Source organism: Streptomyces sp. CB02959 (assembly GCF_002803155.1).
In the GTDB taxonomy this organism is placed as follows: domain Bacteria; phylum Actinomycetota; class Actinomycetes; order Streptomycetales; family Streptomycetaceae; genus Streptomyces.
The window spans coordinates 112739-170409 of the sequence record NZ_NNBP01000007.1 but is presented as its reverse complement, the minus strand read 5'-3'; the positions used below and the strand labels follow the sequence as shown (position 1 = coordinate 170409).

The following is a 57671-nucleotide window of genomic DNA, read 5'->3' as shown; positions in this document are numbered from 1 at the left end:
CGATCCTGGTGCGGATCGCGGTGCGGAAGACGGTCGGTGCCGTCCGCGGATCCCCCCTGAAAACGCTCTCCCGGATGGAGCCGTCGGGGAACTCGACCTCGGAGGCGTCGCCGGGATGGTCGATGGTCACCACCACATACCCGTGGCTCGCCAGTTCCTCGGCGACCCCGGTGCCCAGTGTGCGCGGATCGCCGCCACCCGGGCTGTACAGCACCACCGGCCGCCGTACGGGCTGCGCGGGTGCGCCCGTGTGCGCGTGGCCCAGGGCGGCCGCCCAGTCCACTCCGGCCCGCGGCAACTCCGGGTGGAACAGCGGGGCGAACTCCTGGAAATGCTGCGCAGCCCCCACCGTCATCTGGGGCGCGACCGGGTAGCCGCGGACGTCGCAGGCCGGATAGAACACCGTGACCATCAGCTCGCGAACGATGCCCGGCTCCCACGGGTCGCGCCGGGAGCGGTCGGTCAAGTGCAGTGCGGTGACGCCGATCCGGTGTGGGCCGGTCGGTGGGGGCAGCCTCAGGGCGAGGCGCCCCGTATCGGCTCGCGCCACGCCACCGAGGGCCGGGAGAAGCAGTGCGGCGATGGCCGCCATGGCCGACTTGGTGACGGTCCGCCGGTCTACAGTGAAGGCAGAAGAAGACATGCCCTGAATGCTGGCGCCCGGAGGGAAGGGCGGCCATGCTTCAGTGTCTCGCCGAAACGATGGCGTTGCGCCGGCCGGGAGGGTAGTGATCCGGATCCATTTCACGGCCGCCGACTTCGCCCGTGTCCGGTTCGCGCCTCGGCCGGCGCCGTTGCAGGAACTCAACGCGGCCCTGAGCATGTTGTGCGCTCACCACGACGCATTGGTCTTCGGCCGCTGGAGGCGGCGGCTGCTCCGCTCCTTGCCGTCCGTCGCCGAGCCGTTCGGGGACCTGGTCCCCGCCGGAGAGGCCCCGGCCTTCATCGACGTGTTCAGCGACACCCTGAAGGAGGGGCTGGACACCGTCCGGGCCTCGTGCCCGGACCTGGTCCGCTCCGAGATCGAGCGCGTCTACGCCAGGCATGCGGCCCGGCCTCCGCTGTGGATCCACCACCTGCACCGGGGCGACGCGCATGCCTGGCAACTCCTCCGCCGCGCACAGCACGCCGCCTTCGAGACGGTGCTGCGCCCGGTATGGCCCGTGGTGCAGGACCTGCACCAGCGGGAGTTCACCCGCCACGCGGTGGCCGTGGCCGAGCAGGGCATCGGCGCCGTACTCGTCGGACTCGTACCCGGTGCCCGACTGCGCGACGGCGAGGTCTGGGAGTTGGAGGGGCCCGTCGCGCGGAACATCAAGCTGGGCGGTCGTGGCGTGGTGCTGCTGCCCACCTTCCACTGGACCGGTCATCCCCTCATCGCCGACCTGTCCGACCGCCCGCTGTACCTGAGCTACCCGGCGGGGCCCGGCCTACCGCTCTCGCCGGCCGGGGCGGGGGGCCGTGACGACGCACTGGCCGGGGTGCTCGGGCGAACTCGCGCCGACATCCTGCTTCTCCTCGCCGATGAGCACACCACCAGCGGGCTCGCCCGGCGGCTGGGCGTCAGCAACGCCACCACCTCGGCCCACACCGCCGCGCTGCGCGGCGCGGGCCTGATCACCACGGTCCGCGCCGGGCGGGCCGTGGTGCACCGGCGCACGGAGCTGGGGAGCCTGCTGGCGCCTTAGCGCTCAGTACCGTTCCGCCGGGTCATTCCGCGAGATGCATCTTGAAACACACATGGCCGGGCGCATCGCACCAGCCCCGAAACGCGGCCGCTGGCCGGGCTTCCCCGAGAAGCCTGGCCAGCCGCCTTTCGTTCCAGCTGTGGATCGAGCGAAGTCCCGCGGCCTGGCACCGAAGGGGCCGAAACGACCCCGGCCCGGACGCCGGACCCGGTGTCACTCCCCGTGCTCTCCGCGCTCTCCGCCCTCCTTGCCTCCCTTGCCCTCGTGGCCCTCCCCGCCGTTCCGCTCTTCGCCGCCCTTCTTGCCGCCCATGAGGTCGGCAGTGTTGTCGCAGCCCATGGACGAGCCCATGCGGGTGCTCTGCGCACCAGGCGAGCCCTCGCCGCCGATGGCGTTGCCCAGCACGCCGTTGAGGATCCCGACCTCGCCGAGGACGTCGACGTTCGTGTCGTGCGACCGACACTGGCTGCCCTGCTTGACCATGAAGTCGGTGCCACCCATGCCGCCTCTCCCTCCGTCGGCGTAAGCGGTGCCGGCGCCGAGGAAGCCGAAGCTACCGAGGACAACAGCCACGACAGCGGCGCTGTGAAGCTTGCGCATTTCTCCTCCAGTGGTTGAACGGATGCAATCCGTGATATAGCGACTTCGTACAGTCACAGGACCCTAATGGAAAATATGCCGTAGGCACCGGACGGCGCGCCGCATTTGCGGATATCACGGACAAAACGGACTCACCATCCGAAGCACGCTCGGTGGCTTGCCCGAGAGCCGCGGCATCGTCGACCGGGAAGGGTCCCGGCAGCAGGCGCCCGCGTTCACCTTGCCGACCAGGCACGCTCCAACCTGTTGGCTTCAGACCGCACCACGACGTGCCCCTTGCGCGGCCGCACCAAGGAGAAGAGTTCGGCACCCGAGGCTCCGACCTGGGCACTGAACTCGTTTCCACGCGGGATTCGACCGCGCCTTTGTGCTCCCAACTCCGCTTTGCGCAGGCCCCGTCAGGGTCGCGGGACCTCGAAATATGGGACCTTGCCCGAGACGCCTCGCGCGTGCTGGGCCAGCCAGCCGGACACCAACGGCGACGGCTGCCTCAGCCAGGGCGATCTGAGCCACGCGATCAACGCGTACTTCCACTCCCCCGGCCTGGGGGCACGGGCAGCGCGTTCTTCGCCGTCGTACAACCCCCACCCAGGGCGTTCAGCGGTCGATCTCACGAGGGGCCCCGGCGAGGACCGGGGCCCAGCAGCCCCGGCCTGCCCCAGGCCGGCAGTCCACGGAGCGGCGCGCGGCGATGAGGGCAGCGACACCGTCCCACAAGTTCAAGGCCAAACAAGCATTCTCTGTAGCATCTGCCAGCCTCACCTGTGTGATTTGCCTGTAGCTGCGGCTTCCGACGGGCTGTTACTGTCCGCGTCTGCAAGCCGCGTTGAGTGCCGGCTCGTACGGGTTCCGTCTCCTGCCATCGAAGGCTCCCCAGCCGCCTCGGGCCCGTGGCGACCGCTCCCCCCGAAGTGGTCGGTTCTTCTCCCGCACGGCTTTTCTCCGCGCTGCCCGCGTGTGCAGCACTGCAATCAGAGAGGAAGAGTCCGATGAAGGCCACATTCCTGCCGCGCCGATCGGCCGGCAGGGCGCTGGTGATCGGCGCTCTGTTGGCGCTGGCACCGGCGATGTCCGGGGTCGCCTACGCCAACACCGTGAGCGTGACCGTCCAGACTCCCGGCGCGACCGCCGGGCCCGGCATCACCTTCTCCGAGATCTCGACCCACGCGGACTGCAACAGCGGTCTCGTCTCCGGCGGCGGTCTCCAGCAGGCCATCGGGACCGGTACGTCGTCCAACGGCAACCATGTGATGGGCACCGAGCCCAGCTCGGACGGCTCCACCGAATACACCGGCACCACCGGCGTGGTCGGCACCGACAACACGCACTGGCTCGGCACCGGCGGCAACGGCGGCGCGGGCGGCCCCGGCGGCGGCAACGTGACGACCACCGACTACACCGGCCCCGGCTCGGGCGGCGACCACCTCAACGGCAGCTCCCTCAGCGACTCCGGCGGCAACCCGGCCGGCAACGGCACCACCACCGCCTCGTACTGGTCCGCGGACGCCCACGCGGGCGGCGCCGGCCCCACCAACACCTACGCAGACGTCTGGGCGCTCTGCGCCAACGACGGCACCTGATTGCCCAGTCGATCCCGATCCGCAGACAGGCCCTACCCGTCTGCGAACCACCCGTTCCCTCACCTTGCCTGCCCACCGGGCCGGAGAAACAGTGTCAACACCCATGAGCAACAGCAGCCCGACCTCCCGTCGGAGCATCTTCAGATCCAGGATGATGTCGGTGATCGGTACCACCGGCCTCGTCGCCACCGCGATCGTGCCCCTCACCGCGGCCGCCGCCACGGCGAGTGCGGCCGAGCCCTGCGGCGCCGGCGGCGTCTTCACCACAGCTCCACGGCCCACGTGCACCTACGACTCCGCAGGCACGGACATCTTCACCGTCCCGGACGGTGTGACCGCGGTCGACATCGACCTGTACGGCGGCGAGGGCGGCAGCGCCGCCGGCTACATCGACCCCCACCCGGTGATATCCGGCGCCCCCGGCGGACTGGGCGGTGAGACCCGCGCGACCCTGCCTGTGACGTCCGGTCAGACCCTCCAGCTCACCGTGGGCGCGGCAGGAATACCCGGTTCGTCCCGGCCCGGCGGCACCGGCCACGGGTCCGGCGGCGGTGGCGCGCACGGCGGCGGCGGTTCGGGCGGAGGCGGCTCGGACGTCCGGACCGCCGCGTTCGACGGCTCCGACCGCGTCCTGGTGGCCGGCGGCGGCGGTGGCGCCGGCAACGGCGGGCCCGAACTGCACGGCGGCGCCGGCGGCGGACTGGTCGGCCAGGACGGCAGTCAGAGCAACGGCCCGCTGGGGTCGGGGCTCGCGGGCGGCGGCGGCAGCCGGACCGCGGCCGGTCACGGCAACCCCAACACCCTGTACGGAGGCCCCGGCACCCCCGGCATCGACCTCGACCCCATCACCAGCCAGCCCAACCCCGGCAGCGGCGGCACCGGCGGCAACGGCGGCGCGGGCGGCCCCGGCGGCGGCGGTGGCGGGGGCGGCTGGCACGGCGGGGGCGGCGGCTCCGGCGGCGGCAACCCGGGCTACTTCCCGGGCGCGGGCGGTGGCGGCGGCAGCAGCTACGCGGACCCGTCGGCGACCGACGTCGCGCTCCGCCAAGGCGTCAACCACGGCAACGGCAAGGCCATCGTCACGTTCCAGTACGGGACTACCGTCACGCTCGACGCGGACACCACATCCCCGCTGTTCGGCCACGCCGTCGACGTCACCGCCACCGTGGCCTCGGCCAACCCGGGTGCGGGCACCCCGACCGGGTCGGTCACCTTCTCGGACGGCACGACCACGCTGGCGACCGTGCCGCTCAACGACGCCAAGGCCACGTTCACCACCACCAAATTCCAGCCGGGTGCCCACCCCCTCACCGCCACCTACAACGGCGACCCCACCTTCACGGCCGCCACCACGCCCACGCCCACCGACGTCCGCGTCGGCTTCACCCAGCCGTGCGTCACGAACCACGACGGCCCACTGACCGTGGCCGCGGACCAGTCACTGTGCATCGCCCCAGGCGGTACGCAGAACGGCCCGGTGGAGGTGCAGCCCGGCGGGGCACTGGCAGTGTCGGGTGCCGAGGTCAACGGCCCGGTGACCTCGGACAGCGCCCTCGCCATCACCATCTGCCACTCGACCCTCGACGCCGAGGTAACCCTCAAGAACACCAGCGGCTTCGTGCTGCTGGGCGAGGGTGAGGGGACGAACTGCACAGGCAACACCTTCAAGGCCCCGCTGACCCTGGACGGCAACACCGGCGGCATGAAGGTCTCGTCCAACACGATGTCTGCGCCAGTGCGGATCAACGACAACAGTGGCAGCGGCCTGCTACCCGAGGCCCTCGCCCCGCAGTTCGAGGGCAACCAGGTCGGAGCATCACTGCGCTGCACGGGCAACACCCCCACCCTGCAGCAGTCGGGCAACACCGTGAACGGACCGCAGACCGGTCAGTGCAAGTGACCTGAGCCCAGGGCCCTGTCCGGCCGGATCTGGCCGGACCTGGCCGGACCTGGCCGGATAAGGTCTCGCGTGGGATTCCACGTACGACGTACACAGGCACTGCCGAGTACCCCGTCGGCCCGAGCGTCCAGGCGAGAATGACGGCATGTATTGCCTGCAAGCGGTCATCGCCGCCAAGCCCGTGCTCAGCGAATTGATCGGCTCCGTCGAGGACGCGCATGTGGCCCCACTCGGCCAGCAGCTGTCGCTGCTGCCCATGACCGACGTGCTGTTCGACGCATTGACCGTCGCCGGAGCACCCGAGCTCGACGGGTTCCGGAAGACGCCCGCGAGGTTCGACCGCGCACTGGCCGCCTGCTCCGCGCACGGTCCGGTGGCCTACGTCGAGGCCGAGTACTTCGGCAGGGTTGGGACGCAGTCCGCGCAGGTATGGGATGGCGGGGAGGTGGTCCTCGGCCCGGTGTGCCTGGCAGAGGGACAACCGGACCCCTCCGACGGCACCCCGATCTCTCAAGCGCTTCGGCGACTCGGAGTGGCCAAAGGCAACCATGTCGACGAGTTCGATGCTGTCGCCCTCGGCCGTCACCGCGACACGGACGACTGGCTGCGTTCGAGGAGTTCGCGCCCCTGATCGGCACGCGGCAGGCGTGGGAGGCGGTCACCGGAACCTGACCCCGGAAGCTGATCGTCGGTGAGCATTCCTGACTGGATTACCTCTTTCTCCTCGTTGAATGATGAAGCAAAGTGGCTCGAGTTGATCCGGATCACCGGGCTTACAGGTTTCCTTCCTGGCATTCCTGACATGTGACGAGAAGTGAGGTAGCACGGATGAAGACGAACCGCCGGCGTGTGAGCAGAGCCGCCGTCGCCTGCGCCGCGGCGGCGCTGTGCCTGGCCGCAGCCGGCCAGGCACAGGCTGCCACGCTCGGCAGCGTCACCTTCTACACGGGCGCCGACCGGACCGGGACCGCCGTCCAGCTCGACCTCGAAAAGGTCGGGGTGTGCCAGGAACTCACCACCCCGGTCCGCTCCTTCTACGCCGCGTCGAACCAGTCCGTAGACGTCTTCTTCAATAAGGACTGCACGACCGGCGCCCCGGGCCAGACCGGCGACCTGTACTTCCGCACGGGAACCCTCGGACAGGGCAACTTCCCTTACGCCGCCGTCAGTTACCGGATCCGCTCGGGTGGCTGACGGGCTCCGGGGCCGGGGTCCTGATCCCGGCGATGAGCACGCCGCTGCCGGCCTCGCCAGAGGTGGGCACCTACCTCGGTGGCCCTCGACCGCGTGACGAAGGCGAACGCGAGATACCCGGGGCGCCCACGCGGCGCCCCGGCCTTTTCAAAGTCGATCTCGACGGAGCCCGGCCGCCCGAGTTGCCCAGGCCGTGCGGGATCGCCTCGCGCAGGTGGACCCGGCGCCTCGGAGAGGTTCTGGCCGGGGTCGGGCAGGACTCGGTTGCCGCTCAACGGCCCTGGTCCCTCAAGGGCCCTGGTTCAGGGCGATGCGGCACAGGTCGCAGGTCATGGCCGCATCGCGGCCGTAGCGCCGCATCAGTTGGCTGCACTGGCTGCACGGGCCCACCTCCCACGGCGGGCAACCGAGCGCGGCAGCGGCAGCAGCCCGCTCGACCGGCGTGATCACCATGGGGCGGTCGGCCCTCTTCGTCGGCAACCGGCCGAGGGTGAAGCCACCTGTCGGTTGGCCGAGGTCTCGGACGGGCCGCGCGTCGCAGGCGTGCCGGCCCTCTTCGCCCGCCCGGCAGGTCCTGTCGATCTCCTGCTCGGCGAACGTGGTCACGTCGTCCTCCTCCGGTGGCGGCGCCTCGGGGAGGGATGCCGTCTGGGCGGTCAGTTCCCGCCAGATCCGGCAGTCGGCGGCGGGCACCCACATGTGGCGCCCGGCTCGTCCGCGCCCCCTGTTGGGCACGTAGACCGGCACGCTCTCCCCGGTGGCGCTCGACAGAACGAGGTCCTCGATGTGCACCGGGTTCTTCTCCGGGTGGCACAGGGCCGGCAGGAACCACTCGGCATGGATCTGCTCGCAGTGCCCGGCGCCCTCGGTACGCGGGCAGTGCCGCGGACTGCTGGGAACGCACTTCCAGACCTGGAGGTAGCGGTACCCGCCGCGGATCACCATCTCCTTGCCTCCGGCGATCTCCCGCCACGGCATGTCGTCCACCCGCGCCCAGGGCGCACGGTCGATGAGGGCGGCCGTCTTGTCCTTGGTCACCCACAGGGGTGTGATCCGGTTCTCCATGGCGGTGACCGATCGGCGGTGGACACTGCTCGGGCCGAGGTGGTGGTACTGGATCTCCCAGCCGATGCGGATTCCGCCGGGCCCGGTGACGAGGGCGTCCGAGACGCTCCGCCGATGCGCGGTGGCCACCTCGGTCCTCGCGTCCAGGCCGTACCCCGAAGCGGTCTCGACTATCCGCTCCTTGGTGGCCTTGTGCTGCTCGCTCTCGGCCGGGGTCGCCCGGTGGGTGACCGGCAGGTGGGAGGCGACCAGGGGCCGGCGACCACCGACTCGTCCACGGCGCACGAACATCCATGGTGATTTGCCGCCGGTCTCCGAGAGGCACTCGCGGCCTTCGTGGTGGGCCAGGCATTCGAGCAGCCCGGGATCACGGTCGGCGACGCTGGTCGTGATCTCGCCCAGCAGATCAGGGCGGTCCGGGTGCCCGAGATTCGGCAGCGACAAGTTGATCTCAATGCGGTATTTGGTGTGCCACACCCCATTCACCATCTCTCCACCATAGGAGTCGAAACCGACGACCAAAAGGGCGGGATTTCGAGGGGGTTGGAGGCGTCAGGACACAGTGGTGCGGCAGTAGGACTGCCTTTGATGACGGTTCCGCGCTCGGATTCGGCCCGCACCCCAGGGTGTGCGCCGTCCGCGGGGAAGTGCGCCGCGCGCCCCGGGCGGGACGGGCCGCCCGGAGTGATCAGGTGAACAGCTGGGAACCGAGGGGGCGTTGCCGGTCGAAGCCGGGGAGGATCAGGAAGGTGGCGCTGGCGGTGGTGGTGGTGAATTGCAGCAGTGCGTCGGCGGTGTCCATGTGGGTGAGGGTGGCGGTGAAGGTCCGCAGGTCGTTCTGGAAGCTGATGAAGAGCAGACCGGGGGCGGGCTCGTCGGTGCTGTAGGAGCGGCGGAGCATGAGGCCGGCGCCGACCACGGCGGCGTGCGCCCGGCGCACATGGGCGTCCGCGGGGACGAGATAGCGTCCGTCCGGTGTCTTGGCGCCGAGTTCCGGGCCCGAGGCGACGTCGCCGCCGGAGAGGGGGACGCCGCTGGCCCGGCGCCGCCCGAAGACCGCTTCCTGCTCGGCTACGGACAGGGCGGCGAACCGCGGCAGGTCGAGTTCCATGCGCCGCACTACGGCAAGGGTGCCGCCGGCGACCGCTGGGGGCCCGGCCAGCCACAGGTCGCGTTGTTGTTCGGCGGTCGTGTGCGGGCCCACGATGCCGTCGATGAAGCCGAGCGGGTTTCGTGGCGCGGTGAGGCCGTCGCCGATGGGCACATTCGTTCCACGGCGTGCGGACTGCCGCCAGCGTTCCTGGATGCGGTCGCCGGCCTGGTGAAGGAGCGCGGCGGCGACGACCGGTAGGAGCAGCGCGTCGTCGGCGCAGATCTGTATCAGCAGGTCTCCGCCGCGTGCCCCTGGGGCGATCCGCTCGCGGGAGAAAGTCGGGAGGTCGGCCGCGCCGGGCAGCGAGGCACCGGCCGTACGCACCAGCCGGGGGCCCACGCCGACGGTCACGGTGAGGTCGCCCGGCGGCAGGCCCATCAGCCGCGGGTCGGTCCCTGTGGTGAGGGTGAGGATGGCTCGGCCGAGTTCGGCCAGTAGCGGGCCGGGAGCCGCGGTGGCATCGAGGTCGGCCGCCACGGCCAACAGGTTGCGCTGGGCCGGCTGGGGCAGCGTGATGCCGGCCTGATGCCGGCCCGTCGCCGCAACCGGCGTCGGCGTGGCCGCTGCGGTAGCGGCCTTCCGGTCGGTCCGGGCGGAGTCCGATGTGCACCCGGCGGCCAGCCCGGCGGCCATCATGGCGCCGGTGGCATCGAGGAACGCGCGGCGCGACGGATGGTGATCGGCTCGGTGCATGGTGTGCAGAGTGCCACACCCGCATTGCGCCTGCCGGTCAACCTCCGGATTCTGGCGTGGAATTGGGCGCCACCTGCCAGACTGGGATCATGCCTCGATTAGCTCTTCGCGTGTTGGCTGCGGTAGTGGGCACGCTGACACTTGTGGCGGGCTGCGGCGGTGGCGACGACGGATCGGGCAAGGGCCGGCGACCGGCCGGTGCGCATGTGACGATCCGGGTTCCCGCCGACGCCCCGACGATCTCGGATGCGGTGTCCTTGGCTCGGCCCGGTGACCTGGTGCTGGTCGCGTCGGGCGTGTACCACGAGTCGGTGAAGGTCGCCACGCCTCGTGTCACGCTTCGCGGCGAGTCCCGGGACAAGGTCGTCCTCGACGGGCGGTTGCAGCAGCCGAACGGCATCGTCGTCACCGCGCCCGGGGTGGCCGTGCAGAACCTCACCGTGCGGAACAACACGCAGAACGGGGTCCTGGTCACCGGTTCGACGAAGGCGGCCGCCGGGCTGCCGGGGCATTCCGGCGGCTACGACACCGGCGACGAGCCGGTCACCTTCCTGAAGTCGTTCCTGGTGTCGTATGTGACCGCGACCCGCAACGGGCTGTACGGCATCTACGCGTTCTCCGCGCAGAACGGTGTCATCGAGCACTCGTACGCCTCGGGCGGGGCCGACTCCGGGATCTACGTCGGGCAGTGCAAGCCCTGTCACATCGTGGTGCGGGACAACATCGCCGAACTCAACGCGGTCGGTTACGAGGGCACCAACGCCGGCGGCGACATGTACGTGGTCGGCAACCGCCTGGTCGGCAACCGGGTCGGGCTCACCACCGACTCCGACCACCAGGAGAAGCTGCTCCCGCAGCGGGGCGCCGTCATCGCGGGAAATCTGATCGCCGCCAACCAGCAGAAGGCCACCCCGGAGCAGGCCGACGGCGGGTGGGGTACCGGTATCGGCGTCGACGGCGGCGGCGACAACCAGTTCATCCGCAACCGCATCGCCGGCAACAGCAACGCCGGGCTGGTGATCACCGCAACCGCCGACCTGCCTCCGGTCGGCAACCAGATCGTGGACAACACGTTCACCGGCAACGGCCTCGACGTCGGCTGGACGTTCCCCACCGCCACGCGGGGACGGGGCAACTGCCTGCGAGGCAACGATCTGCGAACCACAGTGCCGGCCCGACTCGCGACCACCGCGTCCTGCCCGCTTCCGGCCGGACCGCCCTCGCCGGGCGGCAGTTGGGCGATGCCGACGGCACCCGGTGGCATCCCGTTCACCGAGGTCGCGGCGCCTGGTCCACAGCCGCAGTTCCCCCACGCCGTCGCCACGGGCGCCACCGCTGTGCCAGCCGTTCCGGCTCTGCCGGACCCGGCAGGCATCCCGCTGCCGTCGGGGTCCCTGCTCGCCGCGAACGCGCGGGTGCAGACGTCCTGAACAGCGGCTACCGCGTCGGGGTGACTCCGGGCAGCGGCTTGACCGGAACGTACTTCCGGGCGTCGAAATCGATGACCACCGGCCGCGGCTCGGAACCCACGCTGACGCGGACCCGGTACATGGTGCCGTCCGAGCCGACCCCGTAGCGCACACTGCCCGCCGTACCGGAGCGGTCACGGGAGGACGGCCCGGTCATGACGTCCACCGGATGCCCGTCCACCTGCTCTCGTCCCCACCAGGCGGCGCCGTTCTGCGGCAGCAGTTGGGCGTTGTCCGGCCGGTCGCTGCCGAGCCTGAGCGCGATGGCCAGCGAACTGTCCAGGGAACTGCCGGACGACTGCAGCGGGCGGCCGTACCAGCCCGAGCGTGGCGGCGACGCGGGTGCGTGCGCCGGGGCGTTCGCCATCGGGTGGACGAACACCGAGGTGGCCGTCCACTGGATCAGCCCGTCGCTCGATGTGTCGCGCCCGGTGCCGTGCACCACGCCGTAACCGAGCTTGCCTCGGTAGTCGACGGACCCGGTGACGGTCAGCCCACCGGCGGTGCCCGGCACGGTGATCGTCAACGCGCGGCCGTGCGCCGCGTAGTTGCGGAACCGTGTGATCGCCAGCCGGTTCGCCTCGTCGGACGTCAGTGCGCGCGGAACGCCGGGGCCGGAGCCGCCGCCGGCGACCAGGAACGCGACCACCGCGACGACCGCCATGCCGAGGACGGCTGCCGCCCAGCGTGGCCGCAGCCATCGGCGCCGGGCAGCAGCACGGCCCGGTTGCGCTTGCCGGATTCTCCCGCTCCGTACGCGGCTCGACGCTGACACTCTGCTGATTCACCCTCTCAGCCACCACACTGCTCGGCCGCCGTGCGGTCGCGGCGGCACTCGGCAGTCCAGTGGCGGACGACGTCGAGGCCGGCCCTCGTGGACCGGCCGGGAAGTGATCTGCCTGCCCGCGCCGTCCGGGCCGCGGGCAGGCAGATCACTGTTGTTCGGTTGGTTCAGTGCTTCCGGGCGCGACGTTTACGGCTCAGGAACGCGACGCCCAGGCCCGCCGCCACCAGCAGACCGGCGAGGGCGATCATCGTCGGCAGCCCGGACGTACCGGTGTGCGCCAGTGAACCCGTGTCCCCACCGGCCTGACCCGGGTTGGCAGGCGGTGCGGAGGACGGTGGCGAGGTCGGGGTCGGGGTCGGGGTTGGGGTTGGGGTCGGCGTCGGGGTTGGCGTTGCCTTCGGGATGTACACCCCGGCGTCGATCGTGTGATCGACCCCGCCCGGCCTGTGCGGCGCCGTGACCGGCGCGTAGCCGTTGCACAACTTCCCGGTGGTCGGCGGGGTCACGTTGGAGTCATGGGCACGGTTGGCACCGGCTCGCGGGAGCGTGAACCGCAACTCGCTTGCCGCGGGCCGACCGGGCACCTTGCTGGTGTCCGCGGTACACACGTTGAACTGCACGGTGTATTTCGCACCCGGTGTGAGCTGGTACGCGGCGCCGACGCCACCGAAGTAGTACTCGCCGGCGGCATCGGTCCTGGTCGTGGCGACCTGCTTGCCTTTCGCGTCCAGCAGGTTGATCGTCGCCCCCGGCAGGAGCGGCTCCGCCGGGTCCTGGATCCCGTTGTGGTCGCCGTCGAACCACACGAGGTTGCCGATCTGGATCGGCGCGTTCGCCGCCGCGTACGCGATGTCGCCGAGCCCGCCGGCCTTGCCGAAGCCGTTCTGTTCCTGGCCGACGAACTGGTACGCGTTGGCGGTCGGACTGTTGCCCGGGCCCTGGCCGGTCGTGATGTCGTAGTAACCGGTACCGGCGGTCTCGATGTTGACGGTCGGGTCGAACTCCGTGCTGACGACCCACTGTTGCTGCGGAATGTAGGCCACCGAACCCAGCGCGGTCTCCTGGTGCCCGCCGCCGAAGAAGTCGCCCGGGAAGTATTCGACGACTCCGCTGTCCTGACCGCCATTGGTGGCGGGGGTGGCGTGGTTGGGGCAGCTTCCGGTGCCTTCCCACGCGTATCCGCCCCCGGGATCGGCGCAGGCCATGTTGATGTCACCACCGGACATGCCGAGTTCCGGCGCGTTGTTGTTCGGGCGGGGGTCCAGCCCCTTCGCGCTGAGCACGTCCATGAACCGGTCGCGGAAGCCCAGGATCATCGAACCGTCGCGGGCGAAGGCGAGGGAGGCGAGCTCCGGCTGCGGATCGATGAAGGCGCCGCCCAGCTTCCGTTCGTCCCAGGTGGCCAGGGTGGTGTTCCACGGATTCCAGTGGGTGGCCTGGGCGACGTTGCCGGCACCGGTGAAGACGGTGCCGCGCTTGTCGGTGAGCGCGTGGGTCAGCACCTTGCTGAACCGCTTGCCGTCGTAGGTGTAGACGACGGCTTTCAGGTCCGCGCGCTGCTGCGTGCTCTCCGCGTTGCACACGCCGCCGACGTACAGCGTGTTGTTGTGGACGGCGAGACCGAACGGCCGCCAGTCACCGGCGCTCGCGCACCCCGGGTCCGGGATCCGCGCCGTCGCCTTGGGCCCCGAGGCGCTGGCCCCTGCGGCGTTGAAGCTCACCAGGCTGCGGGTCAGCAGGTTCACCGCGTACAGCGTGGAGCCGTCCTCCGACAGGGCCAGGCCGCCGATGCTCTCCTTGCCCGGTGCGTCGGTGAATCCGGGGTCCTTGATCATGTTGCCGGTGTCGTGCTGCGTTGCCGTGGCACCCGGCATCTGCGCGAACAGCTCCGGCGCCCCTGAGCCGTTGACCGGCACCGTATAGATCGCGCCACCGCCCTTCGGCCCGTACGGGGCGTACCGGCGGGCGAACGCGCTCTGGAACAACCGGCCCCGGTACTTGTCGTACGCCAACCCGAACGTCGTGCCCACCTGGGCCTGCGTGGCCAAGGTGTCCGGGCACGACACACCGGTGGGACACGTGCCCCGGGTCTTCGTCCCGAACGCCACCAAGGCCCGGGTGTCGGTTCCGTTGGCGCCGTTCTGGACCGGTACGAAGTACCGGGAGTCCGGCAGCGTGTAGTCGGCCGGATCCCACACCCCCGTCACCACCGAGGCGTTCTTTCCGCCCGACACATCCACGAACGACGTGAAGCTGTCGAAGTGGTTCTCCACCGTCGACGCGGGCGCCGCCTGGAGGTAGTCGCTGTACGGTGCCGGGACGCTGACGTCGACGCGGTACCGGCCGCCGCTCAGCACGGTCGACCGCGCCACCACGACCTTTCCGGTGGCATCCGTGACGCCGGTGACATGGTGCCCGGCGCGGTCGGAGACCTCCACCTTCATGCCACGCTGCGGGACATCCATCGTCGCGTTGATCACGCCGGTGCCGAAGAAGTCGCGCAGCACCGAAACCGTCAACGTGCCATCCGCGGTCGAAGCGACGGCCGGTCCAGCCGTCGCTCCCACGGCGCCGCCCGCCAGCAAAACGACGGACAACCCCATGCGCGCCAGCGGCTCCACAAGCCTCCGGGCCGACCGGCGCGAGTCTCTGCCGACTCGGTTCATGGCATCACACTCCACACTTCTCTCGTCAGGAAAACGAAGCACCCGCTGCTCACCGCACGTCCACCGCATGACCGCGGACGCGGACGCCGGTCGCGAGCACAAGGGAAAAGAAAAAGGGCCCACTGCTGTTGCGTGGACCGCTTTGCGATGATCGCTTCTCGATATTGCGCGCGAGCCCTAAGCGTCGCAGGCCAGGAAAGGCGAACGCGCGTTCAGAGCCTCGGGCAGGAACACCCTGGGTTGTGTGTTTTTGCAGCTCAATCACGGTATCCCCGCCCCCGCCCCACCGCCGACCTGACCCACCACCATCGTGAGCAGCGCGCGATATTCTATCCACGGGAGTCTCGGCGCCACCAGCAAATCCCTGGCATTCATCGGGAGCGCAATAGCCCCCGAGCGCCCGGAGAATGGCGACCGGAAGAATGTGCGAGAGCGGCGGCGGGAGTTCGGGCCCGTCTATCCCAGGCGGTCGGCCCAGTCCTCCGGGACCCGTCCCTCGGGGCCGGGGGTCGGCTGGTCGAGCGGGTGGTTCTCAGGGGGAGCCAGGGACGGGCCCGAGGCGTACGTCTGCGAGGTCTCGTAGTCGTAGAACCATGTCTCGCCCGGTTCGAAGCTGCGGATCACCGGGTGCCGGGTGTCCCGGGCGTGGGCCGTCGCGTGCTTGGCGGGCGAGTCGTCGCAACAGCCGATGTGACCGCACTGCGCGCAGCGTCGCAGGTGGAACCACCAGCCTCCCTTGGCATCGCATTCGGCGCATCCGGTTCCGCTGGGCGGGACCGCGGGGTCGATTCCGTTGGTGGAACTCATGACGGCTCCTGTGGGGAACGGGGGTCGGCGGAGGCCAGCGGCAGGCGTACCTGGAAGCGGGTGTCGCCGGGGACGGAATCGAACCTGAGGTCCCCGTGGTGTTTGTTGACGATGATGCGCCAGGAGATGTCCAGTCCGAGACCTGTGCCCTCACCCACCGGTTTGGTGGTGAAGAAGGGATCGAAGACGCGATCGCGGATCTCCGCGGGGACTCCGGGGCCGGTGTCGCGGAATTCGACGAGCAGATGGTCGCCGTCGCGTGTGGTCCGCACCGTCAACGTGCCGCCGGTGTCCGTACTGTTCATCGCCGAGACGGCGTTGTCGATCAGATTCGTCCATACCTGGTTGAGTTCGCCGGGGTAGGCCGGGATCTTCGGCAGGCTGCGGTCGTATTCCTTGACGACGGTGATGCGGGGGCCGATCTTCGCGGAGACCATCAGCAGGGTGCTGTCCAGGAGTTCGTGGACGTCGGTGACCTGGTAGGGCGCCCGGTCGAGTTGCGAGTACTGCTTGGCTGCCGCGACGAGGGCCGAGACGCGGGTGGTCGACTCCTCGATCTCGTTCATCAACAGCTCGGTCTCCACGGTGTAGTTGAGCCACCGCACGGCGCCTTCGAGGGTGTCGTCGTCCACGGCCGCGGTGACCTGGTCCAGCCAGTCGGTGTCGAGTCCGGCCTGTACGAAGGTCGGCGCGAGCTGCCAGCCGTCCCCGATGCCGTGGTCGTCGAACCAGTCGCAGAGGGCGTCCTCGCGGTCCGCGGCTTCCAGCGGGCTCAGGGCGGTGGCCTTGGCGACGCGTTCGGCCGTGCGTTCCTGGATGTCGATGAGCGTCTCCAGGGTGTCGCGCTGATACGGGCGCGCCGCGATGACGCCGAGCTTGTGGCGCATTCCGGCGACCCGTTCGCGGAGTGCGGAGGTGGCTCGGACGGCAGCGGCGGCGGGGTTGTTCAGCTCATGGGTCAGCCCGGCGGACAGCGATCCGAGGGCCAGGAGCCGTTCGCGCTGGCCGACGGCCTCCTGGGTGCTCTTGACGCCGAAGAAGAGGCCCTCCAGCAGGTGCACGGCCATGGGGAACCACTCCCGCATGATCGCGGCGAAGGTCTCCGCGGGCAGCACGAAGAAGCGCGTGGGCTCAAGGACGCGGAGGGAGTTGTTGTAGACCTGCCGCAGGCGGTCCCCCAGGTATGCCTGGAAGGCGCCCGCGTACACCCCGCGGCTGGAGCTCCGGTTGGTCTCCACGTCGTAGTTCCCGATCCGGCGCGACAGGACGAGGGTCCCTTCGAGCAGTACGTAGAAGCACGTGGCCGCCTCGCCCTCCTCGTACACGGGCCCGGGCGCGAACTCCTCCACCCGGCCTTCGCGGCAGAGCCGGGCGAGCTGGTCGGGGGCCAGCTTCTCGAAGAGGAACAGCGAGCCGAGTTCCTCCTGCCTGCACAGCATCGGCCGGCCGTTCATGACTGTTCCAGGTAGCGGTGGACGAGCATGACGGCCATGGCTCCCTCCCCCACTGCGGAAGCGACACGTTTGGCGGACTCGGCGCGGGCGTCCCCGGCCACGAACACACCCGGGACGTTGGTTTCCAGGTGGTAGGGCGGCCGGTTCAACTCCCAGCCGTCCGGCGGGCTCCCGTCCGTGGTCAGGTCGGGGCCGGTCAGGATGAAGCCGCGGGAGTCCCGGAGCACCATGCCCTCCAGCCAGTCGGTCCGCGGGACCGCGCCGATGAAGACGAACATCCACTGGGCGTCGACGCATTCGGTGTCACCGGTCACCGTGTCGCGGACGGTGATCTGTTCCAGATGACTCGCGCCGTGGGCGGCGTCGACGACCGTGTTGGCGCGAACGAGGATCGTGGGCGTCTCGTCGACCTGCTGGACGAGGTAGTGCGACATCGACGCCGCCAGGGACGCCTCACGCACCAGGACGGTGACCGACTTGGCGCTCCGGGCCAGGTAAATCGCCGCCTGGCCGGCGGAGTTCGCGCCGCCGACGATGTACACGTCCTGGTCCCGGCAGGCGGACGCTTCGGTCAGGGCCGAGCCGTAGAACACTCCGCAGCCGGTCAGCTCGGACACATGGGGTGCATCCAGTTGCCGGTACGACACGCCGGTCGCGAGAATCACGGCGTGCGCGGCGACAGCAGAGCCGTCCGAGAAACGGACGACGCGCGACGCACCGTTGGTCTCCAGCCCGGTGACCTCGCGCGCCGTCAGGATTTCGGCACCGAACTTCGCCGCCTGGCGCCGGGCCCGGTCGGTGAGCTGCGCCCCGGACACCCCGTCCGGAAATCCGAGGTAGTTCTCGATGCGCGAGCTCTGGCCTGCTTGGCCTCCGGTCGCGGAGCGCTCCACGAGGACGGTCCGCAGACCTTCGGAGGCCCCGTACACCGCCGCGCCCAAACCAGCGGGTCCGCCGCCGATGATGACGAGGTCGTAGAAGTCGGTCGCCGGTGTCGTCGCGAGGCCGACCCGGGCGGCGAGTTCCCGGTCCGCGGGCTCTACGAGGGCCGTGCCGTCCGGGACGATGACCAGCGGGAGCCGCAGACCGTCCTGGCCCGCGGCGCACAGCAGCCGCCGGCCTTCGGGATCCTCGGACGAGTACCAGCGGTACGGCACCTGGTTGCGGGCCAGGAACTCCCGTACGGCCGAGGATCGCGCCGACCAGCGGTGCCCGACGACCTTGGTGACGGTCACCGGGCAGTGGTCGGTGGTCCGCCAGGCCGACAGGAGATCGTCGAGGACGGGGTAGAGCTTCTCCTCGGGTGGCTCCCAGGGCTTGAGGAGGTAGTGGTCGAGGTCGACGACGTTGATCGCGTCGATGGCCGCGCCGGTGTCCGCGTACGCGGTCAGCAGCACCCGCCGCGCGCCGGGATGGATGTCGAGAGCCTGCTCCAGGAATTCGATGCCGTTCATCTCCGGCATGCGGTAGTCGGCCACGATCACCGCGACGGGGGTGCCGCGCAGCTTGAGCTCACGCAGCGCGGCGAGGGCGGACGCGCCGGACTCCGCGCGGACGATGCGGTACGACTGGCCGTACTGGCGCCGCAGATCGCGGGCGACGGCGCGCGATACGCCCGGGTCGTCGTCCACGGTCAGGATGACGGTCCGCGACGGACTGGCAGCCTGCTCTCTGGGCATCCCGTCCCCGGTCGATCGTCTTTTCCGTACCGAGTTCATGTGCCCGTCCGGCACACCGGTGCGGAACCAGTTCCCATTTTATGGGTGGCTGTCCCGGTCTGCTATGCAAGGTCCGGCGGTTCAGTCGGAGTCCGCGAGCAGTTCCGCGGAGAGCGTCCACAGGCGCCGGGCGCCCGCCGCGTCGAGGGCGTAGCGGGCCACGCCCTGCAGGGGGGCGCCTCGGCGGTCGAGGGCCTCGGCCTCGTTGCAGTCGGCGAAGTAGCGTCCGCCGATGCCCTCCAGAAGGGGTGAGGTGGCGGCGAGGACCCGGCGTCCATCGCCGCCTTTTGCGCAACGTCATGGACTTCACGGATGTGTCACTGACCGCGCTGCGGGTGTTGCGCGCGGTGGCCGAGCAGGGGACCTTCACCGCGGCCGCGGCCTCGCTGGGGTACACACAGTCAGCGGTGTCCCGGCAGATCGCCGCCATCGAGCGGGCCGCGGGCGCGGAGCTGCTGGAGCGGCGGCGCGACGGCGCGCGGCTGACCGCGGCCGGGCGCATCGTGATGCGCCGTGCGACGGTCGTGCTCGACGAGATCGACCAGGCTGCCCGCGAGCTGTCCGGCCTGCCCGAACCGGGCGGCACCGTACGCCTGGGCTGGGTGCCCAGCGCCGGTACGACACTGGTGCCGCCCGCCCTTGCCGCGCTGCGGCGCAGCGCCCCGAACGTGCACGTCATCAGCCGCGAAGGCGGCACCCCGGCGCTGACCCGAGCCCTGCGCGCGGGCAGCATCGATCTCGCCCTGCTCTCCTCGGCGCCGCCGTTTCGCGCACCGGACACCGAGTCGCCCCCACTGGTGCTGCAGACCCTCACCGAGCGCGCCCTGTGCCTGGCCGTACCCGCTCAACACCCGCTGGCCCGCGCGGACTTCATCGACGTGGACGACCTGCGCGGGCAGCGGTGGATCGCCGGTTCGCCGAACAGCTCGGACCTGGTTCTGGGGGTGTGGCCGGGCCTGGACGAGCGGCCCGAGATCGCGCACACGGCCCGGGACCTGCTGGCGAAACTGCATCTCGTGGCCGCGGGCTGCGGTCTGACCACCGTGTCCGCCGCGATGGCCGCCGTCGCACCGCCCGGCGTACGCGTCCTGCCGGTGCGCGGCGGCCCGCAGGAGACCCGGCGCCTGCTGCTGGCCCGGCTGCCGCAGCCCCCGGCCGAACCGGTCCGCCGCCTCGCCGCCGCCCTGCGGACCGCTGCCCTCGACACCGGCGCCGTCCCCGGTCCGTGACGCACCGCCCGTCACGCAATGCGGCGTGGCGCGCTCAGTGCCACGCTGCCCATTCCTTCACCGCGAAACGGTCTCCGACGCGTCGCACCTCGGCTGCACCCGGGCCGGGGAAGTGGGCGGGGAGCAGCAGGGCGCCGCTGTCCGCGGCCTCCCCCAGCACCCGGCGTCGGCTGTTCCGGGCGCGGGGTTCGTCCTCGTCGAAGCCGGGGCAGTCGTCCGGTTCCGCGATCTGCAGGGGGCTGTGCAGCAGGTCACCGGCGAACACCGCGCGTTCCGTGCCGGACCGCAGCCATACGACGGAGGAGCCGGGCGTATGGCCGGGGGCGGGCTCGATGCGGAGTCGGGCGTCGATGTCGTGGTGGTCGCCCTCCCACAGCGTGGTCTGCCCGGCCCGGTGCACGGGGGCGACGCTGTCCTCGAAGACGTTGGCCATCCGGCGGCCGGCGCGGGTCCGGTGGCCGTTGGCCGGGTTCCAGTAGTCGAAGTCGGCGCGCGGGATGACGTATCGGGCGTGGGGGAAGGTCGGTTGCCACGTTCCGTCGTCGGCCAGGCAGGTGTTCCAGCCGACGTGGTCGCTGTGGACATGGGTGCAGATCACCGTGTCCACGTCGGACGGGCGGACGCCGGCGGCGGCCAGCCGTCCGAGGTAGTCGGTGTGCAGCTGGTGGAAGGACGGCATGGCCGGGCGTTCCCGGTCGTTGCCGACGCCGGTGTCGATCAGGATCGTGCGGCCCTCGCTGCGGACGAGCCAGGTCTGGATCGTCATGTGAACCTCGTCGGCGGCCAGGTCCAGGAACGTGGGGGTGAGCCACTTCTCGTGCGCCTGCCAGTGCTCGACGGGCACATCGGGGAAGACGTAGTCGCGGGGGCGGCCTTTGGCGGGCAACTCCACGACGCGGGTGATCTCCACATCGCCGAGCGCAAGGGTGTCCATGTCCCCAGCCTGCGTGCCGGATCACGCGGGCGCTACCGGTCACGCGACCGCACCGCAAGGCCCCTCCAGCCGGGCGGTGGCCGGGTGGGCGATCCCCTGGGCGGCCCTTTACGGTGGGACCGACCCGGGTGGGCCGGGCGCCCCGGTGCGGAATGCAGGAGGCGATTGTGGTGAACGTCCAACCCGTTCTGGTCACCGGCGTTGGTGGCGGCGTCGGCGGAGTCGGGCGAGCGGTCCTCGAACGGCTGCATGCGAAGGGCGTACCGGTCCGGGCCCTTGTGCACCACGACGACGGACGGGCCTCGGCCCTGCGGGCCATGTCGGGCGTGGAGGTGGTGGTCGGCGACCTCACCCGTGGCGCCGACGTGGTGGAGGCGCTGGCGGACTGCCGCCGGGCCTATTTCGGGATGAGTGTGTCGCCGGTGTATCTGGAGGCCGCAACGACGGTCGCCGCGGCGGCCAGGGCGGGCGGCCGGCTGGAGCTGCTGGTCAGCATCTCGCAGATGACGGTCTCGCAGATGGACCTCACCAGCGATACCGAGTCCCACCAGCAGCGGCTGCACTGGTTGGCCGAGCACGTCCTCGACTGGTCGGGGGTGCCGGTCGTCCACGTCCGGCCCACGGTGTTCATGGAGAACCCGCTCTTCGCCCGGGTCGCCGTCGCCTCGATCCTGCGGGACAGCACGATCCGCCTTCCGTTCGGTTCGGCCCGGACCTCCCCGGTCGCCGCGGCGGACGTGGCGGAGGCCATCGCCTCCCTCCTGCTCGACCCGGCCCCGACGTCCGGCCGCGTCTACGAGCTGACCGGGGCGCGCTCCCGCGATATGGCCACCATCGCCGCCGAGTTCTCCACCGCCCTGGGACGTGCCGTGACGTATGTCGACGTGCCGTACGAGGAGTGGCTGGAGCACGACCTCAAGACGCAGGACCTGCCACCCCATGTCTTCGAGCACATCGCCACGATGGCTCGGCTGCACGGCGAGAACCGCTACGACCGTGCCACGAACGACCTCGCCGAGCTGCTGGGACGCCCTCCGCTGGGGTTCGACAGCCTCATCCGGAACACTCCCGCGCTGCAGTCCTAGCCGGGCAGGGCGGGCAGGGCCGTCCGCCGAGCCGGTCGTCGAGGAGCTTGCGGACCGACCACCGGAATTGCAGGCTTGCCCGCGGGGGTGCCTGGCCACGGGTCCGCGCCCTCGGGTGTGGGGCGGATACCAGCGCAAGGAGTGCCAACCATGATCCTCCCGAAGGTCCGGGACCCTCGCTTCGTGACGATCCGCCGCGGTGGAACCCTCACCGATGCGGATCACCATCTGCTCGCTCTTTGGGCCGCGTCATGCGCGGAGCACGTCCTCGACCTCTTCGAGTCGGCCCGGCCCGAGGACCCCCGGCCACGTCAGGCGATCGAGCATGCTCGCGCCTGGGTGCGCGGCGAGGTCAAGATGATGCAGGCCCGCGCGGCGGGCGGCCATGCGATGGGCGCGGCCCGAGACCTGCGTGGCGCAGCACGACATGCCGCGTACGCCGCCGGACAGGCCGCGGTCGTCGCACACGTCGCCGCGCACGAGCTCGGCGCGGCCGCCTATGCGATCAAGGCCGTACGTGCTGCCGCACCGGAAGGCGAGGGCGAGGCCGCGGGGCGACTGGAGTGCCAGTGGCAGCGCGACCGGCTCCCGGAGGCGATTGCCGAGCTGGTGAGGGACGACCAGCGACTGCGGAACGACATCTGCTGGTCGGTGTTCGACTGCTGAGTGCATATCCGGGCATCTGCGTCATCGACCCGAAAACGCTCGTCGCCGACGCCTCTTGGTCTTCGCACCGGCTCCGGCCACCGCTCGCCCCGCCCCTGGGCCTGCTGGACGATCTCGGCGTACCACCCGACGACCCTGCCCCCGCACCTGTCCGAACGAGCCCCTACTATCGTTGCGCGTTCTCCGGCGGACGCTGACGCCGGCTAGGTCCTGCCCGCCGCCCAACGCCCGACACGACACGACGACATCCACCGCACGGCGATGGAGTCGATCATCGAGGAGAGGAACGTTCATGCGCGCCCGGAGCATCGCCACGGCCACCGCAACAGCACTGGCACTGGTGGCCGCTCGTGACCTTGTCCAGAAGAAGCACGCACTGCTCCGGAACTTCCCGGTGATCGGGCACGCCCGGTACCTGTTGGAGACGATCGGGCCGGAACTGCGGCAGTACATCGTGACCTCCAACGACGAGGAGCGCCCGTTCAGTCGCGACCAGCGCACCTGGATCTACGCGTCGTCGAAGGGGGAGAACAACTACTTCGGGTTCGGCACCGACAACGACGTCGAGCACATGCAGGGGCACGCGTACCTCAAGCAGCGCACGTTCGCCGCCACGCTGCCCGACGCGCACGACCCGCAGGCCCCACTGCCCTCGGCCAAGGTGCTGGGCGGGCCGCGCGGGCGGGCCAAGGCGTTCCGGCCGGCGAGCGTGGTGAACATCTCGGCGATGAGCTTCGGCTCGCTCTCCGGCGCGGCGATCTCCGCGCTCAACAAGGGGGCGGCGCTGGCGGGCACGATGCAGAACACGGGCGAGGGCGGCCTCTCCCCGTACCACCGCAACGGCGGTGACCTCATCCTGCAGATCGGTACGGCGTACTTCGGCTGCCGCAACGAGGACGGCACCTTCAACATCGACAAGCTCAAGGACGTCGTCGCCGGCGCCCCGGTCAAGGCGATCGAGATCAAGCTCTCCCAGGGCGCCAAGCCCGGGCTGGGCGGGATGCTGCCGGGCGCGAAGGTGACCGAGGAGATCGCCGAGATCCGCGGCATACCGGTCGGCCAGGACTGTGCCTCCCCGTCGCGGCACACCGCGTTCAGCGACGTCGACTCGATGCTCGACTTCGTCGAGCTGATCGCCACCGAGACCGGTCTGCCCGTCGGGATCAAGAGCGCGGTGGGCGAGATGGAGTTCTGGCAGGAGCTGGCCACGCTGATGGCGCGGGGTGACCGCGGTGTCGACTTCGTGACCATCGACGGCGGCGAGGGCGGCACCGGGGCGGCGCCGCTGACCTTCAGCGACTCGGTGTCGCTGCCGTTCCGGATGGGCTTCTCCCGGGTCTACGGCACCTTCGCCGAGCTGGGGCTGACCGACGACCTGACCTTCATCGCCTCCGGCAAGCTCGGCCTGCCCGAGAACGCCGCGGTCGCCTTCGCGCTGGGTGCCGACATGATCAACGTGGCGCGCGAGGCGATGCTGTCGATCGGCTGCATCCAGGCGCAGAAGTGCCACACCGACAAGTGCCCCACCGGCATCGCCACCCAGAACCCGTGGCTGGCCCGCGGCCTCGACCCGACCTCGAAGGCCACCCGCGCCGCCGTCTACCTGCGCACCCTGCGCAAGGAGCTGATCAAGGTCTCGTCGGCCGTCGGCGTCGCCCACCCGGCACTCATCACAGCCGGTGACATCGAGATCATGAACGGCGACTACGAGGCCCGCACCCTGGCCGGGGTCTACGGTTACAAGGACGGCTGGGGCCAGCTCGGCCCGCACCTCGCCGACGAGATCACCGCACTGCTCGCCGGCGAGCCGACGCCCGAGCGGAAGCCGGCCGTCTGAGCCGCCGCCGACCGCGGCCGGCGCCGCGCGCACCGCTCCCCTGCTCGGAGCACGCGCGTGGCGCCGGCCGGGTGTCGCCCCGTCCCCCCGCCCACGAACAGTCCCTGCCCAGGTGAGCGCAACATGCCCGAAAAAGTGAGATTCCAGAGCGTCGTCGGCCCCGAACTGGCCGGATCGATCGACCTGCCAGAAGGCGAGATCCGAGGCTGGGGGATCTTCGTGCACGGATTCACGCTCGGCAAGGACTCGCCGGCCGCCTCGCGTGTCAGCAAGCAGCTGGCGCGCGAGGGGATCGGCATGCTGCGCTTCGACAACCTCGGGATCGGGGACTCCGACGGCGACTGGGGGGACGGTTCCTTCACCGTCAAGGTCCAGGACACGGTCCGTGCGGCAGCCCTGATGGCGGAGCGAGGGACTCCGGCAGACCTGCTGGTGGGGCACTCGTGGGGAGGCGCCGCCGCCATCGCCGCAGCGGTCGACGCACCCGGCGTCCGCGCGCTCGCCACGATCGGGGCGCCGGTCGAGCCCAGTCACGTCGAGCGGCAGTACGACGCGGTCATGGATCGCGTGCTCAGCGAAGGTTCGCACGAGTGGTTCGTCGGCGGGCGGACCCTGGTCCTCAAGCGCGCCTTCGTCGAGGACGTCCGCCGTGCTCATCTGCGCGACCGGATACGGGAGTTGAACCGGCCGCTGCTCGTCCTGCATTCGCCCACCGACCAGACCGTCGACATCGACAACGCCGGGGAGATCTTCCGCGAGGCACGGCACCCGCGAAGCTTCGTCTCGCTCGAAGGAGCGGACCATCTCCTGACCGCACGGGGACAGGCACAGCGAGCCGCCCACATCATCAGTGCCTGGGCCGACCAGTACATCCACGGGTCACGGCTCGGATAGGTGTGTGGGGTGCGCCCCGGCCAGGGACGGGGGACTCCTGGCCGGGGCTGACTGGGGGGGATCAGAGCGTGGAAAGGTCGACGGCGGAGGCCATGGCGAGGTAGCCGGCGTCGCTGGGGTGAAGGCCGTCCTGGGAGACATAGCCGGGGCGGATGCGGTCGGGGTGCTGGGGGTCGGTCAGGGCCCGGTCGGCGTCGAGCACGCCGTCGTAGCTGTGACTGGTGCGGATCCAGTCGTTGAGCTGCCGGCGAACCGTGTCACCGGCCGGGGTGATGAACGGGAAGACCGCGCCGGTGAGCGGGGGGATCGTCACCCCGATGGCCTTGATGCCACGGGCGTGCGCCTCCCGGATGAGGGCGCGGTGCCCGTCGATGAGCCGGCGGGCGGTCGCCGGCGCGCGGTCTCTGCCGCAGGCGTCGCCGTCGCGGAGCAGCGAGAGGTCGTTGGCGCCGAGGTGGACGAAGACGGTGCGCAGCCGGGCGCGGCTCTGCAGCTCCCTGACGAAGCGGTCGGTGCCCTTCTCGCCGAAGCAGGGGGAATCGTGGAGCAGTTGGTCGCCGGCCAGTCCGGCGTTGGTGAGGCCCTTGGGGCGGCCGGTGGCGATGAGGCGTTCGACGAGCTTGTCGGAGAAGCGGTCGTCGGTGCCGGGGCTCGTTCCGACGCCGTCCATGAGGGAGTCGCCGAAGACCATGAGGGACGAGGGCGAACCGGCCGTGGTCCCGCCCACCTCGGCGGCGGTCAGGTAGTACCAGGCGTGCGAGGCCCGTTGGTCGAACGCGTCGGTGGCGAGGCTGTGCGACCGGTCGCCGGGGGCGCGGTAGGTGGTGGCCGTGGTGAAGCGGTGCATGGTGGCCGGGCCGGTGGGGGTGGTGAAGCGCAGGGTGACCGTGAGCTTCTCCAGGTTGGCGGTGGGCAGGGCCACCGGGTCGGTGACGGTGCTGCGACCGGTGGGCACGGTGACGGAGCGGGCATGGTCGAAGGTGAGGGTGCGGAGGGTGTCGGGGCGCGCCTTGGCGGCTCCGTCGGACCTGGCCACCGTGGCGCCGGCGAGGTGCAGCGGCCGGGTGCCGTACGCGTTGGAGAAGCGGAGCCGGAGTGAGGGGCCGCCCACGCTCAGCCGGATCACCTGGCGCAGGGTCTCGTCCCGGAATCCCTCCCGGGACCAGTTGTCCGTGCCGTCCGCGCTGTCGGCGTTGTCCGTGTCGTCCGTCGCCTGCTGCATCGCGGCTCCCCAGGAAGCCGTCCACTGGGGGGTGCGGGGGGCGGGGGGCGGGGCCCCCTCCGTCCGCAGAGCCGGGGTGGCGGGGGAACAGGCGCCGGTCAGCGCCACGGCCAGGGCGGTGGCCAGCACGCTGACGGCCGCCGCGGGCAGTGGGCGGACGCCGCGGTGCGGGTGCCGGCGGGCAGGGTCGGGCGCGCTGAGGTGTCGGCGCCACCGTCGCATCGAAGCTCCTTGGGTGTGGTCGGTTCGGTTCGTGTGCGGACATCACCCCCGTTGCGTATCCGCCGAGCAGCTGACGGGTGGTCAGCTCTCGGCGGGTGGAACCGGTATCGCCACGCTGTCGGGCGGGACTTGGCCGTTGCTGAAGTAGGTGGCGACCGATAAGAGGATCACGTTGGCGCTGCGCAGTTCGTCGACCTCGTTCTCCAGTTCCGCGATCCGGGCCTCGGCCTGCGGCGGGTCGGCGGGGCGGGTGGGGTCGGCGCCGGGAACGGCTTGGCCGGAGTGACTGTGCTGCGTGCGGGCGGGGTCGGGCATGGACTCTCTCCTCGCTTGGGGACTCGGTGGCCACTCGCGCGTGCGGTACGTGTTCCAGGGGTCCGGATGCGGCGCGCTCCGGCCGGCCGGCATCCGACGCGGCGGTGCCGACCGGGCAGGAGGGATCAGTCGCGGCTGAAGCGACGCAGCACGGTGGTCATGAAGACGACGGCCATCAGGGCCGCGGCCACCATGACGGTCATCGGCGGTTGCACGGTGGCCAGTTCGCTGCTGTCGCGCAGCGCGCCCATGAAGTCGAAGATCGGCAGGCCGTTGGCGACGGAGTACCAGAGCGGTACGTAGACCGCCTGGAAGAGGCGGTGGGTGCGGCTGAGCGAGCCCAGGGCCATGGCCAGTGACGGGATGAACAGGGCACCGCCGAACCAGCCCGCCAGGGCGAGCCAGTCCCCGGCCGCGATCACGCGGATGAGGGGGCCGATACCGGCCACGACGGTGACGGTCAGGCCCGCCGCCCACTCGGCCAGCACCCGGCGGCGTACCGCGGGGTAGGCGGCGAGCATGCCCTCGACACCGTGCTCGTGGCGCTGGGTGCCCAGCCGGGACCAGATCAGGACCGGCCAGATCCAGGCCAGCGGCAGCATCACGCGGGTGATGCCGTGGAGGGTCGGGGCGCTGAGCCCGCAGATGATCAGGAAGGCGGCGCCGAGCCACCACCACCAGCGCACGCCCTGCAGCAGGATGCGGACCTCGCCGGCCCACAGCCGCAGGGTCATCGCGCCCGGTTCCGGACGGGTGCGCAGCACGCTGCCGACCGTGCGCCGGGACGCGGCGGCGGGCCCGACCTCGTCGATGAAGACCGGCTGGACGATGTCGTCGGCCGGGTCCTGCGTCGGCCGGCCGGCGGCCAGGAACCGGAGGCTGCGCGCGGGGTCGAAGCGGCCGAACCACAGCGCCGGGAGCAGGGCGATGAGGGCGGCGATCAGCAGCAGCGCCACCCGGCCGAGGACATAGCCGGCGGTGGGGGTGAAACCGTGCCAGGTGAACAGCCCCAGCGGCTTGTCCAGGTAGGTCAGGCCGAGGCTGAACGCCCCGGTGACGTCGATGTGCTGGGCGACCATGTCGGTGTACATCGACCGGACGACACTGTTGACGCCGATACCGTCGAGCGGCAGCCCGGGACCCTGTCCGGCGGTGGAGACGACCAGCCAGGCACAGAACCACAGGATGTTGCCGAGACCCGTGCGCAGCACCGGCAGCGACTCGAAGAGCAGGGCGAACGCGGCGGTCAGCGCGACCAGGGGAAGCGCGATCAGGACGAACGGCTGCCACAGGGCGACCGGATCGATGTCCCGGGACTCGCCGCGGGCCAGCTGCATGACCAGGGCGGTGAGCGCGAGCACCCCGAGCATGGAGGTCAGCAGCAGCAGATTGCTGAGGAACTTGCCGGCCATGTACGCGGAGGTGCGCATCGGGGTGGCGGCGAGCAGCTGCCCGACGCGGGTGCTGCTGTCGCGGGCGAGGGAGTTGCGGACGATGTAGAAGCCGCCGAGGGTGATCCACAGACCGGCGGCCAGTGCCGTCACCATGCCGACATAGGCGCTGTTGTAGATCCCTCGGTGATCACCGACCTGCATGATCATCCATTTGGCGTCCGATTCCGGCACCGCCACGTACCCCAGGGCGACGGCCGCGGCCAGCACCACGAGGTACGCGGGACGGCGGATCCGGTCGCGGAAGTCGGCCATCGCGAGACCGGTGAGCATGTGCAGCACTGCGTCACACCGCCCCTGCCGGCAGATGCCGTTCGCCGAAGCCGCGGGCGGGCCGGCCGCCGTCGGCGGACCGGATGATGCCGAGGTAGGCGTCCTCCAGGTCGGGCGTCAGCTGGACGGCGCCCTCATAGGGCCGTTCGTTGGACAGCAGCCGGATCCGGACGCCTTCGGTGGTCCGTACCAGGCGGCTGACGGTGTACCGCGCCTGCACCGCCGGAACGGTGGAGGGGTCGACCAGCACCTCCCAGACCTGGCCGGCCACCGAGCGCAGCAGGTCCTCGGGCGTGCCGCGGCGCTGCAGCCGGCCGCCGGCCATCACCGCGATGTCGGAGGCCACCGATTCGACGTCGGAGACGATGTGGGTGGAGAGCATCACGACCTTGTCGGCCGCCAGGTCGCTGAGCAGGTTGCGGAACCGGACCCGCTCCTCGGGGTCGAGGCCGGCGGTGGGCTCGTCCACGATGATCACCTGGGGGTCGGCGAGCAGCACCTGGGCGATGCCGACCCGGCGCAGCATGCCGCCGGAGTACTTGCCCAGCGGCCGCTTGACCGCCTCGGTGAGGTTGACCAGCTCCAGCAGCTCGTCGATGCGGGCCTTGGCGGTCCGGGCCGAGACGCCCTTGGCCGCGGCCATGTACCGGAGGAACTCACGGGAGGTCAGGTTCGGGTAGACCCCGAAGTCCTGCGGGAGGTAGCCGAGCGCCCGGCGCAGCGCGTTGGGGCGGGACACCACGTCCTCGCCGTGGAAGTGGACCGTCCCGCTGGTGGGCCGGGTGACCGTGGCGGCGATCCGCATCAGGGACGACTTGCCGGCGCCGTTGGGCCCCAGCAGGCCCACCATTCCCGGCTCCAGACGCAGCGTCAGATTGTCGACGGCGTGTTTGCCGCCCTTGTAGACCTTGGTGATGTCGATGAGGTCGAGCACGGTCAGTTCTTCCCGCTCAGGGTCTGCTCGCCGTCCTTGGACACCGTGATGCCCTTGGGGACCTCGACCTGGAACTTGGCGTCGCAGATGGCGATGCCGCTGCAGCCGGCGTCGATGTCGAGGGTGTGGCCCTTGAGGACCCACTTGAGGTGCTCGGTGCCCGCGGCGGAGTCGAACCAGCGGGTGACCTTGATGTCCTTGCGGTCGGCAGCGACGATCTTGGTGGCGACCTCATGCGTGGTGATGTTGAGGGACTTGCCGGAGTACTCGAAGGTCTTCGACGCGGGCTTCACCTTGGAGGCGTCCACCGAGCAGCCGGTGAGACCGACGGCGGCGACGACGGCCACCGCCGCGGCGACGAATGTGGCGGGCCGCTTGGCACGGGGGCTTGCGAACATCGGTTCCTCCAGGGTTACGGGGCTGGGCACTGGTGAGAGCATCCCGTTTCCCCGCCGCCGCCACATCTGCCGATCGGCAGATATCGGCTCAGCGAACCGCGGGCGCCGGCAGCAGGCACTGGACCCGCCACCCGGGGCCGTGCGGGCCCGCCTGCAACGTGCCGCCGAGGGCGCTGACCCGCTCGTCCAGGCCGGCCAGGCCGGTGCCGCCGCCCTGCCGGGTGCCGGCGGGTGCCGCGGGGCCCGCGTCGTCGGCGACCGAGACCTCCACCGCCCGGTCGGCGGTACGGCCGGCGAACACCTCGACCCGGCCGGCCTGCGGCGCGTGCCGCCGTACGTTGGTCAGGGCCTCCAGCGCCACGCGGTAGGCGGTGTCCTCGGCCTCCTGCGAGAGGATGCCGGCCACGTCGTCCTCCAGCGACAGCGCCACCTCGGCGGCGGCCATCGAGGAGAAGCGGCCGACCAGCTCGGGCAGGTCGGCCAGGCCGTGGAGCCGGGTGGGCGGCGGCTCGCCCCACTTGCGGTTCTCCGCCTCCCGCAGCGCGGCCACCGTCTGGTCCATCGAGTCCAGGGCCCGCAGCCCGGACTGCTCGATGCGCTGCAGCAGGGCCCGGTACTCCTCCAGGTCCACGACGTCGCTGAGCTGCGCCGCCTGGGCCTCCAGGACGATGCCGGTCACCTCGTGGGCGACGAAGTCGTGCAGATCGCGGGCGACCTCCAGGCGCTGCTCGCGCCGGGCCAGGGCCACGGCGTGCACCCGGCGGTTGTCCAGGGACCGCAGATACAGCCCGACGCCCGAGGCGACGGCGACCGGGAACAGGGAGAACAGGGCCGCGGCGACCGACTCCTTCAGACCCGTGGTGGGCGCGTGCAGGGTGAACCGCAGCGGCAGCAGCACCGCGGCGGCACCGGTCAGCGGGGCGACGAAGGCCACCCGGGGGCTCGGTACATGGCGCACCACCCGTTCCAGGAGGACGAGCAGTGCGACTGTTTCGAACGGGTACCACAGGATCACCAGGCCGGGCGGCCCGAAGTAGGCGGCGTCGACGGCGAGGGAGAGCAGCGCCGCCCCGCCCGCCGCCTGGTCCAGCGAGATCCGGCCGATCGGCCAGACCAGGAGCGCCACGGCCAGCGTCAGCGCGGCCACGACCGCCAGCGGAGCGGCGCCCGGGGGCGACACGAGGGCGGGGACGAGCATCGCGCACGCCGCGAACCCGGCCCACCGGCGGCGCCGTTGCCGCTGCCGCTGCCGGGGAGGAAGAGATTCGTCATCCATGGGGCGAGGCTACGCACCTTCCCGGGTGCGGACGGCGGTGAGCACGGAACGGACTGTGCGGCATCTGCCGTACGGCAGATATTCCGGCGCCCGGCCCGGCGCCGGGGAGCGTCAGCCGGGCATCTCCCCGGTGGCATAGCCCAGTTCCCAGGACCGCACCGCGATCCCGACCCGGTTCCGCACGTTGAGTTTGCGCTGGATGCTGGCGACATGCGTCTTGACCGTGCCCGCCGAGATGAACAGCTCGCGGGCGATGTCGGCATTGGACTTGCCCTCGGCGACCTTCCCGGCGATCTCCGCCTCGCGCCCGGTCAGTGCCGTGTCGCGCTGCTTCCGGGGGCGGCGGCCGGGCGCCGCGCCGGTGACGTGCTGCAGCAGCCGCGCCGTGATCTGCGGGCTGATCAGGCTGTCCCCGGCCATCGCCGCGCGGACCGCCTCGACCAGCAGCACCGGCCCCGAGCGCTTGAGGACGAAGCCCGAGGCGCCGAAGCGCAGCGCGGGATAGACGTATTCGTCGAGATCGAACGTGGTCACGATGACGACCCGGACGGGATGGGGGAAGGCGGGATCGGCCAGCCGGCGGGTCACCTCCAGGCCGTCCATCCGCGGCATCCGGATGTCCACCAACGCGACGTCCGGGGCGAGCGTGCGGCCCAGTTCCACCGCGTCCACGCCGTTCGCGGCCTCGCCGACCACCTCCATGTCGGACTGGCTCTCCACGATGCGGCGCATTCCCCGGCGGACCATCTCCTGGTCGTCGGCGATCAATAAACGAATAGTCACAAGCGGGGATTCTGCCGTACGGCGGGAGGGACGGGGGCCGCCTTTCCCCGGGACATGCCCGGCCGCGGCCGCCGCCCGCCCCGTCCGGTCAGGTCGCCGTTGCCTCCATGGACTTCACCAGGCTGCGGGGCCGCATGTCGGTCCACTGCGCGGTGATGTGGTCGAGGGCCGACTGGCGGTCGGTCTCCGCGAGGGCCACCGTCCAGCCCTCGGGCACCTCGGCGAAGGCCGGCCAGAGCGAATGCTGGCCCTCGTCGTTGACCAGCACCAGGAAGCGGCCGTCCGGGTCGTCGAAGGGGTTTGCGCCCACTGATGTGTCCTCTCCTGTTCGGGGTCCGAATAGCCCCGGCGGCGGCCCCCGAGGGACGGGGCCGCCGCCGGGGAGGTCAGACGACTTCCCGGTTGGCGCCGGGGCCGACGGGCTTGAGCGGCAGCGACCGCACGCGCTGCGCGGGGAAGGGTATCGGGAAGGGGGACCGGACCGGGAGGCGGTCGGTGCCGCTGTGGCGCAGCAGGGCGGTGCCCAACGGAGTGAGGGCGTGCAGCGCGGTGTTGCGGTTGCGGGAGGTGGTCACCAGCCCGGACCTGCGGAGCACCGCCGCGTGCTTGCTGGCGCCGGCCAGCGAGATGCCCAGTCGTTCGGCCAGCTCGCCCGTGGAGCAGCCCTCCCTGAGCGCTTCGAGGGCGGCTGCCCTGGTGTGGCCGACCAGTGCGCCCAGCGCCTGCTCGTCGTGTTCGGGCGTGCCCCAGATGTCGCCCCGCGACGACATCTTCACGGGGAAGACCAGCACCGGCACGGCGTCCTTGCCGACGGCCGGGACGAAGGCGCAGGACTGCTCGGACAGGAAGAACGACGGGCACAACTGCAGCCCGCGGCCGTCCAGTTGGACATCGCGGTGCGGACCGTTGCGCACCTCCAGCACCGGCGCGCGCCAGCGGACCTTCGGGTGCAGCGAACTCAGCAGCCGCTCCACGCCGTGCGCGATGACCACCCTGCCCCAGGACTCCCGCGCGCCGTCGAGATGGCCGCGGATCAGGCTCCAGTGGGGCAGCACGGCCACCCGGCACAGGTCGGCCAGCAGCCGGGTGCCGCGCTCCTCGCCCGGTGTGATCTGGTCGGGATCGGCGCCGGACGTGAAGGCGTCGCAGAAGGCGCCCGGTATCTCCTCCAGCGTGCGGAACTGCTGGGACAGGGCGGTGAACCGCGCCGCGTCCCTGCCCAGTTCGGCGCGGACGGTGCGTCGCCACTCGTGGAAGGCGACGTCGCCGTTACGGCCGAACAGGTAGAGCGCGAAGGCGCTCTCCGCGAGCGGCCCCAGGGTCGATAACATCCGTGTTTGGGACAGGTCTTCAACTGTGAAGTGGATCCTCAGCACTTGCTCCCCCGTTGTCATCACTGCTGTCGTTCGCACGTGAGTAGTCGTCGAGCAGCCGGCCGCCGTGCAGGGTCTCTCCGTACGAGAACACGTGGCCGTTCCCTACCTCCAATGGTGTGAGCGTCTCGAAGTCACCTCCCGGACCGTCGAAGAACGCGAGGTCGCCCGATCCGGTCCAGATCGGGGAGAACTCGACGTCGCCGACCTCGGAGGCGACCAGCCGCGCCCGCGGCCCGGCGGCTGTGGGGACCCACTCCGGGAACATCAGGGTGTGGGCCAGGGGGACGTCGTGCAACACCGGCCGCCGGTCGGTCTGCCGTTCCACGGTGACCGTGGCCTCGACGACCCGCCGTCCGTGGACGGAGAGCGCGCCGTCGAACCGCCCGCCGGGCGCCAGCCGCGAGCCCGCCCGGCCGACCGTGACCGGCCGGCTCTGGTGGATCACGCCGAACTGCTTGGGCATGCCCTGCACCCAGCCGCGCATCATCGGCACGGCCTGGTCCACCCACGCGTACGGGCAGCGGGCCATGGGGCGGCCCTCGAACTCGCAGCCGAGCAGGATCAGGAACTCCCCGAACTGGCACCGGCCGGGTTCGGCCAGCTCCGCCCCGTCCTGCGAGCACCACTGCCAGGTCGCGAACACCGCCGCCGCGGCGCCCGGGTCGGCGCCCGGTTCCAGCCCCGGCGGCAGGAAGCGCCGCGCGGCGTCCGGATCGACGCGGTACTCGACCATGACGACCTCGCCGGAGAAGTGCCACGGCGGGGGGGTGAGCATCGCCGACTCGCCGGTCGGCGAGAGCGGCAGGCTGTAGCCGACGGGACCGCCGTTGCCCGAACCGGCCGCCGTGGGCCTGCCGTTGGTGCCGATGCCGGTCGTCACGATCGCACTCCGATCCGGGGCCGCGGCATGCTGCCGGCCCATGCGGTGGTCAGGCGCTGTGCGGCCTGTTTCAGCACAGCGGGCGGGTGGTAGCTGAACGCCAGTCGGACGGCGCCCTCCTGCGTGGTGCCGAAGCGCGAGCCGGCGGCGACGCCGACGCCGGCCCGGGCTGCGCCGGCGAGCAACGCGGACTCGTCCGATCCGGGCCCGAAACGCAGCCACAGGAAGAAGCCTCCCTGGGGCACCCGGAATTCCGGCCGCTCCCCCGCCGCTTCGCGCAGGGCGCCCACGAGGGCATCCCTGCGGTCCCTCAACTGCCCCCGGAACGAGGCCAGATGACGGTCGTAGGCGCCGCTTGCCAGCAGGGTACCCACGGCGAGGGAGGTGGTGTGGTTCAAGGAGCCGCCGCTGGCGAACAGGCCGTGCGACACCAGCCGGTCGGCCACTGCCCGGTCCGCGAGCAGCCAGCCCAGGCGGAGCCCCGGGCCGAGGGTCTTGGAGAAGCTGCACAGCCGCACCACACCGCGGTAGCCGGCCAGGGCGGCCAGCGACGGCGGCGGGGTGTGGTCGTCGGTCAGCGGCAGTTCCGCGTAGGCGTCGTCCTCCACGATCAGTACGTCGTGGCGGGCGGCCACCGACAGCAGCCGGCGGCGGCGCTCCGGCGGCATGGTGCGGCCCGTGGGGTTGTGGTGGGTGGGGGTGAGGTAGACGAAGGCCGTTCGCGTGCCCGCGGACGCCGCCTGTGCCAGGGCCCGGTCCAGCGCCTCGGGCACCATCCCCGACTCGTCCGTGGCGACCGGGTCGACCCGCAGTGCGCAGTCCCGGAAGATCTGCCGGCCCAGGTCGTAACTGAGCTGCTCGGTCAGCACCGTGTCGCCGGGGGCCGCCAGGGACGTCGCGAGCAGGTACAGGGCCTGGGAGGTGCCGGACGTCAGCACGACCTGTTCGGGGGCGCAGGGCCGGTCGTCCGCCGCGGCGGCGCGGGCGGCCAGCAGGGCGCGCAGCGGCTCCGCGCCCGGATTGTGGCCGTAGCCCAGCGCCGCCGCGCCGTACTCCGCCAGCGCCTGCGCGTACGCGTCCCGGAGGAGGGACACCGGCAGCAGCGCGGGCTCGATGTAGCCGGGCCCCAGATCGACTACGCCGTCCGGGGCGGCCTCCTGCACGACGCCGGTCCGCCACCGTCGGGCGTGCGACAGCGCAGGCGCCGGGTCGGGCGGCGGCACGGCCGCGGCGGGATGCACCGTCAACGCTGTTGCAGGACGTGGCGCAGCGCGCGCACGGACTGGGTCAGCGGGTCCGTCGCCCGGGCCAGGGCGAGCCGCAGGGTGTGGTCGCCCTGGGTCGGGTCGGCCCAGTGGAACGCGCGGCACGGCAGGGCGTAGACGTTGTGCGCCCGCAGGCGTTCCCATACCTGTGTGCCCGTGAGGTCCTCGATGCCGATCCGCTCGACGCTGGCGCGGCTGTCGGGGTCCGGGACGGTGACGCCGGGCAGGCCGGCCAACTCCTCGCGCACCATGGCGCGATGGCTCGCGATGAAGCGGTGCAGGTCGGCGAGGCCGCCGTTGGCCGCGTCCTCGGAGAAGCGCCGGACCATGGCGAGGATCAGCGGGGAGACGCCGAGCAGGATGTCGGAGTAGATCTTCTCCACGGGCAGCGCGAGGTTCTCGGAGTGGACCAGCATGCCGACCTTCAGGTCCAGGGTCGGCCAGAGCTTGCCGGTGTCCTCGATGACCACCCAGCGCACGCCGCTGGCCTGGAGCACCTCGTAGTGGTCGTAGTGGGCCCGGGTGTCGAAGCCGCGGAAGGAGGTGTCCAGCGCGAGGACCACGCCGTGGGCGGCGCACTGCTCGGCGAGCCGGGTGAGCCGCTCCTTGGAGACGACCCGGCCGGTGGGGTTGTTCGGGGTGGTGACGAAGACGCAACCCACGGAGGCGAGCAGGTCGGTGTGGAGGTCGTCGCCGTGCAGCGGGTCCTCGGCCAGCGGCACCAGCTTCAGGCCGTTGCCGCGCAGCAGGTCGGCGATGTTGTCGAAGGTCGGGTGGACCAGGGCCACCGATTCGGTGGTCTCGGCCAGCGCGCGGGAGAGGATCTCCATGGCCACCGACGAGGAGTAGCAGCTGAGCACCCGGCCGGGGGCGGTGGGGTAGCTGTGCTGGCCGAGCGCGGTGAAGAAGGCGGCGTGCGCCTCGCGTTCCAGCTCCTCGACGGGGCGCTTCTCGCCCTCGGCGAAGAGCAGCGGCAGCTCGGCGACGATCTGGTTCTGGCCGGCCGTGAGCGACTGCCGGGCGTGGCCGTCGGCGAGGTTGAACTCGCTGTTCAGCGCCAGGAATTCCAGTTGGGTGAGGTTTCCGGTAGCACCTTCGGAGTTCCCCCGAGCGGCGTGTGCTTGCTGCATTCCGGACACAGGTGTACCTCGCATAGACGTGGGTGTTCCCGGTTGCGGGATGACGGGGTCGGCGGCGGCCGTCGCCGGGCGGGAGCCCTCCCGGGCGATGCCGTGCGCACGACGCGATGTGATGCGGGTGGCGGCGGCCGGAGGTCAGCCGGCGCCACCGCGCGGCCGTACCGCGGCAGCGGTGGCGGCTCAGTAGATGACGCGGGTGTGCGCGGCCAGCCGCGCCCCTCGCGACGTGCGCAGGTCGCGGGCGACGTTGAGGCGGCGCAGCCAGCGGTCCGTGCCGTCGAAGCGGGCGCGGAACGGCTTGCGTCCGTGGACGACGCGGTAGTTGTCGATGAAGACGATGTCACCGGGGGTGAGCACGACACCGGACATGGCGTCGTCGATCGCGGCGCCGATGGTGTCCAGCGCCTGCTGTTCGGCCGCGCCCTGGACGCCCTGCATGTAGTGCGGGTCGATCCGCAGGTAGGGGTCGTCGGGGTCGCCGAAGAGCACGGCGACCGGGTCGGGCGACTCCAGGGCGGCGTCGACGCGCTGCCGGCTGCTCGTGCGGAGGGCGGTCTCCCGCGGGCCGGCGTCCGCCGGTGCCCGCCCGGAGATGCGGTGCGCGTCGTCCGGCAGGATCCGGAAGCGTTCCTGCGCGAGGATCTCCCGGGTCGCGGCGTCGAGCCGGACGTCGGCGATGTCGCAGGCGGTGGTCTCGACGCCGTCCGGATTGCGCAGGCACATCAGGCCGAGGTAGTCGGTGCGCAGCGGGTGGAAGGCGTCCTCGGTGTGCCAGGTGAGGGTCTCCTCGCTGCCCCAGCCGATCTGTTCGTGCTCGAAGCCCTGGAGGGGGTAGATGTCGTGCATGATCAGGCCGTCCTGCTGGGTGGCCCATCCGATGGGCTCGCCGAGCAGATTGGCGATCAGGTAGAAGGCGATGTCCTGGCGGAGGGAGGAGGACGGCACCGGCTTGTGCCGGCGTTCGGCCGGTGTCGGTCCCAGCGCGGCGTCGTCCACGGGCAGTCCGGTGACGACGAGGATGCCGGACTTCTCGGTGCTGCGGTACGTGTGCAGCGCCTGGCGCAGCCGCCGCGGCAGCTCGTCCGCGTGGAGGCGGCTCTCGGCCTGGAACTCCGCGGACTCCACGGTGTCGTAGCGCCGGCTGAGTTCGTCGGCCGCAGCGCCGATCGCTGCGACGTCGTCATCCTGCAGATGGTGCGTGAGCACGTGCACGTCCCCCCAGATAGGGCACCGGACGGGTTGAATCCGGTACCGAACGGCCGGTCAGTGGAAATCTTTTACCTTTTCGAGCGAATGTTCCATGACATTTACTCGTTAGCTAAATTGCCCCGTCCTTGACATGGAACCCACCGGTCACACCCTTCACAGGAGTCGTCCTGGCCCGGGACCAGCGGCGCATCACCGGCTTCTCCACGCCGTTGTGCAGCAGCCAGGCGAGCAGCAGGGACACCGCGAAGGCGGCGGCGATCAGTGTGATCCCCAGGGGCGTGCCCCACGTACGGCCCACCAGTTCGCCGTCCTGCTCGGAGCTGCCGAGCAGGAGGTGGCCGTACTTGAGCACCAGGTTGTGCAGCAGGTAGAAGGCGAAGGAGAGATCGCCGAGCCAGACCATGGCCTTGCTGCCCAGGAAGGTGCCGCGGCCTCCGGAGTCCGCCGCCGCCAGCGCGGCGGTCAGCAGTGCCACCGGCACCACCGTCATCGCGCTCAGCCGGAAGAGGTAGGGCAGATGCTGGCCGATCCAGTACGCGACCACCAGCAGCAGCGCGGCCGGCAGCACCGGCAGGCGTATCCACTTGCCGGTGAGCACGATCCGCGCCATCAGCATGCCGAGCACGCACTCCAGCATCCGGAAGGCCGGGAAGAAGTAGGTGAACCAGTACTGGGTGACCGAGACCCCGCCGAGCGGCATCTTCGGGGTGTCCGGCAGCGCGGTCAGCGCGATCGTCGGGACCGCGACCACGCAGAGGACCGCACCGGCCGCCCAGAGCCACAGCCGGCCTGGCTTGATCTTGTTCACCAGCACCAGCAGTGCCGGGAAGAGCGCGTAGAACAGCACGTCCACCGCCAGCGACCAACTCACGCTGTTGCCGGTGTCGGTGAACGCCGGGTCGTCCACCCAGGACTGCACGAGGAAGACCTGGGTGATCGACGGCAGCAGCTCGACGCTCAGCCCGACCGAGACGATCAGCACCATGGCGAACGTGTAGGCCACGAGGTGGTTGGGGAAGACCCGGAAGAGGCGCCGGCGCCAGAACTTCCGCGCGGTGTCCGTGGGCCGGAACGACCACGTGATCACGAAACCGCTCAGCACGAAGAAGAACGACACCGACGTGTAGCCGATGCTCCCCATCCCGTCGAGGAACCCCCAGCTCAACTTCGCGTCGCTGAACACCCCCTCGAAAGCCGCGTGGGTGAGGAACACCGGCAGCGTGGCCAGGAAGCGCAGACCGGTCAGCGACCTGAGGTTCGGTCTGGACTGCGCCGCCCCGGTACTCGGCTGGGTACTTGGCTCGGAACTCGTCTGCATGCGGACCTCTCGCCGGACGGGCGACAGACGGTGCGGATGTCGCGTGCCCGCGGCGGCCGCACCACCGTCTGCTGTTGAATGACCCGGGTGCGGTCGCCGGCACCGGACCTCCGCGGCGCATGCCGACCTCTGGCAGTGGTCTGCCTCACTCCCCCGTTGAGCCGAAGTTTGGCCAGGATCAGACGCCCGCTCCATGTCTTTCACTTGGTAGCTAAATTGCGGCGCCTCGCACGGAGTCGACGTTGCCCGCGGTGACTTCGCGGGCGCTCTCGGCTATGCCGCCGCGGCCCCGGCGGGCCCCGGCGGAGCAGCGCGGCGCCGGGGGCGGGACCAGCGGCGCATCGCCGGCTTCTCGACCCCGTTGTGCATCAGCCAGGCCAGCGCCATCGACACCGCGAACGCCACGACGATCAGCGTGATCCCGGCCGGGGCGTCCCAGGTGCGCGGCACCACCTCGCCCCCGGCGTCCCGCGGACTGATCAGCACGTGCCCGTACGCCAGGATCGGCTGGTGCACCAGGTAGAAGGCGAAGGAGAGTTCACCGAGCCACACCATGCGCCGGCCGCCGAGGAAGGTGCCGCGGCCCTCGGCGTCCGCCACCGCCAGCGAGGCGGTCAGCAGCGCCAGCGGCACCACCGGCACCGCGCTGGGCCGGTAGAGGAAGGGCAGTTGCTGGGCGGTCACGTACCCGACGACCACCAGGGCCGCGGCGGCCGTCACCGGCAGGCGGATCCACCTCCCGCTGAGCACGATCCGCGCGAACACCATGCCGATCACACACTCCACGGCGCGGGAGAGCGGGAAGAAGTAGGTGAACCAGTACTGGCTGCGGGAGACTCCGCCCACCGACATCGCCGGGCTGTCCGGCAGCACGGTCAGCGCGAGGGTCGGCAGCGCGATCACCACGAGCACCAGCGCACCGGCCCAGTACCACAGGCGGCTCGGCCTGATCTTCTGCACCGCCGCCAGCAGCAGCGGGAAGAGCGCGTAGAACGCGACGTCCGCGCCGAGCGACCAGGTGACGGTGTTCCCGGTGTCGATGAACAGCGGATCGGGTACCCACGCCTGCAACAGGAACAGCTGGGCGACCATGCCCGACGCGTCGAAGGCGGAGCCCGCGGCGAGCATCAGCACGACCGTGAACACATAGGCCACGAGGTGGTTGGGGAAGACCCGGAAGAGGCGCCGGCGCCAGAACTTCCGCGCGGTGTCCGTGGGCCGGAACGACCACGTGATCACGAAACCGCTCAGCACGAAGAAGAACGACACCGACGTGTAGCCGATGCTCCCCATCCCGTCGAGGAACCCCCAGCTCAGCTTCGCGTCGCTGAACACCCCCTCGAAGGCCGCGTGGGTGAGGAAGACGGGTAACAGCGCCAGGAACCGTATCCCGGTCAGGGACCCCAGGTTGGGGTTCGGCGCCTTGCCGGGTGGCGGGTCCACCGACGAGGGCGGTGCCTGGCTCGGCGTGTGCGGGGTGGTCTGCATGCGGGGCCCTTGCCTGGCCGCGCGGCGCACGCCGAGGCGGCCGGGGCGGGTGCCACGAACCGGCCCGGGCCCCTGCACCGAGGTCGCGCGGGCATCTCATGAGGTGATCTCCGAGCATCGTCGGAACCCCAGGGGCGTTCCACCTTCTTTACCGTGGAGTCAAGTTGGCCGGTAAACGGCCGTGCGCGACGGCCCCGGCGCGGCTTCCGGACGGTCGACGGCAGGGCCCAGGTCGTCAGGACCCGGCCGGCACCGGGGCGGGGAACCGGCGCAGGGTGGGGCTGAGGGTCGCGGCGAGCGCGACCGCCGACAGACAGCCGGCGCAGATCAGCACGGCGGCGCCGCCCCCGCCGGCCACCCCGGTCAACACCCCGCCGAGCGCCGGGCCCAGGACCCCCGCTCCCCCGGAGCAGAACCCGGCAACGCCGCTCATCCGGCCGCGCAGCGCGTCCGGCGTGACCGTCAACTGATGCGTCAACACCGTGGTGTTGGCCAGCGGGGCCAGGAAGGCCAGGACCCCGAGCAGCCCTCCTTGCGGCAGACCGGCCGGCACCAGCGCCATCACGGCGGTGGCCGCCGCCGCGGTCCAGGCGAAGCCCAGGAGGACCACCGGCGGCCGGACGGCGGCGTGCAGCCGCGCGGCGAAGAGCCCGCCGAGCACCCCGCCGACACCGAAGCAGGCCATCGTCAGGCCCATCTCGCCCGGCCCGACCCGGTCCTCCCCGGAGAGCGCCAGCAGCACGATCAGCAGCGCGCTGAACACCAGGTTGGTGACCAGCATCCAGGCCATCGTCGTACGGATCACCGGCTGTCCCAGCACCCAGCGGAACCCGGCCGCGAAGTCCGCACCGGCCGCCGGACCGTCGCCGCTCTCCCCCGCGCCCTCCTTCCCGCCGCCGGCCCGACGGCGGGGCAGTCGCAGGAAGCACAGTGCCGCCGACGACAGCGCGAACATCACCGCATTGGCCAGGAACGGTCCCGGTGGCAGCGCCGCGAACAGGAAACCGGCGACGGCCGGCCCGACCAGGGTGGCGACATAGGGGCGGGCCGCGTTGCGGGCCACCGCCGTGGAGAGCTGGCCGGGCGGCACCACCTGGGGCAGCGCGGCGTGCTCGGCCGGGTCGAAGACCGAGCCGAGGAAACCGTCCGCCACCACGACCAGCAGCATGTGCCAGAACGCGTACCGGCCCATCAGGAGCGCCCCGGCCAGGCTCGCCGTCCCCAGCATCCGCAGCAGCTGGCAGCCCAGCATCAGCCGGCGGCGGTCCCAGCGGTCGGCGAGCACCCCGGCCGGGACCACCGCGACCAGGTGCGCGGCGGCCAGCGCCGAGGACGCCAGCCCGAGCTGCACCGGGGAGCCGTGCCGGGCGATGATCAGCAGCGGCACGGCCACCGCGGCCATCTCCAGGGCCAGTTCGGACAGCAGCTGGCTCGACCACAGGACGTTGTAGTCGCGGTTGCGGGACAGCGGGACGGCCGGGCGGCGGTGCACCGCCACGTCGTCCGTGGGAGCGGTGGTCATCGCGGATCCCTCTCGTCCCAGGCCCGGGCGGCCACTCGCCCGGTGATCTGGAGGTAGTCGATCCGCCCGGTGAGCGGGTCGCTGAGGAACCGGCCCGGGGAGCAGGCGCCGCTGCCCAACTCCCGCATGGTGAACCGCAGATCGGGAGTGCACAGCAGCTCCGCGTGCGGCGCCCCGCCGAAGCCGAGCAGCAGCCCGCCGTCCTCCCCGTGCGACACCTCGAACGCGGTGTCGCCGTTGGCGTAGCGGCCCGGGCAGCCGGCCGGGACGGCCACCGGAGCCGGCCCGGCGGGCGCCGCGGGCTCCGGCAGGTCCCCGACGGGCAGGCCGCGCGCCCGCAACCGGGGCGCCAGGTCCGCCCACAGCCGCGCGCCCGTGTTGGCGTTCGCGGTCAGCGCCACCGCACTGCCGTTGGACGGGTCGAACCGCAGCGAGCAGTGCGTGCCGTCGCCGGTGCCGTCATGGCCGTAGCCGTCCGCCGCGTCGTCGTCGTACCGCGCCCAGCCCAGGCCCCAGCCGTCCGCCATGCCGTACGGGCCGACGGCGATCGAGGCGAGCTGGTCGAAGCACATGTCGTCGGCGGTCGCCCGGTCCAGCGGGGCGGGGTCCGGGCAGCCCGCGAAGTACCGGCGGGCGAAGGAGACCAGGTCCTCGGCGCTCAGCGCCAGCCCGCCGTTGGGCAGCTCCACCTCGGGCAGGTCCTGCTCGGCGATCGGCAGCACCCGGCCGCGGGCCGCCTGGACGGCATGCCCGGCGGCCACCGGGCGGCCGGTGCGCTCCGGACCCGCGACGAACGCCGGCCGGATGCCCAGCGGTTCGAGCAGTACCGCGCCGACCGCCTCCTGCCAGGTCATCCCGGTCACCGCCTCGATGAGCCGGCCCACGACGACATAGCCGACGTTGGAGTACGAGAAGACCGTCCCGGGCGGGTGTGCGAGGTCCGCCATCCGGCAGTGCCGGGCCACCCACCGGGCACGGTCACCGGCCCCGGCCGTGCCCTCCGGAACGTCGGAGGGCAGGCCGGAGGTGTGGCTGAGCAGTTGCCTGAGGGTGACCAGGTGGCCCGCGCCGAACTCCGGCAGCTGCCCGACCAACGGCTCGTCGAGGTCCACGTCCCCGTCGGCCACCAGGATCATCGCCAGGGCGGCGCTGAACGGCTTGGTCAGCGACCCCACCGGGAAGGCCGTTCCCGGCTCCACGGGCACACCGGTGCCGGTGTCGGCCACACCGGTGTGCACCACGAGCCGGTCCGCTCCGTGCAGGACGGCGAGCTGCGCCCCCGGCACCCGGTGGTGGGCGGCCAGCTCGGCCAGGTCGTGGTGGAGGCTCTCGGGGTCCATGGGGTCACCGCTCCTGGATGTGCCGGGCGAGGGCGCGCAGCGCGTCGGCGAAGTCCTCGGCCACCTTGGCGATGGTGGCCCGGTGATGCACGTTGCGCGAGAAGTACCAGGTGAAGCGGAGCTGCCCGGCCTGTACGGCGCCGACCACCTCAACCGGGTGCCGGGCCACCTCGTCGGGCCGCTGCTCACGCCCGATCGGGTCGCCGAAGGCGTGGTAGAGCCGGCTCTCCCCGGCGCGCTGGGCCTCGTCGGCCTGCCCGTGGTAGTTGAACACCACCTGCGCCGGCGGGCGTTCGGCCAGTGCGGCGCCCGGTGAGCCGGGCGGGCCCAGCCGGCGCAGCGCCCCGTAGCCGAACCCGTTGCCGGGCAGCGCGCGCAGCTGCCGGCGCACGCCCCTGATGAGCGCGGGCCAGTCGTCCGGATCGTCGCCCACGTCGAGCGCGACCGGATACTCCGTGGTGAACCAGCCGACCGTCCGGGACAGGTCGAGGTCCTCGAAGAGCTCCTCCCTGCCGTGCCCCTCGGTGTCGAACACCACCCGGCGCTCGCCCGTCCAGCGGGACAGGACACCGGCCAGCGCGGCGAACAGCACCTCCTGGAAGCGGGTGCGGAACGCCCCGGCGGACCGGCGCAGCAGCACCTCGCTGAGGTCCTCGGCCAGCTCCACCGTGACGGTCTGCACGGACTCCACCACCGCGGGTCCGGCGCCGTCGCGGGGGACCTCGGTCCCGGGCGGCAGCCCCTGCCAGTACGCGGCCTCCCCGTCCAGTGCGCCGTCGGCGACGTGCCGGGCGAGCCGGTGCGCCCACTGCCCGAAGGAGCTGCCGGGGGCCGCCAGGGACACCGGTGCGCCGGCGCGGGCCTGGACGTAGCCGTCCTCCAGGTCCGCCAGCAGGATCCGCCAGGAGACGCCGTCCACGACGAGGTGGTGCGCGGTCAGGAACAGCGCGGGCCGCTCCCCGGGCCCGAAGGTGAACAACAGCGCCGCGAGCAGCGGGCCGGAGTCCAGCGCCAGCCCGGCGTCCGCCTCGGCTGCCAACTCGTCCATCGCGGAGGCGCGTCGGCGTCCCGGCACCGCCGACAGGTCGTGCCGCCGCAGTACGTCCGCGTCCTGGGCGCCGGCCGCGTCCTGCCGCCATGCGCCGGCCTCGCGGACGAAGCGGTGGCGCAGCGCCGGGTGCCGGTCGACCAGCGCGGTCAGCGCCCGCCGCAGGGCCGCCTCGTCCGTCTCGGCGTGCAGTTCGACGAGGACGGACTGGGTGAAGTGGTGCGGGGCGAGCGGTACGGCGGCGAAGTAGTCGTGCTGGGCGGGGGTGAGCGGGATCGGGCCGCCCTCGTGGTCGTCGTGCGCGGCCGGGGCCGGGAGGGGCTCCGCCGGCCGCGCCGGGGCCCGTTCACCGGCCAGGGCGGCCAGCGGCCGGATGCTCTGGTGCACGAACAGGTCCTTCGTGGTCACCGCCAGGCCCGCCTGCCGCATCCGCTGGACGGTCTGGATGCTCAGCAGCGAGTCGCCGCCCAGCTGGAAGAAGTTGTCGTCGGTACCGACCCGGGACACGCCCAGTACGGCGGCCCAGATCTCCGCCAGGGTCCGTTCGGCGTCCGTGGCGGGCGCGCGGTAGGGGGCCGGCGCGTCGGCCGGGTCGTCCGGTTCCGCGTCCCGAGCGCCGTGCTCGGGACGGCGGCCGGTCGGCGAGGTCACCGGGTCCGCGTCGTACGCCTCGTATGCCTCGTCCGCGTCGTCCGCCTCGTCCGCCGGAATCAGGTCGGCCGCCTCGCGGTGGTCCTCCGGCACCCCGGCGAGCAGTGCCAGGAACCGGTCGGCCAGCCGCTCGACGCTCTCCGGGTCGAACAGCGCGGTGCTGTAGCCGATCGCGGCCCGCAGCCCGTCCGGCTGGTCCACGAAGTCGAAGCTGAGGTCATGGCTGACCTCCCCGCTGACGAACGGGACCTCGGCCACCGTCAGTCCGGGCAGTGCGGGCGGTGCCGACCGGTCCGTCTCCAGCCCGACGAACACCTCGACCAGCGCGTTGCGGCTCGGGTCGCGGCGCGGCCGGAGCACCTCCACCAGCCGGTCGAACGGCACGTCCGCGTGCTCGAACGCCTCCAGTGCCGTACCGCGCACCGCGTCGAGCAGTTCGCCGAAGGTGCGGTCCATGGCGACGGTGGAGCGGATCGCGACGGTGTTGACGAACAGCCCCACGACGCCTTCGAGTTCCTGCCGGGGGCGGCCCGCCGAGGGGGTGCCGACGACGATGTCCCGCTGCCCGGTCCAGCGGGCCAGCAGCAGCTGGACCGCGGCGGTCAGCACCATGAACAGCGTCGCGTCGTGGCGGCGCGCCAGCTCCTTGAGGCCGGCGGCCACCCGCGGCTCGATGTCGACCAGCAGCATCCGGCCGGCGGAGCTGCGCACCGTCGGCCGGGGCCGGTCGGTGGGCAGCGCCAGCGGGCGGACCCCGGCGAGCCGCTCGCGCCAGTAGGCCAGGTGCCCGTCCAGCGCCGGACCGGACAGCAGCCGGCGCTGCCAGACCGCGTAGTCCACGTAGCCGACCGGGAGTTCGGGGAGGGCGGGGGCGGTGCCGGTCAGCTCCGCGGTGTAGAGAACGCCGAGTTCCTCGCAGAGCACCGCCATCGAGCCGCCGTCGGTGGCGATGTGGTGGATGACCAGCAGCAGCAGGTGGTCCCGGGCGCCGAGCCGGAACAGTTCGGCGCGCAGCACCGGGCCCTCGGCCAGGCGGAACGGCCGGGCCGCGGCGCGCTCCACGTGGCCGCGCAGGACGTCCTCGCGCCGGTCCGCCGGGACGCCGGACAGGTCCGTCCGGGCACACGGCACCTCGGCCGCCGGGTGCACGACCTGCCGGGCGCCGCCGTCGACGGCCTCGTAGGTGGTGCGCAGTGCCTCGTGCCGGGCGACGAGACCGGTCAGCGCCCGTTGCAGCGCCGCGGCGTCCAGCGTCCCGCCGAGCCGGAGGCCGGTGACGATGTGGTACTCGCTGCTGTCCGGGTCGAAGTCGTGCAGGAACCACTGGCGTTGCTGGGCGGACGACAGCGGCAGCGGGGCGGTGCGGTCGGCCGGTACCAGCGGCGGGACGGTGCCGTCCGCGGGTGCCTGCCGGTCGAGGGCCGCGGCGAGCGCGGCCACCGTCGGGGTGTCGAAGAGCTGGCGGGGCGAGGGGGCCACCCCCAGGGACGCCCGGATCCGGGAGATGACCCGGATGCTGAGGATGGAGTCGCCGCCCAGCTCGAAGAAGCTGTCGTGCACGCCGACCCGTTCGACGCCCAGGACCTCCTGCCAGATGCCGCACAGCAGCAGTTCGGTGCCGTTGGCCGGCGGGACGTACGGGCGGGCGGGCTCCTGGCCGCCGGCCGGGGCCGGCAGGGCGCGCCGGGAGACGGTGCCGCTCGGTGTCATCGGCAGCGCGTCCACCACCACGTACGCGGTGGGGACCGCCGGCGCCGGCAGCCGTTCGGCGGCGAACGCCCGCAGTTCGGCGGTGTCGGGGACCCGGCCGGCGGCGGGCACCGCATAGCCCACCAGGCGGGCCGGACCGCCGTCGTCCCGGCGGACCGCGGCGGCTGCCGCCGAGACGTCCGGGTGCCGGGCCAACACGGCCTCCACCTCGCCGAGTTCGACCCGGAAACCACGGACCTTGACCTGGTCGTCGACCCGGCCCAGGCATTCGAGGTTGCCGTCGGCGCGCCAGCGCGCCAGGTCGCCGGTGCGGTACATCCGGGCGCCCGGCCCGGGCGCGAACGGGTCGTCGAGGAATCGTTCGGCGGTCAGCTCCGGGCGGCCCAGATAGCCGCGGGAGACACCGTCGCCGGCGATGTAGCACTCGCCGACGACACCGGTGGGCACCGGGCGCATCCGGGCGTCCAGGACGTGGATCCGGGTGTTCGCCAGCGGCCGGCCGACCGGGACGAACGCGGCGTCCCCCAGCGGGTCCCGGCCGAGCTGGAACACCGTGGAGTCGACCGTGGTCTCGGTCGAGCCGTACGCGTTGACCAGGACCGTGCCCGGTGCCAGCCCGGCGAGGATCTCGGCGGCGGCGTCGGCCGGCCATCCCTCGGACCCGACCATCAGCACCCGCAGCGCCTCCGGCCGGACCCCGCGCCAGGTCAGCTCGGCGACCATCGCCCGCGCCAGCGTCGGCACGGTCACCATCAGCTGGGCCCGGCTCTCCAGGAGCAGGTCGGTCAGCGCCACCTGGTCGGCGACCGCGTCCTGCGGGCAGATCACCATCGTCCCGCCGAACAGGGCGGAGAGCAGGAAGTCGCTGAAGAACAGGTCGACCGAGATGCTGGAGACGGACAGCGCCCGTGGCCGCAACGCGGTGAGCCCGTACCGCCGGTCCCAGCCGTGCACCATGTGGTGGACGTGCCGGTGCTCGACCATCACGCCCTTGGGCCGGCCGGTGGTGCCGGAGGTGTAGATGACGTACGCCAGGTCCTCGGGCGTCACCGCGGTGTGCGGCGGATCGGTGGGAAGGCACCGCAGCAGCGGCTGTTCGCGGTCCAGGCAGACCGTGGCGGCCCCGTGCCCGGCGACCCGGTCGAGCAGCCGCTCCTCGGTCACCACGACCGGAACCGCGGCGTCCGCCAGCATGGTCGCCAGCCGCTCCGCCGGATAGGCCGGGTCCAGCGGCACGAACGCGCCGCCGGCCCGCAGCACACCCAGCAGCGCCACCACGGCGTCCACCCCGCGGTCGGCGCAGACCCCGACCAGCGTGCCGGGGCCGACCCCCAGGCCGACCAGGTGATGGGCCAGCTGGTTGGCGCGGGACTCCAGTTCGGCGAAGGTCAGCCGCCGCTCGGCGTCGGTGACCGCCACCGCGTCCGGGGTGCGGGCCGCCCGCTCGGCGAACACCTCGTGCACCGGCCGGGGCGGCGGGACGGCGACGGCGGTGTCGTTCCACTGCACCAACAGGCGCGCCCGCTCGGCCGCGTCCAGCAGCGGGAGGTCGTCCATCGGGGTGTCCGGGGCGGCGGCGATGCCGTCGAGCAGCGTCGCCAGGTGCCCGCTCATCGCACGCACGGTGGCCTCGTCGAACAGGTCCGGGTCGTAGCCCAGGTTCAGGTGCAGGGTGTCGGCCGCGTACGCGGTCAGGGTGAGCGCGTAGTTGGTGACCTCGTCGCCCTGGAACGTGCCCAGCCCGAGTCCGTGCGCGGCGGCGGCGTCGCCGTCGTAGGGGTAGTTCTCGAAGACCACGATGCTGTCGAAGAGGTTGGTGCCGACCGGTACGCCGCTCGCGCGCTGGATCTGCGCCAGCGACACGTGCTCGTACTGCCGGGAGTCGAGCTGCTCGCCCTGCAGGCGCCGCAGCCACGTCACGGCCGGGGTGCCGTCGATCCTCGCCCGCACCGGGACGGTGTTGATGAACAGGCCGGCCATCGCTTCGGCGCCCGGCAGGGTCGCCGGGCGGCCGGAGACGGTGGTGCCGAAGCAGATGTCGTCGGTGCCGGAGTAGCGGGCCAGCAACGCCGCCCAGGCGCCCTGCACCAGCGTGTTGACGGTCAGCCGGGCCGCCCGGGCGGCCCGCGTCAGCTGCGCGGAGCGCTCGGCGGACAGCGCACACCGCACCTCGCGGGAGGAGCGGGTGCCGTGCGCCTTCACCGGCTGCCGGTCGAAGGGCAGCGGGGTGGGCACGGTGAAGCCGTCGACCACCGACCGCCAGTGCGCCCGCGCCGCCTCCTGGTCCTGTGCGGCCAGCCAGCGCAGGTAGTCGCGGTACGGACGGCGGGCCGGGACGACCGGCTGCGGGCCTCCGGTCAGCGCGGCGTAGCGGGCGCACACCTCCGACAGCAGCCCGGCGAAGCTCCAGCCGTCCATCAGGATGTGGTGCGAGGTCCAGTACATCTGCACCGCGGTGTCGCTCGACCGGACCAGGGTCAGCCGCAGCGCGGGCGGCCGCGCGAGGTCGATGGCGGCCTCCGTGCGCCGCGCCCAGAGCTCGTCCAGGGCGGTCTGCCGGTCCGCCGCGGTCCGGGCCCGCAGGTCGTGGTGGGTCACCGGCACCCGGGCGGTGCGGTGCACCACCTGCAGCGGCTCGGCGACGTCCTGCCAGACGATCGCGGTGCGCAGCGCGGGTGTGCGGTCCACCACCTGCTGCCAGGCCGCGGCCAGCGCCCCGGGGTCGGTGACCCCGTCGACCCGTACGCCGAAGTGCCCGGTGTACGGGTCGCGTCCGGACTCGCTCAGCGCGTGGAAGAGCATGCCGCTCTGCATCGGCGTGAGCGGGTAGATGTCCTCGACCGCCCGGCCATCGCCCGCGATCCGGTCCACGGTGGCCTGGTCGAGGGCGGCCAGCGGGAAGTCGGAGGGGGTGGCGCCGCCGGAGCCGGGCTCGGCGCAGTGCGCCACGATCGCCTCCAGCGCGGCCATGAACGCCATCGCGAGCCGTTCGATCGTCTCGGTGCGGTGCCGGTCGGCCGAGTACGTCCAGTCGAACTCCAGCCGGCCGCCGGTCACCTGTCCGTTGATCTCCAGCAGGTGGGGGCGGCGCTGGTCCGCGGCCCGTTCGGCGCCCGGGCTGTCCAGCAGCGCCCGGGCCAGGCCGCCGGATCCGGTGTCCGCCTCCAGCCGGCCGAGGTAGTTGAAGCCGACCTCGGGTTCCGGGCCCGTGGGGAGCCGGGTGCCGGGGCCGGCGAGGTGGCGCAGCACGCCGTGGCCCAGGCCGCCCCGCGGGATCGCCCGCAGTTGCTCCTTGACGCTCTTGAGGACCGTCCCCCAGTCGCGGTGGTCCGGCATCCGCAAGGTGACCGGGTAGACGGTGGTGAACCACCCGACGGTGCGGGTGAGGTCGACGTCGTCGAAGAGGTCCTCCCGGCCGTGGCCCTCCAGGGCGACCAGGACCCGGTCGCCGCCCGTCCAGTCGGCCAGCACCCGGCCCAGCGCGCTCAGCAGCACGTCGTTGATCTGGGTGCGGTACGCCTCGGGCACCTGCCGGAGCAGGGCGTCGGTGGCCCGGGCGGAGAGCCGGGCGGTGACTTTGCGGGCCGCTCCGGCGGTGTTGCCGTCCGCGGCCCCGGCCATGTCCACCGGGAGCGGCGCGGCCTCTCGTGCCGCCTCCACCGCGGCTTCCCAGTAAGGGAGTTCGTCGTGCAGACCGCCCTCGGTGGCGTGCCGGGACAGTCGGCGCGACCAGTCGCGGAACGAGGTGGTGCGGGGGCCCAGGTCGACCGGGCGGCTCGCCAGGGCCTGACGGTAGCCGGTCTCCAGGTCCGCCAGGAGGATGCGCCAGGACATTCCGTCGACGACGAGGTGGTGGGCGACGAGGTACAGCCGGGCCGGCCGGGTGGCCCCCAGGGCGAACAGCCGGGCGCGCAGCAGCGGGCCCCCGGCGAGGTCGAACCCCTTCTGGGCGGCGTCGATCGCGGCCGCCATCATGGCGTCCTGCGCCTGCGGGGACCGGTCGGACAGGTCGACCGGGACGAGGAGTTCACCGGTCTCGGCGGCGGCGTTGTGCAGCCGCCACCGGTCGCCGTCGGGCGCCGCGCGCAGCCGCAGCGCGTCGTGGTGCGCGGTCAGCGCGGCCAGCGCGGTGCGCAGCGCCCCGTGGTCCGGCTCCTCCCCCAGCTCCAGGTAGAGCGACTGGTTGAACTGCCCCAGACTGGCGCCGAGGGTGTCGAAGAACCAGTGCTGGATGGGGGTGAGCGGGACCTCGCCGGTGACCGGCCCGTGGTCCGGCGCGTCCGGCGGGGCGGCCGCGGTGCCGGCCTCGGCGGCCAGGTCGGCGATGGTCTGCCGCAGGAAGGTCTGCTTGGCGGTCACCCGCAGCCCGGCGGCCCGGGCCCGCGCCACCACCTGCAGGCTGAGGATGGAGTCCCCGCCCAGGTCGAAGAAGTTGTCCTCGACGCCGATGTCGGTGACGCCGAGGACCTCGGACCAGATGCGGGCCAGCGTCCGCTCCGCCGGGGTGCGCGGTGCGACCCGGGGGCCGTGGCCCGCCCGGCCGAGGTCGGGCGCCGGCAGTGCCCGCCGGTCGACCTTCCCGTTGGCGTTCTGCGGCAGCCGGTCCAGCAGGACGACGACCGAGGGCACCATGTGCTCGGGCAGCGCTCCGCGGGCGAACTCCCGCAGCCGGGCGCCGGTTTCGGCGTCCGCGGGGCCGGTCGGGGCCGACGGTACGGCGTAGGCGACCAGGCGGCGGGTGCCCCGTTCGTCCTCGTGGACCGCGGCGGCCACCGCCGTGAGCCCGTCGTGGCGGGACAGCACGGCCTCGACCTCGCCGAGTTCGATCCGGAAGCCGCGCAGTTTGACCTGGTCGTCGGTGCGGCCGAGGTAGTCCAGGTCGCCGCCGGGCAGCCAGCGGGCGCGGTCGCCGGTGCGGTACATCCGGCTGCCGGGCGGGCCGTAGGGGTCGGCGACGAAGCGTTCCGCGGTGAGCGCGTGCCGTCCCAAGTAGCCGCGGGCCAGCGCGGTGCCGGAGAGGTACACCTCGCCGGGGACACCGGCGGGCACCGGGCGCAGCCGGTCGTCCAGGACGCTGACCCGGACGCCGGACAGCGGACGGCCGACGGGCACCGTGTCGCCGACGGTGTCCGGGGTCAGCGGGCGGCTCATACTGGCGCAGACCGTGGACTCGGTCGGACCGTAGGCGTTGATCATGCGGTGGTGGGCGGACCAGGCGCGGGCCACCGCGGCCGGGCAGGCCTCGCCCGCCACGATGAGCGTCAGGTCCTCGGGCAGCGTTCCCGGGGTGAGCACGGACAGCGCGCCGGGCGGCAGCGTCACGTGCGTGACGCGGTGTGCGGGCAGCAGTTCGGCCAGTGGCGCGCCGGGCAGGATCCGCTCCTGGTCGACGACCACCAGCGCGCCCCCGGACAGCAGTGCCATCCCGAACTCGGAGACGCCCGCGTCGAATCCGAGCGCGGCGAACGAGAGCACCCGGGCGCCGGGGCCGGTACGGAAGTGCGCCGACTGGGCCGCCACCAGGCCGTGCACACCGGCGTGGGTGACCACCACGCCCTTGGGGCGGCCGGTCGAGCCGGAGGTGTAGACGACGTACGCCGGGTGGCCGGGCAGCAGCGGGGCGGGCAGCTCACCGGCGGTCAGCGGGGCGGCGGAGTGCCGGGCGGCGGCGGTGCGGGCCTCGGGCCCGTCGAGCATCAGTGCGGGGGCTCCGAGGTCGGCCCCGCCGTCGAAGCCGGCCGCGGTGAGCACCAGCAGCGGCCGGGCGTCCTCGACCATCAGCCGGTTCCGTTCGACCGGGTTCCCGGGGTCCAGCGGCAGATGGGCGGCGCCGGCCTTGAGGACCGCGAGGGTCGCCACGACGGCCTCCGCGGAGCGTGGCAGCGCCACCGCCACCAGGGCCTCCGGCCCGGCCCCGCGGGCCAGCAGCAGCCGCGCCAACCGGTTGGTGCGGGCGTCCAGTTCGGCGTAGCTGAGGGTCTCCCGGTCGGACACCAGCGCCTCGGCGCCGGGGGTGCGGGCCACCTGCGCGGCGAAGAGCTCCGGGACGGTGCGGGCCGGTCGGCCGGGCCCGGAGTGCGGCCACTCCTCGGTCACCTCGCGCAGCTCGCCGGCCGGCAGCACGGCCAGCTCCGCCACGGGGGCGGTGGGCCGCAGCGTCAGGTCGTCGAGCAGGGTGAGGAGTTGGGCCGCGGTGCGCGCGGCGGTGTCGGCGTCGAACAGGTCGGTGTTGTAGGTGAGGTGCCCGTCGAGCCGGCCGTCCCGCTCGGTGAAGTCGAAGGCCAGCTCCATGCTGGAGGTGACCACCGGCGGCAGCACCTCCTCGATCCGCAGCCCGGGCGGCGGTGTCCCGGTGCGCGGGGTGTTGTGGAGGTTCACCGCGACCTCGGCCAGCGGTGGCCGGCTGGGGTCGCGCTCCGGGCGCAGCGCCTCGACGACCCGCTGGAACGGCACGTCCTCGTGCGCGAAGGCGTCCAGGACCGTGCCGCGCACCGCCGTCAGCAGCTCGGTGAACGGCCGCTCCTCCGCGATGCGGGCCCGGAGCACCAGGTTGTTGACGAAGAAGCCGACGAGGTGGTCGGTCTCCGGCCGTCCGCGGCCGGCCGCCGCGGTACCCACCGCCAGGTCCCGCTGCCCGGACCGGCGGGCCAGCAGCAGCTGGACCGCGGCGACCAGCGTCATGAACAGGGTGGCGCCGTGCGCCCGGCCGAGCGCCTTGAGCCGGGCGGTGAGGGGCGTCGGGACCTCGAAGGTGTGCAGTGCGCCGGCGCTGGTGCGCACCGGCGGCCGCGGCCGGGTCGTCGGCAGGTCCAGCGGTGTCAGCCCGGCCAGCGTGCGCCGCCAGTGGTCGAGCCCGGTGGCCAGCCGTTCCGCGGTCAGCCGGTCGTGCTGCCAGGCGGCGACGTCGGCGAAACGCAGCGGGAGTTCGGGCAACCGGGCCTGTTCCCCGCGCACCGCCGCGGTGTACAGGGCGGTCAGCTCGCCCTGGAGGACGCCGGTGGACCAGCCGTCGGTGACGATGTGGTGCAGGCCCAGCGCCAGGACGTGCTCCTCGGCGGCCAGCCGGATCAGTTGGGTCCGCAGCACCGGTCCGCGGCGCAGGTCGAACGGGCGCCGCGCCTCGGCCAGCAGCAGGGTGTGCAGCGCGTCGTCCCGTTCGTCGCCGGCCGCCGCCGACAGGTCGACGAGGGGCAGCTCCGGCTTCCCTGCCGGGTGCACGGTCTGCTCCGCGCGGCCGTCACGGGAGTCGAAGGTGGTGCGCAGCGCACCGTGCCGGGCGACGATCCCGGTGAGGGCCGCGGTCAGCGCGTCGAGGTCGAGCCGGCCGTGCAGGCGCAGCACCCGCAGGGTGTTGTACTCGTTGCTGTCCGGTTCGAGTTCGTGCAGGTACCACAGGCGTTCCTGGGCGGGTGAGAGCGGCGCCGGGCCGTCGTGCCCGAGGCGCGGGACCTCCTCGGCGCCGGGCGCCGCGGACGCCTGTCCGGCGAGCCGGGCGCGCAGCAGTTCCTGTGCGTGTGCGGGCAGCGCGGCGGTGCGTGCGGCGCGCGACTGCGGGACGGTGGTCGGGTTCTCGGGCAGGTCCGCTGCAGAGCTGGTCATAGGGCGCCGCCTCCGACGGCTTCTTCCAACTGCGCCAGGATCGTGTCCTCCAGGCGCTCGGCGAGTACGGCGATGGTGGGGGCGTCGAAGAAGTCGCGGGGGGAGATCTCCACGCCGAACGCACCGCTGATCCGCGCCATCAGTCGCAGGCTGGTGACGGAGTCGCCGCCGAGGTCGAAGAAGTCGTCCTCGACCCCGACCCGCGGGAGTCCCAGCAGCTCCGCCCACATGGCGGCCAGGGCCTCCTCGGTGGGGGTCCGGGGGGCGATCGGTTCCGCGGTGGTCAGGCCGGCCGGGTCCGGTGCGGGCAGTGCCCGGGCGTCGACCTTGCCGGTCGGGCCGAGCGGCAGCGCCGCCAAGGTGACCAGGGCCGACGGCACCATGTAGCCGGGGAGTTCGCCGTGCAGGGCGCGCAGCAGCGCGGTGGGTTCGGGGCCGTCTCCCTCGGCGGTGGTCCCGTCCGGCACGACGTAGCCGACCAGTCGCCTGTGCCCGCTGCCGTCGTCCCGGGCGACCACCGCCGCCTCCGCGACGCCGGGCTGCCGCAGCAGGGCGCTCTCCACCTCGGCGGGCTCCACCCGGTAGCCCCGGATCTTGACCTGGTCGTCCACCCGGCCGGCGAACTCCAGCCGCCCCTCGGGGGTCCAGTGCACCAGGTCACCGGTGCGGTAGAGGCGGCTGCCGGGTGGGCCGAACGGGTCGGCGACGAAGCGCTGCGCGGTGAGGTCCGGGCGGCCCAGGTAGCCGCGGGCCAGCCCGGCACCGCCGAGGTACAGCTCTCCGGTGACGCCGACCGGCACCGCGGCCAGCCGCTCGTCGAGCACGTAGCAGCGGGTGTTGGGCACCGGCGGGCCGAGCGGCACCCGGCGGCCGGTCACCGCGGGGTCGACGCGGTGCAGTGCCACGGACAGGGTCGCCTCGCTGGGTCCGTAGATGTTGAACAGCCGCCGGTCCCGGGCCCATTCACGGGCGAGCTCGGGCGCCAGCACGTCACCGGCCAGTCCCAGGCTGCGTACGCCGGGCAGCGCCGCCGCGTCCAGTACGGCGGCCACCGCGGGCGGCAGGGTCAGCGCGGTGATCGACTCCGCGCGCAGTTGCTCGGCGAGCCGGGCCGGGCTCTGCCGCGCCTCGGGCGCCGCGATGACGAGGGTGGCTCCGGCCGTCAGTGTCAGGAAGACCTCCCAGACGCCGCCGTCGAAGCTCATCGTGTAGAACTGCAGCATCCGGCTGTCGGGGCCGAGGGCGTAGAGCCGGATGGCCTCGGTGACGATGTTGAACAGCGAGCGGTGCTCCACCATCACCCCCTTCGGGCGGCCCGTCGAGCCCGAGGTGTAGGTGACATAGGCCAGGTCACCGGCGTCGCCGAGGAGTTCCGGCGCGGTGTCCGGGTGGGTGGCGACGGCCGGTAGGTCCCGGTCCACGCACACCACCCGGGCGTCCGTCGGGGGCAGCCCGGCCAGCAGGTGCTCCTGGGTGAGCAGGACCGCGGGCCGGGACTCGGCGACCATGGCGGCCAGCCGCTGCGCCGGGAACTCCGGGTCGAGCGGTACGTACCCGGCGCCCGCCTTCAGGGTCGCCAAGATGGCCACCACGACCTCGGCGCTGCGCTCCACGGCGATCCCGACAAGCGCGTCCCGGTCGACGCCGGCGGCCCGTAGGTGGTGCGCCAACTGGTTGGCCCGCCGGTCCAACTCGCCGTAGGTGAGGTGCCGTTGTCCGTCGACGACGGCCACGGCGTCGGGCTGGGCAGCGGCCCGTTCGGCGATGACCGCGTCCAGTCGGCGGTCGACCGGGTACGCCGAGGCGGTGTCGGTCCAGGTGTCCAGGAGGGTGTGCCGCTCCGCGGCGGTGAGCCAGGGCAGCGCGCGGAGCGGGCGGTCGGGGTCCCGGGCGGTCTCGGTCAGCAGGGTGCGCAGGTGCCCGGCCAGCCGCTCGACGGTGCCGGGGTCGAACAGCGCGGTGTCGTGGACCAGCACCACGGACAGCTCGTCGCCGGCGTACACGATGGCGCTCAGTGGGTAGTTGGAGGTGTTGCCGGCCTCGATCGCGTCGAGCCGGAGGCCGTACCGGCCGGCGACGCCCACGTCGGCAGGGAAGTTCTCGAAGGCCAGCACGCTGTCGAACAGGGCGCCGCCCGAGCGCTCCGGGGCCCACCCCTGCACCTGGGCGAGGGAGACCTGCTCGTGGGCGCGCGCCTCGGCCTGCTCGTCCTGCACCCGGCGCAGCCACGTCGCCAGGTCGGCGTCCGGGTCCACCTCGATGCGCACCGGCAGGGTGTTGATGAACAGCCCGATCACCGACTCGGCACCGGCCAGTTCGTCCGGCCGGCCGGCGACCGTCGCGCCGAACAGCACGTCCCGCTCGCCGCCGTAGCGGGCGAGCAGCAGTGCCCACAGGCCCTGCAGCACGGTGTTCAACGTGACCCCGGCGCGCTTGGCGACCTCCCCGAGGCGGGCGGTCTCCACTGCCGACAGCCGCAGCGTGCGGGTGGCGTCGGAGGCGGTCCGGTGGGTGGCGGTGCGCGGCCGGTCGTACGGCAGCGGGGTGGGCGACCGGCGTCCGGCGAGCGCCGCCCGCCAGTACGTTTCGGCGGCGGCGCCGTCCTGCGCGGCGAGCCAGCCGACGAACTCGGCGTAGGCGTGCCGCTCCGGCGCGGTGTAGGGCATGCCGTCGGCGAGCGCGGCGTACTCCCCGATCGTCTCGGCGAGCACCTGCAGCGCGCTCCAGCCGTCCAGCAGGAGGTGGTGGAAGGTCCACACCAGTTGGACCCGGTCGGCGCCGAGCCGGGCGAGGGCGAGCCGCATCAGCGGTGCGCGGTGCAGGTCCAGTCCCC

The 57671-nt window shown here is 72.3% G+C and carries 40 protein-coding genes and 1 pseudogene (2 of these 41 running past the window's edge); 12 read left to right on the top strand and 29 right to left on the bottom strand.

Annotated features, from left to right (window positions below; all coding sequences use genetic code 11):
- A protein-coding gene (locus CG747_RS13905; protein ID WP_100602027.1) for an alpha/beta hydrolase crosses the window boundary here: on the bottom strand, nt 1–643 show its 5' portion. Its footprint begins 506 nt before the window's first position; the window shows 643 of its 1149 coding nt (coding positions 1–643); it begins with the start codon at nt 641–643; the stop codon falls past the left edge of the window.
- Between the two features lie 85 nt (nt 644–728).
- Between CG747_RS13905 and CG747_RS13900 the strand changes: the two genes are divergently transcribed.
- Nucleotides 729–1688, top strand: coding sequence for a helix-turn-helix transcriptional regulator (locus CG747_RS13900; protein ID WP_100602026.1), 960 nt, complete (start codon nt 729–731; stop codon nt 1686–1688).
- Nucleotides 1689–1901: 213 nt separating this feature from the next.
- Here the strand turns inward: CG747_RS13900 and CG747_RS13895 are convergent, their stop codons facing one another.
- Nucleotides 1902–2288 (bottom strand): hypothetical protein, encoded by a 387-nt coding sequence (locus CG747_RS13895; protein ID WP_257980404.1) that lies wholly within the window; start codon nt 2286–2288, stop codon nt 1902–1904.
- A gap of 989 nt (nt 2289–3277) precedes the next feature.
- Between CG747_RS13895 and CG747_RS13890 the strand changes: the two genes are divergently transcribed.
- The 5 genes and pseudogenes from CG747_RS13890 to CG747_RS49350 all read left to right on the top strand — a co-directional run.
- On the top strand, nt 3278–3868 hold the full coding sequence (locus CG747_RS13890) for a hypothetical protein (protein WP_100602025.1): 591 nt from the start codon (nt 3278–3280) through the stop codon (nt 3866–3868).
- 160 nt (nt 3869–4028) lie between these two features.
- A complete protein-coding gene (locus CG747_RS13885; RefSeq protein ID WP_180985525.1) occupies nt 4029–5768 on the top strand; it encodes an Ig-like domain-containing protein in 1740 nt (579 codons plus the stop codon).
- Between the two features lie 145 nt (nt 5769–5913).
- Nucleotides 5914–6399: a hypothetical protein gene (locus CG747_RS13880; RefSeq protein WP_100602023.1), complete on the top strand. Its 486-nt coding sequence runs from the start codon at nt 5914–5916 to the stop codon at nt 6397–6399.
- 197 nt (nt 6400–6596) lie between these two features.
- Nucleotides 6597–6962 (top strand): hypothetical protein, encoded by a 366-nt coding sequence (locus CG747_RS13875; RefSeq protein ID WP_100602022.1) that lies wholly within the window; start codon nt 6597–6599, stop codon nt 6960–6962.
- Between the two features lie 50 nt (nt 6963–7012).
- A pseudogene (locus CG747_RS49350) lies at nt 7013–7132 on the top strand (GNAT family N-acetyltransferase); the annotation flags it as partial.
- Between the two features lie 118 nt (nt 7133–7250).
- Here CG747_RS49350 and CG747_RS13865 read toward each other — a convergent pair.
- Nucleotides 7251–8516, bottom strand: coding sequence for a hypothetical protein (locus CG747_RS13865; RefSeq protein ID WP_257980403.1), 1266 nt, complete (start codon nt 8514–8516; stop codon nt 7251–7253).
- Between the two features lie 199 nt (nt 8517–8715).
- Entirely contained in the window at nt 8716–9873 is a 1158-nt protein-coding gene (locus tag CG747_RS13860; protein ID WP_100602020.1) for a Dyp-type peroxidase, read from the bottom strand.
- A gap of 89 nt (nt 9874–9962) precedes the next feature.
- Between CG747_RS13860 and CG747_RS13855 the strand changes: the two genes are divergently transcribed.
- A complete protein-coding gene (locus CG747_RS13855; RefSeq protein ID WP_100602019.1) occupies nt 9963–11303 on the top strand; it encodes a right-handed parallel beta-helix repeat-containing protein in 1341 nt (446 codons plus the stop codon).
- Between the two features lie 7 nt (nt 11304–11310).
- Here CG747_RS13855 and CG747_RS13850 read toward each other — a convergent pair whose 3' ends face one another.
- The 5 genes from CG747_RS13850 to CG747_RS13830 all read right to left on the bottom strand — a co-directional run bounded on the left by CG747_RS13850 (nt 11311) and on the right by CG747_RS13830 (nt 18735).
- Entirely contained in the window at nt 11311–12006 is a 696-nt protein-coding gene (locus CG747_RS13850) for a hypothetical protein (protein WP_180985524.1), read from the bottom strand.
- A gap of 287 nt (nt 12007–12293) precedes the next feature.
- Nucleotides 12294–14732, bottom strand: a complete 2439-nt coding sequence (locus CG747_RS13845) for an SdrD B-like domain-containing protein (RefSeq protein WP_257980402.1) — start codon at nt 14730–14732, stop codon at nt 12294–12296.
- Between the two features lie 519 nt (nt 14733–15251).
- On the bottom strand, nt 15252–15602 hold the full coding sequence (locus tag CG747_RS13840) for a UBP-type zinc finger domain-containing protein (protein WP_100602018.1): 351 nt from the start codon (nt 15600–15602) through the stop codon (nt 15252–15254).
- Nucleotides 15599–17056, bottom strand: a complete 1458-nt coding sequence (locus tag CG747_RS13835; protein WP_100602017.1) for an ATP-binding protein — start codon at nt 17054–17056, stop codon at nt 15599–15601. The genes CG747_RS13840 and CG747_RS13835 overlap by 4 nt, the downstream gene beginning before the upstream one ends.
- Nucleotides 17053–18735 (bottom strand): FAD-dependent oxidoreductase, encoded by a 1683-nt coding sequence (locus CG747_RS13830; RefSeq protein WP_100602016.1) that lies wholly within the window; start codon nt 18733–18735, stop codon nt 17053–17055. Before CG747_RS13830 ends, CG747_RS13835 begins: the two co-directional genes overlap by 4 nt.
- A 338-nt stretch (nt 18736–19073) precedes the next feature.
- Here CG747_RS13830 and CG747_RS13820 point away from each other — a divergent pair, with 338 nt between their 5' ends.
- Entirely contained in the window at nt 19074–20003 is a 930-nt protein-coding gene (locus CG747_RS13820; RefSeq protein ID WP_100602015.1) for a LysR family transcriptional regulator, read from the top strand.
- 34 nt (nt 20004–20037) lie between these two features.
- Here the strand turns inward: CG747_RS13820 and CG747_RS13815 are convergent, their stop codons facing one another.
- Entirely contained in the window at nt 20038–20937 is a 900-nt protein-coding gene (locus CG747_RS13815; RefSeq protein WP_100602014.1) for an MBL fold metallo-hydrolase, read from the bottom strand.
- Between the two features lie 170 nt (nt 20938–21107).
- Here CG747_RS13815 and CG747_RS13810 point away from each other — a divergent pair, with 170 nt between their 5' ends.
- From CG747_RS13810 to CG747_RS13795, 4 genes are all read left to right on the top strand, one after another.
- The gene (locus CG747_RS13810) at nt 21108–22022 is read left to right on the top strand and encodes an NAD(P)H-binding protein (protein WP_257980401.1); all 915 of its coding nucleotides are present in this window, start codon (nt 21108–21110) and stop codon (nt 22020–22022) included.
- A 150-nt stretch (nt 22023–22172) separates the two neighbouring features.
- Complete coding sequence (locus CG747_RS13805) at nt 22173–22688, top strand: putative immunity protein (protein WP_100602012.1); 516 nt, start codon at nt 22173–22175, stop codon at nt 22686–22688.
- 292 nt (nt 22689–22980) lie between these two features.
- Nucleotides 22981–24525, top strand: coding sequence for an FMN-binding glutamate synthase family protein (locus CG747_RS13800; protein ID WP_100602011.1), 1545 nt, complete (start codon nt 22981–22983; stop codon nt 24523–24525).
- A gap of 123 nt (nt 24526–24648) precedes the next feature.
- On the top strand, nt 24649–25419 hold the full coding sequence (locus CG747_RS13795; RefSeq protein ID WP_100602010.1) for a S9 family peptidase: 771 nt from the start codon (nt 24649–24651) through the stop codon (nt 25417–25419).
- A gap of 61 nt (nt 25420–25480) precedes the next feature.
- Here CG747_RS13795 and CG747_RS50690 read toward each other — a convergent pair whose 3' ends face one another.
- The 19 genes from CG747_RS50690 to CG747_RS13700 all read right to left on the bottom strand — a co-directional run.
- Complete coding sequence (locus tag CG747_RS50690) at nt 25481–26863, bottom strand: SGNH/GDSL hydrolase family protein (RefSeq protein ID WP_100602009.1); 1383 nt, start codon at nt 26861–26863, stop codon at nt 25481–25483.
- An 81-nt stretch (nt 26864–26944) separates the two neighbouring features.
- Entirely contained in the window at nt 26945–27178 is a 234-nt protein-coding gene (locus CG747_RS13785) for a hypothetical protein (RefSeq protein WP_100602008.1), read from the bottom strand.
- 125 nt (nt 27179–27303) lie between these two features.
- Nucleotides 27304–28902, bottom strand: coding sequence for an ABC transporter permease (locus CG747_RS13780; RefSeq protein WP_257980400.1), 1599 nt, complete (start codon nt 28900–28902; stop codon nt 27304–27306).
- A 13-nt stretch (nt 28903–28915) separates the two neighbouring features.
- Nucleotides 28916–29836, bottom strand: coding sequence for an ABC transporter ATP-binding protein (locus tag CG747_RS13775; RefSeq protein WP_100602006.1), 921 nt, complete (start codon nt 29834–29836; stop codon nt 28916–28918).
- Between the two features lie 2 nt (nt 29837–29838).
- The gene (locus CG747_RS13770) at nt 29839–30234 is read right to left on the bottom strand and encodes a hypothetical protein (RefSeq protein ID WP_100602005.1); all 396 of its coding nucleotides are present in this window, start codon (nt 30232–30234) and stop codon (nt 29839–29841) included.
- Between the two features lie 88 nt (nt 30235–30322).
- Nucleotides 30323–31510 (bottom strand): sensor histidine kinase, encoded by a 1188-nt coding sequence (locus tag CG747_RS13765; protein ID WP_100602004.1) that lies wholly within the window; start codon nt 31508–31510, stop codon nt 30323–30325.
- A 111-nt stretch (nt 31511–31621) separates the two neighbouring features.
- A complete protein-coding gene (locus tag CG747_RS13760; RefSeq protein WP_100602003.1) occupies nt 31622–32293 on the bottom strand; it encodes a response regulator transcription factor in 672 nt (223 codons plus the stop codon).
- 88 nt (nt 32294–32381) lie between these two features.
- A complete protein-coding gene (locus tag CG747_RS13755) occupies nt 32382–32603 on the bottom strand; it encodes an MbtH family protein (RefSeq protein ID WP_100602002.1) in 222 nt (73 codons plus the stop codon).
- 76 nt (nt 32604–32679) lie between these two features.
- Nucleotides 32680–33624: a helix-turn-helix transcriptional regulator gene (locus tag CG747_RS13750; protein WP_180985522.1), complete on the bottom strand. Its 945-nt coding sequence runs from the start codon at nt 33622–33624 to the stop codon at nt 32680–32682.
- Between the two features lie 19 nt (nt 33625–33643).
- Nucleotides 33644–34549, bottom strand: coding sequence for an enduracididine biosynthesis enzyme MppR (gene mppR / locus CG747_RS13745; protein WP_100602164.1), 906 nt, complete (start codon nt 34547–34549; stop codon nt 33644–33646).
- Complete coding sequence (mppQ, locus tag CG747_RS13740) at nt 34546–35790, bottom strand: enduracididine biosynthesis enzyme MppQ (RefSeq protein ID WP_257980430.1); 1245 nt, start codon at nt 35788–35790, stop codon at nt 34546–34548. Before mppQ ends, mppR begins: the two co-directional genes overlap by 4 nt.
- Nucleotides 35791–35792: 2 nt before the next feature.
- Nucleotides 35793–36944: an enduracididine biosynthesis enzyme MppP gene (gene mppP, locus CG747_RS13735; RefSeq protein ID WP_100601999.1), complete on the bottom strand. Its 1152-nt coding sequence runs from the start codon at nt 36942–36944 to the stop codon at nt 35793–35795.
- 189 nt (nt 36945–37133) lie between these two features.
- The gene (gene gntD, locus CG747_RS13730) at nt 37134–38165 is read right to left on the bottom strand and encodes a guanitoxin biosynthesis L-enduracididine beta-hydroxylase GntD (RefSeq protein ID WP_100601998.1); all 1032 of its coding nucleotides are present in this window, start codon (nt 38163–38165) and stop codon (nt 37134–37136) included.
- A 106-nt stretch (nt 38166–38271) separates the two neighbouring features.
- A complete protein-coding gene (locus tag CG747_RS13725) occupies nt 38272–39480 on the bottom strand; it encodes an acyltransferase (RefSeq protein ID WP_100601997.1) in 1209 nt (402 codons plus the stop codon).
- Between the two features lie 273 nt (nt 39481–39753).
- Nucleotides 39754–40968, bottom strand: a complete 1215-nt coding sequence (locus tag CG747_RS13720; protein WP_100601996.1) for an acyltransferase — start codon at nt 40966–40968, stop codon at nt 39754–39756.
- 235 nt (nt 40969–41203) lie between these two features.
- Nucleotides 41204–42490, bottom strand: a complete 1287-nt coding sequence (locus CG747_RS13715) for an MFS transporter (RefSeq protein ID WP_100601995.1) — start codon at nt 42488–42490, stop codon at nt 41204–41206.
- Nucleotides 42487–43830 (bottom strand): serine hydrolase, encoded by a 1344-nt coding sequence (locus CG747_RS13710; protein ID WP_100601994.1) that lies wholly within the window; start codon nt 43828–43830, stop codon nt 42487–42489. Before CG747_RS13710 ends, CG747_RS13715 begins: the two co-directional genes overlap by 4 nt.
- Nucleotides 43831–43834: 4 nt before the next feature.
- A complete protein-coding gene (locus tag CG747_RS13705) occupies nt 43835–54838 on the bottom strand; it encodes a non-ribosomal peptide synthetase (RefSeq protein ID WP_100601993.1) in 11004 nt (3667 codons plus the stop codon).
- On the bottom strand, nt 54835–57671 hold the final stretch of the coding sequence (locus CG747_RS13700) for a non-ribosomal peptide synthetase (RefSeq protein WP_100601992.1). 5431 nt of this gene lie beyond the right edge of the window; only the last 2837 of its 8268 coding nucleotides appear in the window; its start codon lies beyond the right edge, outside the window — the gene reads right to left on this strand; its stop codon occupies nt 54835–54837. The genes CG747_RS13705 and CG747_RS13700 overlap by 4 nt, the downstream gene beginning before the upstream one ends.

Excerpts from the sequence above, each read along its gene's own strand:
- CG747_RS13895 (WP_257980404.1), bottom strand. The coding sequence starts at position 2,288 with ATGCGCAAGCTTCACAGCGCCGCTGTCGTGGCTGTTGTCCTCGGTAGC.
- CG747_RS13860 (WP_100602020.1), bottom strand. The coding sequence starts at position 9,873 with ATGCACCGAGCCGATCACCATCCGTCGCGCCGCGCGTTCCTCGATGCC.
- CG747_RS13815 (WP_100602014.1), bottom strand. The coding sequence starts at position 20,937 with ATGGACACCCTTGCGCTCGGCGATGTGGAGATCACCCGCGTCGTGGAG.
- CG747_RS13835 (WP_100602017.1), bottom strand. The coding sequence starts at position 17,056 with ATGAACGGCCGGCCGATGCTGTGCAGGCAGGAGGAACTCGGCTCGCTG.
- CG747_RS13705 (WP_100601993.1), bottom strand. The coding sequence starts at position 54,838 with ATGACCAGCTCTGCAGCGGACCTGCCCGAGAACCCGACCACCGTCCCG.
- CG747_RS13800 (WP_100602011.1), top strand. The coding sequence starts at position 22,981 with ATGCGCGCCCGGAGCATCGCCACGGCCACCGCAACAGCACTGGCACTG.
- CG747_RS13880 (WP_100602023.1), top strand. The coding sequence starts at position 5,914 with ATGTATTGCCTGCAAGCGGTCATCGCCGCCAAGCCCGTGCTCAGCGAA.
- CG747_RS13890 (WP_100602025.1), top strand. The coding sequence starts at position 3,278 with ATGAAGGCCACATTCCTGCCGCGCCGATCGGCCGGCAGGGCGCTGGTG.
- CG747_RS13780 (WP_257980400.1), bottom strand. The coding sequence starts at position 28,902 with ATGCTCACCGGTCTCGCGATGGCCGACTTCCGCGACCGGATCCGCCGT.
- CG747_RS13725 (WP_100601997.1), bottom strand. The coding sequence starts at position 39,480 with ATGCAGACGAGTTCCGAGCCAAGTACCCAGCCGAGTACCGGGGCGGCG.
- CG747_RS13785 (WP_100602008.1), bottom strand. The coding sequence starts at position 27,178 with ATGCCCGACCCCGCCCGCACGCAGCACAGTCACTCCGGCCAAGCCGTT.
- CG747_RS13855 (WP_100602019.1), top strand. The coding sequence starts at position 9,963 with ATGCCTCGATTAGCTCTTCGCGTGTTGGCTGCGGTAGTGGGCACGCTG.
- CG747_RS13795 (WP_100602010.1), top strand. The coding sequence starts at position 24,649 with ATGCCCGAAAAAGTGAGATTCCAGAGCGTCGTCGGCCCCGAACTGGCC.
- CG747_RS13765 (WP_100602004.1), bottom strand. The coding sequence starts at position 31,510 with ATGGATGACGAATCTCTTCCTCCCCGGCAGCGGCAGCGGCAACGGCGC.
- CG747_RS13720 (WP_100601996.1), bottom strand. The coding sequence starts at position 40,968 with ATGCAGACCACCCCGCACACGCCGAGCCAGGCACCGCCCTCGTCGGTG.
- mppP (WP_100601999.1), bottom strand. The coding sequence starts at position 36,944 with ATGCAGCAAGCACACGCCGCTCGGGGGAACTCCGAAGGTGCTACCGGA.
- CG747_RS13875 (WP_100602022.1), top strand. The coding sequence starts at position 6,597 with ATGAAGACGAACCGCCGGCGTGTGAGCAGAGCCGCCGTCGCCTGCGCC.
- CG747_RS13850 (WP_180985524.1), bottom strand. The coding sequence starts at position 12,006 with ATGGCGGTCGTCGCGGTGGTCGCGTTCCTGGTCGCCGGCGGCGGCTCC.
- CG747_RS13710 (WP_100601994.1), bottom strand. The coding sequence starts at position 43,830 with ATGGACCCCGAGAGCCTCCACCACGACCTGGCCGAGCTGGCCGCCCAC.
- CG747_RS13845 (WP_257980402.1), bottom strand. The coding sequence starts at position 14,732 with ATGGGGTTGTCCGTCGTTTTGCTGGCGGGCGGCGCCGTGGGAGCGACG.
- CG747_RS13715 (WP_100601995.1), bottom strand. The coding sequence starts at position 42,490 with ATGACCACCGCTCCCACGGACGACGTGGCGGTGCACCGCCGCCCGGCC.
- CG747_RS13840 (WP_100602018.1), bottom strand. The coding sequence starts at position 15,602 with ATGAGTTCCACCAACGGAATCGACCCCGCGGTCCCGCCCAGCGGAACC.
- CG747_RS13830 (WP_100602016.1), bottom strand. The coding sequence starts at position 18,735 with ATGCCCAGAGAGCAGGCTGCCAGTCCGTCGCGGACCGTCATCCTGACC.
- CG747_RS13805 (WP_100602012.1), top strand. The coding sequence starts at position 22,173 with ATGATCCTCCCGAAGGTCCGGGACCCTCGCTTCGTGACGATCCGCCGC.
- CG747_RS13750 (WP_180985522.1), bottom strand. The coding sequence starts at position 33,624 with ATGTTATCGACCCTGGGGCCGCTCGCGGAGAGCGCCTTCGCGCTCTAC.
- CG747_RS13865 (WP_257980403.1), bottom strand. The coding sequence starts at position 8,516 with ATGGTGAATGGGGTGTGGCACACCAAATACCGCATTGAGATCAACTTG.
- CG747_RS13820 (WP_100602015.1), top strand. The coding sequence starts at position 19,074 with ATGGACTTCACGGATGTGTCACTGACCGCGCTGCGGGTGTTGCGCGCG.
- CG747_RS50690 (WP_100602009.1), bottom strand. The coding sequence starts at position 26,863 with ATGCGACGGTGGCGCCGACACCTCAGCGCGCCCGACCCTGCCCGCCGG.
- CG747_RS13770 (WP_100602005.1), bottom strand. The coding sequence starts at position 30,234 with ATGTTCGCAAGCCCCCGTGCCAAGCGGCCCGCCACATTCGTCGCCGCG.